We start from the raw sequence: 55,338 nt of genomic DNA on the forward strand, positions 1-55,338 counted from the left end.
CACTTCTCCTCCCCCACCCCTTGCCAGCAACCCCGACGCGCTGCTGCCGCTGTACCAGGCGATGGTGCTGACGCGCCAGTTCGACCTGAAAGCGATTGCGCTGCAGCGCACCGGCAAGATCGGCACCTTTGCCTCGGCCCTCGGCCAGGAAGCCATCGGCGTGGGCGTGGCCTTTGCGATGCGGCCCGAAGACGTGCTGGTGCCCTCGTACCGCGACCACGCGGCGCAGTTTGTGCGGGGCGTCACGATGGCCGAGAGCCTGCTCTACTGGGGCGGCGACGAACGCGGCAGCGGCTTTGCGGCGGCGCCGCATGACTTTGCCAACTGCGTGCCGATCGGCACCCAGGTCTGCCACGCGGCCGGCGCCGCCTATGCGTTCCAGCTGCGCGGCGAGCCGCGCGTGGCGGTCTGCCTGCTGGGCGACGGCGGCACCTCCAAGGGCGATTTCTATGAGGGCATGAACATGGCCGGCGCGTGGCACGCGCCGCTGGTGATCGTGATCAACAACAACCAGTGGGCAATCTCGATGCCGCGCAGCGGCCAGACCGCGGCGCAGACGCTGGCGCAGAAGGCCATTGCCGCCGGCATCCCCGGTGAGCAGGTCGACGGCAACGACGTGGTCGCGGTGCGGCACCGCGTCGGCGAGGCCATCGCGCGCGCGCGCGACGGCGGCGGCCCGGCGCTGATCGAGGCCATCACCTATCGCCTGGGCGACCACACCACCGCCGACGACGCCTCGCGCTACCGCGACGAGGCCAGCGTCAAGGCGCACTGGCAGGAAGAGCCGCTGCTGCGGCTGCGCACGCACCTGCTGGCGCTGCACGCGTGGGACGCGGCGCGCGAGGAAGCGCTGGTCAAGGCCTGCTCACAGCAGGTGGCGCAGGCCGTGGAGACTTACCTGGCCGTGCCGCAGCCGGACCCGGCCGCGATGTTCGACTGCCTGTACGCAACCATGCCGGCCGAATTGCAGGCGCAGCTGGAGATTGCCCGGCGCTTCCTGGCGCCGCACGGATAACCAGCAAACCCTGCGCCTTCACCTGGCGACCACAGCGAGCGAACCATGGCGGAAATCAATCTGGTCGAAGCAGTCAACCTGGCGCTGGCCCATGCGCTGGAGCACGATCCCGATGTGCTGCTGCTGGGCGAGGATATCGGCGTCAATGGCGGCGTGTTCCGCGCCACCGCGGGCCTGCAGGCGCGCTTTGGCGCGGCGCGCGTCATGGATACGCCGCTGGCCGAAGGCGGCATCGTCGGCGCGGCGATCGGCATGGCGGCAATGGGGCTCAAGCCGGTGGCCGAGATCCAGTTCACCGGCTTTATCTACCCCGCGGTCGACCACATCATCAACCACGCCGCACGCATGCGGCATCGCACGCGCGGGCGCTTGTCATGTCCGATGGTGGTGCGCTCGCCGTGCGGTGCCGGCATCCATGCACCCGAGCATCATTCCGAAAGCCCGGAGGCGATGTTCGCGCATATGCCCGGCATCCGCGTGGTGGTGCCTTCATCGCCCGCGCGCGCGTACGGGCTGCTGCTGGCGGCCATCGCCGATCCGGACCCGGTCATCTTCCTCGAACCCACGCGGCTGTACCGCCTGTTCCGCCAGGAAGTGGCCGACGACGGCGCCGCGCTGCCGCTGGACACCTGCTTCACGCTGCGCGAAGGCAGCGACATCACGCTGGTGAGCTGGGGCGCGATGGTGCAGGAGACGCTCGCCGCCGCGGACGCACTGGCAGGCGAAGGCGTGACGGCCACGGTCATCGACGTGGCCACGCTCAAGCCGCTGGACATGCAGACCATCCTGGAATCGGTGACGCGCACGGGCCGCTGCGTGATCGTGCACGAGGCCCCGCGCACCGCCGGCTTCGGCGCCGAGATCGCGGCGCAGCTGGCCGACGCGGGCCTCTACTCACTGGCCGCGCCGGTGCAGCGCGTGACCGGCTTCGACACCGTGGTGCCGCTGGCGCGGCTGGAATACACCTACCTGCCTGGCGTCGCCCGCATCGTCGACGCGGCGCGCAAGGCGATGGCAGCGTAATGCGAGAGTTGCCGACGATAGGCAAGGAGTGCCGATGAGAGTCTTCAAGCTGCCCGACCTGGGCGAAGGCCTGCAGGAGGCCGAGATCGTGACCTGGCACGTCAAGACCGGCGACACCGTGGCCGCTGACCAGCCGCTGCTGTCGGTGGAGACGGCCAAGGCCATCGTGGAAATCCCGTCGCCCTATGCAGGCACCATCGCCAAGCTGTTTGCGCAGCCCGGCGATATCGTCCACCTGGGCGCGCCGCTGGTCGGCGTCGAGGGTGCGGGCGAGGATGCCGACGCCGGCACCGTGGTGGGCTCGGTCCAGGTCGGCACGCACGTGGTCAATGAAGCCGCGCCCGCGGGCTCCGCGGCACCCGCCGCGGCCATGGCCGCCCGCGTCAAGGCCACGCCGGCGGTGCGCGCGCTGGCGCGCCGGCTCGGGGTGGACCTGGCAATGGCCACGGCATCGGGCCCCGAGGGCGTCGTCACCGCCGCCGACGTGGAGCGGGTAGCCAGCACGCTGGCCGAACTGGGCACGCCGGAACAGCTGCGCGGCGTGCGCCGGGCGATGGCGCAGAACATGGCGCGTGCACAAGCCGAAGTGGCCGCCGCCACCGTGATGGACGACGCCGACATCCACGCCTGGCAGCCCGGCGCCGATGTCACCATCCGGCTGGTGCGCGCCCTGGTGGCCGGCTGCCGCGCCGAACCCGGCCTCAATGCCTGGTACGAAGGCCAGACCGCCCGCCGCCACGTACTGAAGAAGATCGACGTCGGCATCGCGGCCGACCTGCCCGAAGGCCTGTTCGTGCCGGTGCTGCGCGACGTCGGCAACCGCGATGCCGCAGACCTGCGCCACGGCCTGGACCGCATGCGCGCCGACATCCGCGCGCGCACCATCGCGCCGGAGGAGATGCGCGGCAACACCATCACGCTGTCCAACTTCGGCATGATCGCGGGGCGCTATGCCGCGCCAATCGTGGTGCCGCCGACCGTGGCAATCCTGGGTGCGGGGCGCGTGCGCGAGGAAGTGGTAGCAGCCGGCGGCGTGCCGGCGGTGCACCGGGTGATGCCGCTGAGCCTGACCTTTGACCATCGCGTGGTGACGGGTGGGGAGGCGGCGCGGTTTCTGGCGGCGGTGATTGCGGATCTGGAGATGGCGGTGTAGCGGTCGAAGACAACAGGGAGCCGACGAGCAAATAGCCTCGGAGAATACTGCCGCCCCTCGTGTACGCTCCCCTCTCCCGCAAGCGGAAGAGGGGAGCAAACCGCCGGTGTGCTGGCACCGATCGGGAATCGGGCGCTGCGGTGGCCCTGTATATAATGCGTTTCCGATCGCCGCTGCCGTCAAGCCGGACCTATCCGGACAGCCGGCCCCCCCCTCATGGAATCCAAGACCGCCCGCCTTACCATCCTGATCGATCCGGTCAAGAAGAAGGCCTTTGAAACCCTGTGCGCCTCGCAGGACCTGACACCGTCGCAGGTCGTGCGCCAGCTGATCCGCGAATACCTGGCCCAGCATGGCGTGGAATACGCCACCACGGCCAAGCCTGCGGGCAGCACGCGGCAGAAGAAGTAACTCAGCGCGGGGCGTCGCCCTCGCCTGCACCTTCGCCTGCCAGCTCGCCGCAGCGCTGCACCACCTGCGCCAGCGAATCCACGTAGTTGCCCTCCCCCAGCGCCGCCAGCACGCCTGCGCGCGCCAGCTTTTCCCTGACCCGCTCGTTGGCTTCGGCCAGCACCACCGGCACGCCGCGCTTCTGCAGCGTCACGATCACGGCCTCCAGCGTCTGCAGTCCGGTCATGTCCATGAAGGGCACGCGGCCCAGGCGGATCAGCAGCATGCGCGGCTCGGTATGGGTCTGCACCAGTGCGCGCTCGCACGCTTCCACGGCACCGAAGAAGAACGGTCCGTCGATGGCATAGACCAGCACGCCCGGCGGCATCCGCGCGGGCAGGCCGGCGCCGGTATCGCCCAGTTCGCGCTCTACGTCCACGACATCCTGGCGCGCCACCTCCACTGACGCCGACATGCGCCGCAGGAACTGCAGCATGGCCAGGATCACCCCGATATTGACCGCCACCACCAGGTCGGTCAGCACGGTCAGGGTGAAGGTGATCAGCAGGATGGCCACGTCGGCGCGCGGCGCGCGGCGGACCATGCGCGCGAACTGGCGCCCCTCGCTCATGTTGTAGGCCACCACGAACAGGATCGCGGCCAGCGTCGCCAGCGGCACGCTGGCCGCGAGCGGCGCCAGGAACAGCAGCACCATTACCAGCGTGAGCGCATGCACCACGCCGGCCAGCGGGCTGTTGCCGCCATTGCGGATATTGGTGGCGGTGCGGGCGATGGCGCCGGTGGCGGCAAACCCGCCGAACAGCGGCGCCAGGATATTGGCGATGCCCTGGCCGACCAGCTCCTGGTTGGAATCGTGCCGCGTGCCCGCCATGCCGTCGGCCACCACCGCGGACAGCAATGACTCGATCGCGCCCAGCATGGCGATGGTGAAGGCCGGCCCGGCCAGCTCCAGCACGCGTGCCAGCGTGATGTCCGGCAGCGCGGGCACGGGCAGCCCGCGCGGCAGGCCGCCAAAGGCGGTGCCGATGGTGGCGACGCCGTCAAAGCGGAACAGCGCCTGCACCGCGGTGGCAACCAGCAGCGCCACCAGCGGCCCGGGGATGCGCCGCAGCCAGCGCACGCGCGGCGCGCCCACTACCAGCGCCAGGCTGCCCAGCGCCAGCGCGGTGGTGGCCGGGTGCCATTGCGGCAGCGCCTGCAGCAGGTGCCAGAGTTTTTCGTGGAAATGCTCGCCGGCGACCGGCGGCAGACCGAAGAAATCGCGCCACTGGCCGACAAAGATGATCACGCCGATGCCAGCCGTGAAGCCGACGATCACCGGCGCGGGAACGAACCGGATCACGCTGCCCAGCCGCGTCAGCCCCATCGCCAGCAGGATCAGCCCAGCCATCAGGGTGGCGATCTGCAGGCCGTCGATGCCATGGCGCGCGGTCACGGCGGACAGCACCACGATAAACGCGCCGGTGGGCCCCGCGATCTGCAGCCGGCTGCCGCCGAACAGCGACACCGCCAGCCCGGCGACGATGGCCGTGTACAGGCCCTGCTCCGGCTTGGCGCCTGACGCGATCGCAAACGCCATGGCCAGCGGCAGCGCCACCACCCCGACGATCACGCCCGACACGATGTTCGGCAGCCAGTTGCCGCGTCGGAACAGTCCGGCCAGCCAAGCTTCGCGCAGCGCGATCATGCGTCAGTCCCTCGGGTTCGTGCAGGATGATGATGGTGCATTGGATGATAACAGCATGTTAATGCCCGCCGGCTTGCGGCTCGCGCCGTGATATTTGCCACGCCTGCACTGTCGCTTATGCCACTCAATTCCTATACTGGATTGGCTCGCCCGGGCGTACGGGGTATGGGCCAGGGCGGACGCGGCAATCTTCTGCAATCGGAGGCCCATCATGTTCAAGCACCTCCTTGTGCCTACCGACGGCTCCGCACGCGCCGACGCGATGGCGGCCCGCGCCATGGCCTTTGCCAGCCGCATCGGCGCCCGCGTGACCGGGCTGCATGTGATTCCCGAGTACCACGTACTGACCTACCGGCTGACCAGCCTGCAGGACACCAAGGACACCTTTGCCGCAGAAGCAGCGCGCCACGCGGATACCTTCCTGGCCGCGCTCAGCCACACCGCGGCGCAGGCCGGCGTGGCCTGCGAGACCGTTACGGCCACCGACGACCATCCCTGGCAGGCCATCATCCAGTGCGCGCAGCAGCGCGACTGCGACCTGATCGTGATGTCGTCGCATGGCAAGCGCGGGCTGCAGGCGCTGCTGATCGGCAGCGAAACCCACAAGGTCCTGACCCACAGCACGATCCCGGTGCTGGTCTTCCGCTAGGCGGCCGGGCGAACAACGAGACAGCGCGATAGCGGGCAACAGTGCGCGGCGACGCGCGTTTCCAAACCACGCCAACTGCAAGGAGCGCAACCATGGCGATTCGACTGGGCGAGCAAGCCCCTGATTTCACCGCCGACACCACGGAAGGCAAGATCAGCTTCCATGAATGGATCGGCGACAACTGGGCCATCCTGTTCTCGCATCCCAAGGACTTCACGCCGGTGTGCACCACCGAACTGGGCTATATGGCCCGGCTCAAGCCCGAATTCGACAAGCGCAACACCAAGATCATCGGCCTGAGCATCGACCCGGTCGGCGACCACCAGCGCTGGGTCAAGGACATCGAGGAAACGCAGAACTGCACCATCAACTATCCGATGATCGGCGACGCTGACCTGAAGGTGGCCAAGCTCTACGACATGATCCACCCCGAGGCCAGCGGCAGCGGCCCGCGCACGGCGGTAGACAACGCCACCATCCGCTCGGTGTTCATCATCGGCCCGGACAAGAAGGTCAAGGCCATGCTGGTGTACCCGATGAGCGCCGGGCGCAATTTCGACGAGGTGCTGCGCCTGCTGGATTCGCTGCAGCTCAATGCCAAGCACACCGTGGCCACGCCGGTGAACTGGAAGCCGGGCGAGGACGTCATCATCCCCACATCGGTCTCGGACGAGGAGGCCAAGAAGAAGTACCCGCAGGGCTTCAAGACCCTGAAGCCCTACCTGCGCACGGTGGAGCAGCCCAAGTAAGGGGAGCGAGAAGCGCCAGCACCAGGGAGTGCGGCCGGGCGTGGGGGTCACGGCGGCCGCCGCCGGGCCACCCGGGCAGTCACGGCCGGGAGGCCCGACTTGTCCACAGGAACTATCCACAGCTTCAGTGGATATCCCCCCTCTTGACAACCGCAAAGGGCGCGCCGGTGCTGGAATTCACTGGAGTGCCCGTTTTATAGGCAACCCTCCGGGCTACGGGAATGGTTGCGGGCGTTCGAATTTTGTGCCTGTTGCGATTCTTCCGCCACCGGGCGCTCAGCGCGTCAGCACCTCGCGGATGGTGTCGGCCAGTTCCTTGGCCACGAATTTCGCTACATAAGCGTCCGCGCCCACCTTGCGCACATGCTCCTCGCTGGCCTCTCCCGACAGTGACGAGTGAATCACCACCGGCAGCGACTTCAGCCGGCTGTCCGCCTTGATCTTGCGGGTCAGGGTGAAACCGTCCATCTCCGGCATCTCCAGGTCGGTCAGCACCAGCGCCACCTCGTCCTGCACTGACCTGCCATGGCTGGCCGCCTCGCCGGCGATGCGGTCGAGCAGCTCCCACGCCTCCTTGCCGGACTTGGTCATCACCACCGGCGCGCCCAGCGCCTTCAGCCCCTGCTCGATCAGGCCGCGCGCCAGTGCCGAATCGTCGGCGGCAATGACCTTGGCGCCGGGGCGCAGGCTCAACTGCGGGCCGACCGTGCCCGGGTCCACGTCTGGCTGCCGCGTCGGCAGCACATCGCGCAGGATCTGCTCGACGTCCAGCACCTGCACCAGCCGCGACGGGCCCGCGCCCCCGGCGGTGTCCCCGTCCAGCTTGGCGATGCTGGTGACGTGGCCGGTCCGCACGCTGGCCTCGGCCGAATGCACCTGGTTCCACTCCAGGCGCACAATTTCCTCCACTGCCTCCACCGCGAAGCCCTGCGTCGAACGTGCATATTCCGTCACCAGCAGGATGCCCAGGCCGCTGCGCGGCTTGCAGCCCACCAGCCGGGGCAGGTCGATCACCGGGATCACCTGGCCGCGGATATCCGCCATGCCCAGGATCGACGGGTCGGCCCCCACCACGGTCGTCACGTGCGGCATCACCAGGATCTCGCGCACCTTGAAGACATTGATCCCGAACAGCTCCGTCTGGCCGGAATGCTCGGCTTCGCCAAGCCGGAACAGCAGCAGCTCGAACTGGTTGTTGTTGGTCAGGTTGGTCCGTTCGTCGATGTCCCTCATGGAACTGCTCATGCTGCGCTCCCGTGCCGTGCGTGTGGTTTTTGCCGCCGTCGTTGTCATCAGCCTGCGGCCGCGGCGGATGGCGGACGGCAGGGTTCATGACTGGATATCGGCGCGGGGCAACGGGAGTTGAGAGGCGCACGCAGCGCGTGTTCGGATTTCATCCTTGCATATCCGGATTGCTTCGTTCCTCCGGCGCAGCGTCGTCCATATAGTGGTTCCCAACTTGTCATAACACGCTATGTCGATCCCCATGACGACCCGGACCAACGTGGTACCCGTCCCCGCCGCCGCAGCCATGCCGGCACCGATCCCGCTGCCGCTCTATACGCAAATCAAGGACGCCTTGCGCGCCAGCATCCTGGACGGCACCTATCCGCCGCACCACCAGATGCCGTCGGAAAGCGAGCTGGGCGAGCGCTTTCGCGCCAGCCGCATCACCGTGCGCCAGGCGCTGGGCGACCTGCAGAAGGAGGGGCTGATCTTCAAGATCCATGGCAAGGGCACCTTCGTCTCCAAGCCCCGCGCCTTCCAGAACGTGACTTCGCTGCAAGGCTTTGCCGAGGCCATGTCGAGCATGGGCTACGAGATCCTGAACCAGATACGCAACTGCAAATGCGTACCTGCCAGCCGTCACGTTGCCACGCAACTGCGGCTGCGCGAAGGCGATCCGGTGGTGGAGATCCGGCGCGTGCGCCTGCTCAACCGCGAGCCGGTGTCGCTGGAGCTGACCTGGGTGTCCGAGGCCGTCGGCCGCCGCCTGCTCACTGCCGACCTGGCCACGCGCGACATCTTCCTGATCCTGGAAAACGACTGTGGCGTGAAGCTCGGCCATGCCGACCTGAGTGTCGACGCCATCCTCGCCGACGACGAGCTGACCCAGGCCCTGCGCATCGAGGAAGGCGCGCCGGTGCTGCGCATCGAACGCCTGACCCATGACGCGCAAGGCACGCCTATCGATTACGAGTTCCTCTACTTCCGCGGCGACGCGTTCCAGTACCGGCTGCGCGCAGACCGGCACAAGACCGCGCCAGCCGCCAGCGTCACCAGCCCAGCCGGCCATGCACGGCCCCGCAAACCAGCCAGCAAGGGGAAGCCCTCCGCATGAATACCCTGACTCACGAATACGACATCGTTGTCGTCGGCGGCGGCACCGCCGGCCCGATGGCCGCGATCAAGGCCAAGGAACGCAACCCCGCGCTGCGCGTGCTGCTGCTCGACAAGGCGCACGTCAAGCGCAGCGGCGCCATCTCGATGGGCATGGACGGGCTGAACAATGCCGTGATCCCCGGCCACGCCACGCCCGAGCAGTACACCCGCGAGATCACCGTGGCCAACGACGGCATCGTCGACCAGTCCACCGTTTATGCCTACGCGCGCCACAGCTTTGCCACCATCGAGCAGCTGGATCGCTGGGGCGTCAGGTTCGAGAAGGACGAGACCGGCGACTACGCAGTGAAGAAGGTCCATCACATGGGCTCCTATGTGCTGCCGATGCCGGAAGGACACAACATCAAGAAGGTGCTGTACCGCCAGCTCAAGCGCGCGCGGGTAGAGATCACCAACCGCATCGTCGCCACGCGCGTGCTGACCGACGCCAGCGGCGCCGCCGGCGGCGTGATGGGCTTCGACTGCCGCAGCGCGGACTTCCACGTGATCCGCGCGCGCGCCGTGATCCTGTGCTGCGGCGCGGCCGGCCGCCTGGGCCTGCCCGCTTCCGGCTACCTGATGGGCACCTACGAGAACCCGACCAATGCCGGCGACGGCTATGCCATGGCCTATCACGCCGGCGCCGCGCTGGCCAACCTGGAGTGCTTCCAGATCAATCCGCTGATCAAGGACTACAACGGCCCGGCCTGCGCCTACGTGACCGGCCCGCTGGGCGGCTATACCGCCAACGGCAAGGGCGAGCGCTTTATCGAATGCGACTACTGGAGCGGCCAGATGATGTGGGAGTTCTACCAGGAGCTCCAGGGCGGCAACGGCCCGGTGTTTCTGAAGCTTGACCACCTGGCGGAAGAAACCATCCAGACCATCGAGACGATCCTGCACACCAACGAACGGCCCAGCCGCGGCCAGTTCCACGCCGGGCGCGGCACCGACTACCGCAGGCAGATGGTGGAGATGCATATCTCGGAGATCGGCTTCTGCAGCGGCCACAGCGCTTCCGGCGTGCATGTGAACGAGCGCGCCGAGACTACCGTGCCGGGCCTGTACGCGGCCGGAGACATGGCCGCCGTGCCGCACAACTACATGCTGGGCGCCTTCACCTATGGCTGGTTTGCCGGGCACAACGCGGCCGACTACGTCGCCGGCCGCGGCCTGCCTGAAGCCGATGCGGCCCAGGTCGAGGCGGAGCGCGCGCGCGTGTTCGCACCGCTGGCGCGCGAGAGTGGGCTGCCGCCCGCCCAGGTGGAATACAAGCTGCGCCGCATGGTCAACGACTACCTGCAGCCGCCCAAGGTCACGCGCAAGATGGAAATCGGCCTGCAGCGCTTTGACGCCATCGCCGAGGACATCGGCCAGATCCGCGCCGCCAATCCGCACGAGCTGATGCGCGCGGTCGAGGTGATGGCAATCCGCGACTGCGCCGAGATGGCGGCACGCGCCTCCCTGTTCCGCACCGAGAGCCGCTGGGGTCTCTACCACCATCGCGTCGACTATCCGCAGCGCAATGATGCGGACTGGTTCTGCCATACGCACCTGAGCAAGGATGAAGCCGGGCGCATGGTCAGCCACAAGCGCGCGATCGAGCCGTACATCGTCCCGGTGGCAGGCGACGACGCCACCGCCTACCAGCGGCTGCGCGTCAGCCGCGGCCAGGCCGCCGCCACGGCCGCCACTGCCGAACCCGCCACCCTGGCTGCCGCCTGAAGGAACCCACGCCATGGCCTACACCCCGCATGAGATCGCCCAGCGCAGCAGCGCGCCGGTCACCATCGATGAAGACAAGTGCATTGCCGACAAGGGCTGCACGGTCTGCGTCGATGTCTGCCCGATGGACCTGCTGGCCATCGACCTGACCAAAGGCAAGGCATTCATGCAGTTCGACGAGTGCTGGTACTGCATGCCCTGCGAGAAGGATTGCCCGACGGGCGCGGTCAGGGTCGAGATCCCGTACCTGCTGCGTTGATTGCCCCGCTTCATGACAACAGCACCACAGAGATAACCCCATGAAAGCCTCCACCAGCATCCACCTGCTCCTGGCACTGGCCGCCGCCAGCCTGGCCGGCACGGCCAGTGCCGAAACCATCCGCGTTGCCATCGGCACGCAGGACACCACCATCAACTGCGCCACCGGCGGCCTGCTGATCCGCGAACTGAAGCTGCTCGACAAGTACCTGCCCCGCACCGGCAAGTACAAGGACGTCACCTACGACGTGCAATGGAAGAACTTCACCTCCGGCCCGCCGCTGACCAACGAGATGGTGGCCGACAAGCTGGATATCGGCGCCATGGCGGATTTCCCCGGCTCGCTCAATGCCGCTGCCTTCCAGAAGGCCGGCAAGAAGAGCCTGTTCATCGCGCCGCTGTCGGGCAACGCGATCGGCACCGGCAACGGCATCGTGGTGCCGGCGGATTCGCCGGTCCAGTCGCTGGCGGAGCTCAGGGGCAAGACCATCTCGGTGCCGTTCGGCTCCACCGCGCACGGCATGCTGCTGCGCGCGATCAAGCGCCAGGGCTGGGACCCGGACAAGGACGTGACCCTGGTGTCGCAGTCGCCCGAGGTCGGCGGCTCGGCGCTGCAGGCACACAAGGTGGACGGCCATGCCAACTTCGTGCCCTTCCCCGAGCTCTTTGTCTTCCGCGGCTTTGCCCGCAAGATCTATGACGGCGCCCAGGCCGAGGCCCCCACCTTCCACGGCGCGCTGGTGAACGCGGAATACGCGCAGAAGTACCCGGAGATCGTGGTGGCCTACCTGCGCGCCGCGATCGAGGCCGACCGCCTGATGGCGGCGGAGCCCGAGAAATACAGCGAGCTGATTGCCCGGGTGACCGGCATCGACGCCGAGGTGGACTACCTGTTCCATGGCCCGCTCGGCCTGCAGAACCGCGACTACACCTGGAAGCCGGAGTACCGCCAGGCGCTGCAGACCTCGATCGAGACGCTGAAGCTGCTCAAGCGCACCGATGCCGACCTCAGCGCCGACACCGTGATCGACGAGCGCTACATCCGCGAAGCCTTCAGGCTGGAGGGGCTGGACTATGAAGCGCGCCTGAAGTCCTACGACAAACAGCCCCTCGCGGCGAAGGACGCGGGCAGCGGCAAACCCATCGCCGAGCCGAAGCTGGCCGCGCAGCTGTGGCTGCGGGGCGAGTCCAGGGTGCGCGCCTATGCCTCGCCGGCTGCAGCATTCGCCGCGCTCAGGCAGGCTGCAAAAGAGGGCAAGCAGGCGCGCGTGCTGTATGTGCATGACCGCAATACCGGCCTGAAGCTGCTGGCCAGCAAGGCGTGGTACGTGCAGGACGGCAAGGGGCAGGCGAGCGCCTTCCTGCTCAAGGGCTCAGCGGATGGCTGGGCAAAGGCCAATGGTGGCAATGTGCGGGACTTTGCCGCAGTCAGCGGCGCCGCGGTCGCCGTGGCCAGCAACTGACGCGGAGCGCGCCCATGACCTCGATCAGCCTTGAAGCGGGGGCGCCCCCGGTGGCACCGGCCGCGCCGGGCGCGGCACGCGTGCGGCTGGCACGCTGGCTGGTGCGCCTGGCCGCGCTGGCCAGCTGCATCGTGCTGTGGCAGCTGGCCTCGTCCCACCGGGCCCACCTCGGCCTCGTCACCTTCGCCAACGTGCCCGCGCCCAGCGACGTGGTTCCGGCGGCCTGGCAACTGCTGCAGTCACCCAAGCTGGTGCTGCACCTGAGCAACAGCCTGTACCGCGTGTTTGCCGGCTTTGGCGCGGCGGCCGTGGCTGGCATCGTGCTCGGCATGGCGATCGGCCGCTCGCGCTGGCTGGAAGACCTGCTGCTGCCACCGCTGGAGGTGCTGCGCCCGATCCCCGGCGTGGCGTGGATTCCGCTGGCAATCCTGATGTTCCCGTCTTCGGAGCTGAGCATGATCTTCATCACCTTCATCGGGGCGCTGTTCCCGATCCTGCTCAACACCATCCACGGCGTGGAGCGCACCGACCCGCGCCTGGTCGCCACGGCGCGCAGCCTGGGCGCGCGCCGCTGGACCGTCTTCCCCGAGGTGCTGCTGCCCGCGGCGCTGCCGAGTATCGTCACCGGGCTGGCGATCGGCATGGGCACGTCCTGGTTCTGCCTGGTCACCGCCGAGATGATCGCCGGCCAGTACGGCATCGGCTACTACACGTGGGAGGCCTACAACCTGCAGAACTATGCAGACATCGTCGTCGGCATGCTCCTGATCGGTGCCTTCGGCATGGGCAGCAGCGCGCTGATCAAGCGCCTCGGCGCGTGGCTGATGCCGTGGACCCGCCTGCAGCAGGTGCGCGCATGACGAGCCAACCGATCCGCGCGGGCCGCCTGCAGGTGCGCGGCCTGGATGTGGCGCTGGGCCAGGGCGATGCCGCCTTCACCGCCGTGCACCAGCTATCCATCGACATTCCCGCCGGGCAGTTCGTCTGCATCCTGGGGCCGTCGGGCTGCGGCAAGTCCACGCTGCTGGGCGCCATCGCCGGACACCTGCCGGCGGCGGCGGGCGAGATCCTGCTCGACGGGGCGCCGGTGCGCGGCCCCGCGCCGGAGCGCGGGCTGGTGTTCCAGCAGCACTCGCTGTTCCCGTGGAAGCGCGTGCTCGACAACGTCGCCTTCGGCCTGAAGATGCAGGGCGTGCCCACCGCCGAGCGCAAGCGCGAGGCGCAGGCCCTGCTGGACCTGGTCGGCCTGGGCGGCTTCGCGCAGCGCTACCCCGCCCAGCTTTCCGGCGGCATGCAGCAGCGCGCGGAGATTGCGCGCGTGCTGATCAACCGGCCGCGCGTGCTGCTGATGGACGAGCCCTTCGGTGCGCTCGACGCGCAGACCCGCGCCCATATGCAAGCCCTGCTGCTCGAGGTCTGGGCGCGGATGCGCACCACCGTGGTCTTCGTCACCCATGACATCGACGAGGCGCTGTTCCTGGCCGACCGCGTGCTGGTGATGTCGCCACGGCCCGGACGCATCCTTGAAGATATCGCTATCCCCTTCGAGCGGCCCCGCCGCGCCGAGTTGATGACCGATGACGATTTCATCCGGCTCAAGCGCCGCTGCCGCGACCTGCTGCACGACCACACCGAGGCCAGCGCGCTCGCGACCGCCGCCTGACCGCTATCGACCTGACTGCCATCCATGCCGCAAGCTTCCACCCTGCCTGACGAATCCCTGTTTGATCTCGATCCCTCCATCGGCGCGCTGACGCTGCGCCTGGCCGACCCCGACCCCGCGGTGCGACGCGTGGCCGTGCTGCAACTTGCCGACCTGGAGGATGAAGACGGCGTGCCGCTGCTGCTGCAGCGCCTGCAATCGGACCCTGCCGAATCCGTGCGCGCGGAAGCCGCGCGCACGCTGGCCAGCTGGGAGCAGGAAGCGGTCGTCCCGGCGCTGGCCGCGGCACTGGCCGACCCCAGCCGCGAAGTGGCCGAAGCGGCAGCACAGGGATTGTCGGAACTGAAGGCGCCCGCCTCCGGTGCCGCCTTGCTGCCGTGGGTCACGCACGGCGATCCCTTTGTCCGGGCGGCCGCGTGGCGCGGCCTGCGCGAGCTGCGCTATGCGGCCGGCTTCGATGCGGCCATGGCGGCCCTGTCCGACGCGGCCGCCCCGGTGCGCCGCGAAGCCGTGGCCGTGCTGGGCTGGCTCAGGCGCAGCGAAGCCCTGCCCGCGCTGGCACAAGCTGCGACCAGCGATGCCGATACCGACGTCAGGCGCGCCGCCGCCGGCGCGCTCGGCCTGGCTGCCGACCCGTCGGCGCGCGATGCGTTGCTGGCGGCCCTGCGCGACGGCGCCTGGCAGGTGCGGGAAGAAGCCGCGCAGACGCTGGGAAAACTGAAATTCCCTGAAGCCGTGGGCCCGTTGATCGACGCGCTGGAAGACCGCTACTGGCAGGTCCGCCTGCAGGCCGCCAGGGCTCTCGGCAAGCTGCGTGACCGCGCGGCGCTGGTGCCGCTGACGATGCAGCTGGCCCACGCCATCAGCAACCTGCGCAAAGAGGCCGCGCTGTCGCTGGGGAGCCTGCGGGATGCGGCAGCCGTGCCGGCCCTTGCCTCGGCCGCCGACGATGCCGATCCGGAGGTACGCAAGGCCGTACGCATTGCGCTGGCGCAGATCGGCGCGCCGGAGGCTCATGCATGAGCGGCGGCATGGTCGTACCCACGCGCCTGGAGCTCTCCCGCGCCAACGGCGCGCTGCGCGTCTACTGGCCAGACGGCCAGTGCCAGTCGCTGGACCCGGGCCGCTTGCGCGCAGCCTGCCGTTGCGCCGCCTGCCGCGGCAAGCCCTCGGAGGCCGGGCCGGGCGACACGCAAATCGTCGCCCTCGGCGAAATGGGCTATGGTGTGCAGATCGTGTTCAGCGACGGGCACGACCGCGGCATCTACCCGTGGCCGTACCTGCAGGCGCTGTAGCCGGGCGCTTACCCGCCCGCCAGCGCCTGCAGGATATGTACCTCGTCGGTTTCCTTCAATGGCGCGTCCAGCCGCATCAGCTGCGTGCGGTTGACGAAGACGCGGATATACGGCCGCAGCTTGCCCTGCTCATCGACGATGCGAAAGCGCATGCCGGGGAACTGGCGGTCAAGGTCGTCGAGCAGCTCGGCGATGCTGGCGCCACGGGCCTCGACGTATTCGCGCTGTCCGGTATAGGAGAAGAGCGGCGTCGCGATACGGACCTGCATGGAAGTTCTCCGGTCGGCTGATGGCATTCAGGCAGGGCGCGCCACGGTAACCGCGTAGACCTGCGGCAGGTTGCGGGCGATGCATTGCCAGCCCTCGCCTTCATCGGCACTGGCCCAGATCTCGCCGCCGGTGGTGCCGAAGTACACGCCCACCGGCGCGTGGCCGTCGGTGGCCATGGCCTGGCGCTTGACCGTGAACCAGCCTTGTTCGGCGGGCAGGCCGCGGTCCTGGCGCTGCCAGGTTTCGCCGGCATCGCGCGTGACATACGCTGCCGGGCGGCCGCCCGGGCTGACGCGCGGCCAGACGTCGCTGCCATCCATCGGGAACACCCAGACCGTGCGCGGATCGCGGCGGTGGGCGACGATGGGGAAGCCGATATCGCCCACTTCCGCCGGCATGGCTTCGCCGATGCGTTTCCACACGCCTTCGCGGCGGTCCATGCGGTAGATGCCGCAATGGTTCTGCTGGTACAGGATGTCCGGGTCGGCGGGATGCTGCAGCATGCAGTGCGGATCCTGGCCGTACTCGGGATTGGGATCGGGCAGGAAGGTGGCGAGGCTGCCGCGGTTCAGCGGCTTCCAGTCCGCGCCGCCGTCGGTGCTCTCGAACACGCCGCCGCTGGACATGCCGATATACAGGTGGCGCGCGTCGCGCGGATCGACCAGCACGGAATGCATCTTGGGGCCGTCGGGCGTGCCGTCCTGCTCGCCGCCGGTCCAGGTGCGCCAGTTCGGGTGGTCGTTGAAGCCTGATACCGGCTCCCAGGTCACGCCGTGGTCGGCGCTGCGGAACAGGCCCTGCGGCGAGGTGCCGGCATACCAGGTGCCGGGCTCGCTGGCATGGCCGGGCGTGAGCCAGAACACGTGGTCGACGACGCGGCCGGTCTCGCCCTCCGGGGCCTTGTCGAAGGCGGGCGGGCGCGCGGCTTCGGTCCAGTTGCGGCCGCCGTCGGTGGAGCGGAACACGGTCGGGCCCAGGTGGCCGGTGCGCGCCGCCATCAGCATGCGCGACGGGTCGCGCGGGTCCTGCACGATATGGTGGATGGTATGGCCGAGGAACGTCGGGCCCTCGATCTGCCAGCTGCGGCGCGCGGCGTCGCTGGTCAGGAACCAGGCGCCCTTGGTGGTGGCCACCAGCAGCCTGACGGGGCCGGTGTCGGTTTCGGGTGTGGGGGAAGTCGTCATCTTGGCTCCTGCAAGAAGGCCGGTGAACGATGCTTTCTGAGTCTAGTACATGTAGACAGTGTTCACAATTAAAGATGGCGGAGCTGTGGCCGGCAGGCCGGCCACAGCCACCATGATTACGAAGTAGCACGGAGTTAAAAGCGGAAGCCCGCAATTTGCCTGGACATTGCGCGCGAAGTGTGGCATAAGCAATGTTCCCCCGATGCTTTCGCGCCCCGACACCCATGCTTCGCACTGTCCGCTTCGCCACCCTGAACCGCCCGGCCCTGCCGGCGGCAGGCGTGCGCGCCGCGCAGCGCCCGGGCGCCGCCATCGACCTGGCCGACCGCTTCCACGCGTACGCCCAGGTCCGCCGCGCCGTGCTTTTCCTGGCCGTGCGGGCAGCTCGGGGCGCCACCCTCCAGTCCTGAGCTTTCCCGCACGGCCCATGTCGCGGATGCCATCCGGCACCCGCTTGATCATGCAGCCAGGAGAAAGCCAGACATGTCCCCGCTCTACCGCCATACCTTCTGCGCCATGGTGGCGCTTGCCGCCCTCTACCTGATCCTCAATCCCTGAGCCCCAGTGGAGTCTTGCCATGGTGCATTTCCATGCCCTGCGCCTGCCGGCGCCGGCCCTGCCGCGCGCGCTCGAACTGCGCATCGACGTTGAGCTCGCGCCGGGCGATATCGAGCGCGAGCTGGGTGCCCTGCACGACCGCATCGGCCAACCCGGCGACTGCCTGCATGCGATGCCGGCGCTGCCCGCGGGCGCGCCAGGCCTGCGCCTGCGCTATCGCGAGGCCGACGGCGAGTACTACGTGTATGTGGAAGATGTGATGCAGCGCCGGCTGGCCGGTTATACCGTCTTCAACCGGCTGATCGAGGTCGGCCGCCGGGCCGACCCATGGGTACGGGCGCCGCACACAAAGTTTGCGCCCGCTTACCAGCGCCGCGGCCTGGCTCGGGCGCTGTACCGCTGGGCGCTGGATGGCGGGCTGTGCCTGCTGAGCGGGGCGCGCCAGTCGGCCGGCGCCAACGCCCTATGGCAGGCGCTGGCCGCCGATTACCCGATGGGCTATGTGGACTTGCGCCACAAGACGCTGACCTGGCTGGGCCAGGCCGTCGACGCGCCAGTGCGTGAGGGCCTGCATACGCGCATGCTGCTGCTCGGGCGCGGCTGGACCCTGGACGCGTTCATGGCCCGCACCGGCATGTACTGAGGCAGCGCGCCCGCTTACAGCCAGCGGATCGGCGCGGCCTCGCGTGCGTTGGCTACGTACAGGGTCCAGCCCTGGGCAAAGTAGGCGCGCACCCGCGCGGCCAGCGATTGGCCGCCGCCCACGCGGGCGTAGTAGGCAACATCGCGTGCCGGCTGGGCGGCGGGCTTCGATGCCTTGGCTTGGGCGGGCTGGCGATAGAGGGTGTCGGCGAGTACTTGCATGGCGAATATCCTTTCCGGTTGGATGGAAGTTGGTGCGCCTCACGAGGCACATCCAGCCGTGGTTCGGCCCGGATCGGGAGGCAGTTCAGGGTTATCCCTAGTATAGAGAAGTTGCGCCTGAATCATCCGGGTCTGTACCTATAGGCCGTATATGGGGTGCGTGATAATGGCCGCCTGCCGCACGCGCCACCTGATGCCAATCCGCCAATCCAAGGTGCCCAATCGTCACATTCGATATTCCTCGATGCACATGCCGCGCATTGCCTGCCGGTGATGATGCATGGCGCGTGGTCACCTAGCCTTCAGCCTTGCCCGGATCGCGCCCGCAGAGGCACCGACAAGCGGCACACCGATAACAGCGGGTTGGCCAGGTTTGCGCCTCCAGCCCAGACCAGAACCACGTGAGACACGCCTGACGACAGTCCGTACGACGGACGTTGCAGCGCCCGCAAGGAGACAGCTCATCATGATCGAACAGCCCTATCCGTCGTCCGCGACGGAAGCCGATGCTGCACGCCCCCAAGTCCCCGAAGTCCGGAGCCGGATCGACGCGTTTTTCGAGATCACCGCGCGCGGCAGCACCCAGCGCAAGGAAGTGGTCGCCGGGGTGACCACCTTCATGGCGATGGTCTACGCCGTCTTTGTCGTTCCCGGCATGCTGGGCAAGGCCGGCTTCGACACCAGCGCGGTCTTTGTCGCGGTGTGCCTGACCACCGCCTTCGGCTCCCTGCTGATGGGCCTGTGGGCCAAGCTGCCGATCGCCATCGGCTGCGCCATCTCGCTGACCGCATTCATGGCCTTTGGGCTGGTGCTGGGGCAGGGCCTGTCGCCGGCGGTCGCGCTCGGCGCCGTGTTCCTGATGGGCGTGATCTTCACCGCGATCTCCGTCACCGGCGTGCGCTCCTGGATCCTGCGCAACCTGCCCGCCGGCGTGGCGCACGGCACCGGCATCGGCATCGGCCTGTTCCTGCTGTTGATCGCCTCGAATGAAGTCGGCCTGGTGGTCAAGAACGCTCACCCCGGCCTGCCGGTGTCACTGGGCAAGATCACCTCGTTCCCGGTGGTGATGTCGGTGCTGGGCCTGGCCGCGATCTTCGGCCTGGAGCGCCGCAAGGTGCCGGGCGGCATCCTGCTGGTGATCATCGCGATCTCCGCGCTGGGCCTGGCCTTCGACCCGGCGGTGAAGTTCACCGGCGTGTTCGCGCTGCCGTCGCTGAGCGCACCCGGCCATGAATCGCTGATCGGCGCCATGGACGTGCGCGGCGCGCTGACGGCAGCAGTGCTGCCGAGCGTGCTGGCCCTGGTGATGACCGCGGTGTTCGATGCCACCGGCACGATCCGCGCGGTCGCCGGACAAGCCGGCCAGCTCAACGCTGCCGGCCATATCCACAATGGCGGGCGCGCGCTGACCGCGGATTCGGTCAGCTCGATCTTCTCGGGGATGTTCGGCGGCGCTCCGGCTGCAGCCTACATCGAGTCGACCGTCGGCGTTGCGGCCGGCGCCAAGACCGGCCTGACCGCCGTGGTGGTGGGCCTGCTGTTCGTTGCGGTGATGTTCTTCTCGCCGCTGGCCGGGCTGGTGCCGTCGTACGCCACCGCGCCCGCGCTGATGTACGTGGGCCTGCTGATGCTGTCGAGCGTGAGCCGCCTGCACATGGACGACCTGGTCGACGCGATGGCTGGCCTGGTCTGCGCCGTGTTCATCGTGCTGACCTGCAATATCGTGACCGGCATCATGCTGGGCTTCTGCACCCTGGTGGTGGGCCGCGTGGTGGCTGGCGAATGGCGCAAGCTCAATGTCGGCACGGTGGCCATCGCGGTCGTGCTGGCTGCGTTCTATGCCGGGGGCTGGGCCATCTGATCCTGCCGAAAGCTACTGCCGCGGCCCGGGCGCCACGCCCGGGACGCTGACAACCAGATGTCTCCTCCACCGTGATCCAGGTGGATTTCAAGCCCGGGCTTCCTGCTTTCCCGGGCTGTTTTTTTGGTGGCTTGCCTGAAAGGTCCCGCGCTTGGCGAATGGCGTTTCGCTAAATCGCCTTCATTGCCCGGCCTGCATTGCCGCCACATCCATGTACACCAGTTCCCAGACATGGCCATCGGGATCCTGGAATCCATGCCCGTACATGAATCCCAAATCCATCGGCGGCTTGTAGGTATTGCCACCCGCCGCGACCGCGGCATTGACCATTTCATCCACGCGCGCGCGGGTTTCCATCGACAGGCAAACCAGCACCTCAGTCGATTTCCGTGCATCGCAGATTTCATTGGGCGAGAAGCTGCGGAACTTGGCTTCGGTCAGCAGCATCACGAAAATGTTTTCGCCGACGATCATGCAGGTGGCAGTGTCGTCGGTAAATTGCGGATTGAAGGAAAAACCCAACTGCGTAAAGAAGGCAATCGACTTTTGCAGGTCGCGGACGGGCAAATTGACAAAAATCTGCTGGCTCATCAGGGGCTCCGGTAGTCGTGTCAGAGGGGGCTGCGCCGGGCGCAGACAAGCAGTCTAGGCGCTAAAGGCCGGGGGCGTGCGTATTTTCATTGTCCTTAAATGCGGGCAAAACGGGCGATGCCCAGCCCAATACCGGCTGCATCGTGGGCTGTGCGACCGTCAATTCAGGCCAGCAAACAATCAGTCCGTGCAATCTCCGTTATTTTTTGTAAAATTTTTTTAGGTGAACCGACACCACACTTCTAGTACCATGCAGCGGCCTATTTGCAGAAAGGGGATATAAATGGCGACATACAAGCAACTCCTGGCTGAGAAGGAAGCGCTGGAAGCCAAGCTGAATGAAGTGCGTGCGACGGAAGTCGCCGGCGTGATCGACAAAATCCGGGACCTGATGACTGAATACGGCCTGACCGCCGAAGACATCCTGCCGCGCCGCAAGCGTGGCCGCCCGGCTGGTTCGAGTGCCAAGAAGCCCGCATCCGCCTTGCCGCCGAAGTACATGGACCCCAAGACCGGCAAGACCTGGTCGGGCCGCGGCCGCGCGCCGGCATGGTTGGGCAAGCGCCCGGAGCGTTTCCTGATCGAGCAGTAAGCCGCCAGCGCGGCCAGCGCGCGCCCGTCTCACGCGCCCGCTTCAATCGATGGTGCCATCGGCCTGCCGGGCGCGTCACTGCGCCTGGCAGACATACTCCTTGCGCAGCGCCCTGAAGCCCTGCTGGGTCGGCTCCGCCGTCAGGCGCGCGCCGCCACCGGCCAGCGGCTGCATGCGCAATACCTGCGCCGAGCACTGGCTCGCGGTTTCGTCCCGCTGGTAGCGGATCTCATACTGGCCGCCGGCAACCGGCACGAATGACACGCCCGCCGCGCAACGCAGCTCGGGCAGCGGCGGCGCCGCGGCCGAGGTCACCGCCACGTAGATGCGCCGGCCCGCCTCCACCAGCCGCTCGCGCGTGCGAGCCGGCGGCTCGGGCGAGCGCCCGGCCATGTCCAGGCTCCGGTCCCGACCCATCGCAGACAACTGCCTGCCGGTTCCCGCCAGCACCAGCGGCCGCGCGGGCACCGGGCATTTGGCCGGATCGACCACGGTGAACGAAGTGTTGTCGTCGGTGCTGGTCAGCAGCCGCACGCTGGCGGCCGGGGCGCCGGCAGGCACCCGGTATTGCGCCACGCAGCCGGACAGCGCCACGGCGGCGGCAAGCATCGGCAACAAGGCAAGACGAGGCAGGACTGCGGACGACCGGTCATGGCGCATGGCGGCGGGCAGGTAGAACGATTGGGCCAACAGCGGACGTTGGCGGCACGATGGCGGCAAATCCGGCAGGGATGCCACACGATGACGGCGCGGCCAGGCAACACGCCGCGCCCTCAAACCAACCAGCATACCTGCATCCGGCGCTTGGCGGCAGCCGCATAAACCCATGTTGAAAACCTGCGTGTGATATCCACAGAATCTGTGGATATCCTGGCCCTACATTCCCCGAAAGCCCCGGTCTGTGCGGCAACCCACCGGAGCGCCCAAATTTTAGGCAACGGGTTGCAGGCGCGCCGGAACCCGGCAACGGTGCGGCACCCCCGCCGCCAGCACGCCGTTGCGCTGCCCAGGCCACACTTCATCCCCCCGCACTCCCTTGAAGGGGGCACCGGCACCGCGTAATCTCAGTGTTACCGGGGGCTGCACTGGCGCACTTGCGCCAACTTGCCAGCCAGATAATGACAATGACACAACAAGAGCCTATCCAGGCCGGGCCGTTGCCTCGTGACCTGCTGCACGCACTGCGTGACGGCGGCTACGACGTATCGGGACTCGCGCCTGCCCCGGAATCCGACACCGACTCCGACCCCAGCGACCTCAGGCCCGCCATGCCGGCGGCCGGCCCGCAACAGGCCTGCCACGTGCTCTGCGCGGTCTACCGTGCCACCGGCGATCCAACCATCGGCCTGTGGCTGGGCAGCCGGATGCAGACCGACCTGCTCGGGCTGGCGGGCCTGACGGCCATGGCCGGGCCGTCGCTGGGCACCGCGCTGCGGCGCATCGCGCGCTACCAGAAGCTGCTCGCCGGCGACCGCATCGAACTGCGCCGCCAGGGCGACGAAGCCTGGGTCTGTATCCGCCCGAGCGATCCCGAGGCGCCCGACACCCGACCGCGCATCGACATGGAGCTGTGCTCGCTGCTGGCCTTCGGGCGCCAGTTCACGCGCAAGCCGCTGCATCCGCTGCGGGTGTCGCTGCGCATCGGCCAGCCGGACTGGCACCTGCGCTATACCGAAGCATTCGACTGCCCGGTGCGCTTTGGCGAGCCCGAAGACGCCATCGTGTTCGGCCGCCGCGACCTGGCCTTGCGCCTGGCTGCCCGCGTGCGCAGCGGACCGGCCGGCGCGGGCGCGGGCCATGCCGCGCGCGAAGCGCGGCCGGCGTCCGCGTCGCTGGACGATGTGCGCGCGGCCCTGCAGGCGCTGGCCGGCGACCGCGCCCTCAGCCTGGCCGCGGTGGCACGCCACCTGGACATCAGCGAGCGCACGCTGCAGCGCCGGCTGATGGCGGCGGGCACGAGTTTCCGCACGCTGTGTGAAGAGGCGCGCCGCGAGCTGGCTGGCGGCTACCTGGCCGGAGGCGCGATGTCGCTCGGAGAAATCGCGTTCCGGCTCGGCTTTGACGATGCCAACTCGTTCTTCCGCGCCTTCCGCCGCTGGACCGGCATGACCCCGGGCGACTACCGGCGCGCGGCGGCGCCTCCACCCGCGTAGGGCAGGCCGGCTCACCCGCCGTGGGGTTGCTCCCACGGCGGGTTGTCGCCGAAGCGCCCGGCCAGGAAATCGACAAAGGCGCGCACGCGCGGGGGCACCAGCCGCCGCTGCGGCATCACGGCGTAGATGCCGGTGTCGGCGAGCGGGTAATCGGGCAGCACCTGCACCAGCCGCCCGGCGCGCAGGTCGGCGCAGACATGCCAGGTGGAATGCAGGGCGATGCCAAAGCCCGCCAGCGCCGCATCGGACAACAGCTCGCCGGTATTGGCCTCGATCCGGCCGCGCACGCGCACGGCAATCTCCCCGCCGGCGCCGTCGCCCAGGCGCCAGACATCCTGCCGGCCCTGGCTGCCCACCAGCACCAGGCAATCGTGCCGCGCCAGGTCCTGCGGGGTGCGCGGCGTGCCGCGCCGGCGCAGGTAGTCCGGCGCGGCACACAGCAGCCGCCGGTTGTTGGCCAGCCGCCGCGCGACCAGCGTCGAATCGTCCAGCACACCGATGCGGATGGCCAGGTCGAAACCCGCGCTGACCAGGTCCAGCACGTTGTCGGTCAGGTTGACGCTGAGCGTCAGGCCGGGATGCAGCGCCAGGAATTCCGGCAACAGCGGCGAGATATAGAGCCGCCCGAACGAGGACGACGTGGTCACCCGCAGCGTGCCCGATACCCCGGTGCCGGCCTGCCGCAACGAGGTGCCCAGCGCTTCTAGGTCGTCCACCAGCGCACGCCCCTGCTCGGCCAGCACCACGCCTTCCGGGGTGGCGTGCAGCCGCCGCGTGGTGCGATGCAGCAGGCGCACGCCCAGTTCACGCTCCAGCCGCTGCAGCCGCTGGCTGGCCACCGCCACCGACAGGTCCAGGCTGCGTGCCGCGGCGCTGATCGAACCCAGGTCGAGCACGCGCAGGAACAGGCCGATATCGCCGATCCGGTCCATGATTTTCAAGATTCCATTGAAACTGATTATGGATCATGCCGGTTTTTACTGAAGACGGAAAGGCACAGACTGCGGGCTTCCTTCCTTTTGCCGACGCATCCCCCGAACATGGCCCCCCCAGTCTCCACCAACTCCACACCCGGCGCTGCATCCGCCCGCGGCCGGCTGCCGGTTGCGCTCTACGCGCTCACCGCCGGTTCCTTCGGCATCGGCTGCGCCGAATTCGTGATCATGGGCCTGCTGCTTCAGGTTGCCGCCGACCTGCGGGTGACCATCGCCGCCGCCGGCATGCTGGTGTCCGGCTACGCGCTGGGCGTCTTCGCCGGCGCGCCGGTGCTGACCCTGCTGACGCGGCGCATGCCGCGCAAGGCCGTGCTGCTGGCGCTGATGGTGATCTACACCGTCGGCAATGCCGCCTGCGCGCTGGCGCCCGACTACACCACGCTGATGATCGCGCGCGTGCTGACCTCGCTCACGCATGGCACCTTCTTCGGCGTCGGCGCGGTGGTGGCCACCGGGCTGGTGCCGGAGGACCGCCGCGCCTCCGCGATCTCGGTGATGTTCTCCGGCCTGACGCTGGCCACGCTGCTGGGCATGCCCGCCGGCGCCTGGCTGGGCCTGCACCTGGGCTGGCGCTCGACCTTCTGGGCGATGACCGTGATCGGGCTGCTGTCGCTGGCGGTGATCGCGCTGCTGGTGCAGAAGAGCCAGGACCACGGCGCCCCCGTGGCCCTGCGCGACGAACTGGCCACCATCGGCCGCCCGCAGGTGCTGCTGGGCCTGTTGATGACGGTGCTGCAGTCGATGGGCATCTTTGCCGTGATCACCTACGTGCAGCCGCTGCTGACGCGCGTGTCCGGCTTTGGCGAGGCGGCGGTGTCACCGATCCTGCTGCTGTTCGGCGCCGGCATGATCCTTGGCAACGTGCTCGGCGGCCGCTTTGCCGACCGCACCCCGACGCGCGCGGTGCTGGCCACGCTGACCACGCTGACGCTGGTGCTGGCGGCGATGACGCTGGCCATCCACAGCCAGGTGCTGGTGGTGGCCTTCGTCGGCATCCTGGGCATCGCGGCCTTTGCCACGGTCTCGCCGCTGCAGCTGCGCGTGCTGCGCCACGCCCAGGGCGCGGGACAGAACCTGGCCTCGAGCTTCAATATCGCGGCATTCAACCTGGGCAACGGCCTGGGTGCGTGGATGGGCGGCGTGGTGGTCGATCACGGACCGGGTCTGGCGGCATTGCCGTGGGTTGCGGCACTGGCGCCGATGGCTGCGCTGGGGGTGGCGCTATTCAGTGTGCGGCTGGAACTGGGGTCAGCGAAAGTAGCGCCGATTCCGGAATCGATTTGACGTTTCGCGGTACTTAGACCACAAGTCGCAGCGTCATGTCATCGGCCCGTTGGTTGGCGCCCGCGCGGTAATGCTCATTCATCCTCCGGCGAGGATTCCAGCTGTTCTAACGTTGGCAGCGCCCCGTGCAAATCTTCGGGCAGCGTTTCCGTCATTCGCACAATGTAGTCGAGGCAATAGTGCAACAACCTGTTGCACTATTGCCTCGTCTGCCCAAGCTGCAGCGAACGTCCGCATGTATTTCAGGTTTCGCGATGAAAAACCAGCCATCTCGGGGAACGATTGACGCAAATCGCCCGCAAGCCTGTCGATCACCTTTGTCCCCCAGCCTGCTGCTGTCTGCTGCGGGAGAATCGAACGCCCAAGCCTCCAGTAGAGCAGGATCAGTTCGCGGTTTACTGAAAGCGACGCGGCAAGGCGAGTACGGTGGACTTCTTCCTTGAGACGGCCCAGCCAAGCGGCATATTCGGCAGCGCCGGGCATGGCATTGCGCTGCGATGCGAGACGTTTCGACATGGCGGCCATTCTTACATGGCGCCACAGCGGCCTGTAGGGGCCACTCACTCAGCCAGGCTTGCCATCGACCCGCCGCCGAATCAGGCGCGGCGCATACGCCAGCGCATAGAGGCCGAACCCGGTCACCCAGCACGCCCCGGCTCCCCACACCCAGTGCAGGTAGCCACCCGGCCAGGCCATCGGCCCGAACACCCGCAACACCGCCGCCGTGGCCACCAGCCAGTACGCCGCGGTTTCCGCACGGCCGGCCACCAGCATGCGGCCGGTGTGACCCAGTGCGGTGCGCGTGATCATGGCGATGATCGCCACGCCAAGCACGCCGACAGTGAAGGCATGCGTCGCCAGCCCCGCCATCACCAGCCCCAGCGCACCCAGCGCCTGCAGCAGCAGCGCCACCGGCAGCCACGCATAGGCCAGGTGCAGCACCCACAGGATCGGCCGGTTGCCTACCGCATGGCTGCGCCAGCCAGCCACGCGCACGGCCAGCACCGCCGCGGCCAGCAATGACAGCGCCGCCGCCAGCCAGACCGGCAAGGGCAGCACCCCCGCAGCCAGTCCCAGCACCGCGGCCGGCACCACCATGCGCTCCACCTGCCGGTATTGCCGCAGGCGGAACCCCGGGATCGCGTTGGTCGTGAACATCGGGATGACGCGCCCGCCGATCACCACCACGAACAGCGTGACCAGCGCCACGCCAGCGCGGCAGGCCAGCATCGCACCGGCGTCATGGCCGCGCGCCTGCAGCCACAGGCTGGCGACATCGGCCGCGCCCAGCAGCCACAGCGCCAGGGCCAGCGGATAGTTGCGGCGGTTGCCGGCGCGGGCCAGCGTGCGCGTGAAGGCCAGCGCGGCCAGCGGCAGGAACGCGCCCTCGATCACGAAGGCCGCCGTTCCCGGCGCCACCCACATGCCCACGCGCCCGGCCAGCCACAGCAGGAACAGCGCGGCAAGCGCGGCGCCAGTGGGCGTCGGCTGGCCGGTCCAGGCCCGCCCCGCGGTGAACAGGAAGCCCACCACGATGGCCGCGGCAAAGCCGAACACCATCTCGTGCGCGTGCCAGAACATCGCCGGCATCACCGGCGCCGGGCCGACTGCGGCGGCGCCCGCCAGCATCGCCGACCACGCCGCGATGGCCAGCGCGGCGAACACCGCCCCGCCCAGGTAGAACGGCCGGAAGCCCAGTGCAAACAAGGCAAAGCCGCGCGGCGGCGGTCCGGCGGGCGCCTTGCCAGGCGGTGGCGAGCGCCGCACGGGAAGAATGGGAATGGTGTCCATGGCTGGCTACGGGAATCGGGTGGTGCGGCGCGCGCCGGCTTCTTGATCCGGCGCACGGTCTGCCGCAGGTGCGCAAACGGATGCCATTCACGCTGACTGCACGATAGCACCGCCGCCGCGCCGGCGACCTCCGCCGGTAGAACTACCTCCAAAGGCAGGCTGCGCGCCCGCGTGCGCTGTACGGCCGGCGAATAGGCAGCACCAGTGGCGGCCCCTACTCTGGCATCACCCCCGCCAAAGTTGACACAGGAGCATGGCCATGGCCACCCACCCACGCGCGCCGGAGCCCATTGCGCCCGGCGCCGCAATCACGCTGGCGTCCAGCACTTTCGCCTTCACCATCTGCTTTGCCGTCTGGATGCTGTTCGCGGTCCTCGGCATCCCGCTCAAGCAGGAGCTTGGCCTGAGCGACACTGAATTCGGCCTGCTGGCCGCCACGCCCGTCCTCAGCGGCTCGCTGATCCGGGTGCCGCTGGGCATCTGGACCGACCGCTACGGCGGGCGCATCGTCTTCTTCGTGCTGATGCTGGCCACCGTGATCCCGATCTGGCTGATCTCGTATGCGCACACGCTGTGGCAGCTGCTGGTGCTGGGCTTGTTCGTCGGCCTGGCGGGCGGCTCGTTCTCGGTCGGCACGCCGTATGTGGCGCGCTGGTTCCCGCGCTCGCGCCAGGGCCTGGCGATGGGCATCTTCGGCGCCGGCAACTCGGGCGCGGCGCTGACCAAGTTCGTCGCGCCGGCGATGATCCTGGCCGCCGGCACCTGGACCGTGGTGCCGCGCGTGTATTCGGTGGCGATGCTGGTCACAGCGCTGCTGTTCTGGGTGTTCTCGCGCAGCAACCCGGCGCACCTGGTCAAGTCCAGCGTCGGCTGGCGCGAGCAGCTCGCCGTGATGCGCGACCCGCGCGTGTGGCGCTACTCGCAGTACTACTCGGTGGTGTTCGGCGGCTATGTCGGCCTGTCGCTGTGGATGACCAAGTACTACATCGGCGAATACGGCTTCGACATCAAGACCGCTGCCTTCCTGGCCGCGTGCTTCTCGCTGCCCGGCGGCGTGCTGCGCGCCATCGGCGGCTGGATCTCCGACCGCTACGGCGCGCACCGCACCACCTGGTGGGTGATGTGGGTGAGCTGGGTCGGCTTCTTCCTGCTGAGCTACCCGCAGACCGATTTCATCGTCCAGACCACCAGCGGCCCGCAGGGTTTTCGCATCGCGCTGACGCCCACGGTCTTCACCTTCCTGCTGTTCGTGGTCGGCATCGCCTTTGCCATCGGCAAGGCCTCGGTATTCAAGTTCATCTCCAACGACTTCACGCACAACATCGGCGCGGTTTCCGGTGTGGTCGGCCTGGCTGGCGGGCTGGGCGGCTTCGTGCTGCCGGTGCTGTTCGGCATGCTGGCCGACCTGACCGGCGTGCGCAGCAGCTGCTTCATGCTGATGTACGGCACCGTGTGCGTGAGCCTGGTGTGGATGCACTACAGCCAGCGCGCTGAACGCCAGCGCAAGGCACAGGCCGTCGGCCTCACGCAGGCCGCCTGAGCGACGGCCCCTGTTACGCACAACAACCAAGGCACACTGTCATGTCCTCTTCCGTACTGACCCGCTGGGAGCCCGAGAATAAGGTCTTCTGGAAAAGCCAGGGCGAGCGCATCGCCTACCGCAACCTGTGGATCTCGATCCCGGCGCTGATGCTGGCCTTCGTGGTCTGGATGCTGTGGAGCGTGGTCGCGGTCAACCTCGACCGCGCCGGCTTCCAGTTCACCAAGAACCAGCTGTTCTGGCTGACCGCGCTGCCGGCGCTGTCCGGCGCCACGCTGCGCATCTTCTATTCGTTCCTGGTGCCGGTGTTCGGCGGGCGGCGCTTCACCGCGATCTCCACCGCACTGCTGCTGATCCCGGCGCTGGGCATGGGCTTCGCGCTGCGCGACCCGTCCACCGGCTATCCGACGCTGCTGGTGCTGGCGCTGCTGTGCGGACTGGGCGGCGCCAACTTCAGCTCCTCAATGGCCAATATCAGCTTCTTCTTCCCCAAAGCGAAGAAGGGGCTGGCCACCGGGCTGAACGCGGGCATCGGCAACCTCGGCGTGTCGGTGGTGCAGTTCGTCACGCCGCTGGTGGTGTCGATCGCAGTGTTCGGCGCGCTCGGCGGCGAGCCGCAGCAGTACACGGCCAACGGCGCCACGCATGACCTGTGGCTGCAGAACGCGGGCTTTGTCTGGGTGCCGTTCATCATCGTGTCGGCACTGGCGGCGTGGTTCGGCATGCATGACATCGCGGATGCCAAGGCATCGTTTGCCGAGCAGGCGGTGATCTTCAAGCGCAAGCACAACTGGCTGATGTGCTGGCTGTACGTGGGCACCTTCGGTTCGTTCATCGGCTTCTCGGCGGGGCTGGCGCTGCTGACCAAGTCGCAGTTCCCCGGCGTCAATCCCACCGCTTATGCCTTCCTGGGGCCGCTGGTAGGCGCGCTGACGCGTCCCGTGGGTGGCTGGATCTCCGACAAGCTGGGCGGCGCGCGGGTCACGCTGTGGACCTTCGTCGGCATGATCGCCGCGGTGTTCGCGGTGCTGGCGGCGCTGCCGCATGACGGCGCCGGCGGCAACTTCACATTCTTCCTGGCCGCCTTTATCGCGTTGTTCGCGCTGACCGGCATCGGCAACGGTTCGACCTTCCGCATGATTCCGGTGATCTTCCTGACCGAGCGCCAGCGCGCTGCCGCGGGCAAGGGCGACGCGGCACAGAAGCAGGCATTGCAGGACGCCGGCAAGGAATCCGCCGCGGTGCTGGGCTTCTCCGGTGCGATCGGCGCCTACGGCGGCTTCTTTATCCCCAAGAGCTTCGGCACCTCGCTGGAGTTGACCGGCGCCGCCGACGCCGCGCTGTATTGCTTTATCGCCTTCTACCTCAGCTGCGTGCTGGTGACGTGGTGGCACTACGCGCGCCGCAACGCGCCCATGCCCTGCTGACCCTGTCACCAGTCCCGCCGGCCGGGCTAGTTCTTCCGAACTAGTCCCGTGCCCGGCGCCTAGCCCGATCGCCATGCGGCGGCTGTTCCACCAGCGAATTGGCTGCCGCCCGCCTCCCCCATAAGCTGAGAGTGTCCCTGCAAAGCTCCTGAAACCACCGGAGCGCCCGCAGCAAAGCACTCGCGGAGAACAAAGCAATGAGTCATTTCCTGGATCGACTGAAGTTCATGTCGCGCGTCAAGTCCACCTATGCGGATGGCCACGGCGCGGTGGTGAACGAAGACCGCAAGTGGGAAGACGGCTATCGCAGCCGCTGGCAGCACGACAAGATCGTGCGCTCGACCCACGGCGTGAACTGCACCGGCTCCTGCTCGTGGAAGGTCTACGTGAAGAATGGCCTGATCACGTGGGAAACCCAGCAGACCGACTACCCGCGCACGCGCCCGGACCTGCCCAACCATGAGCCGCGCGGCTGCCCGCGCGGGGCCTCGTACAGCTGGTACGTCTACTCCGCGCAGCGCGTCAAGTACCCGATGATCCGCGGCCGCCTGATGGAGATGTGGCGCGAGGCCCGCAAGACCATGGACCCGATCGCCGCGTGGGAATCGATCAGCCAGGATCCGAAGAAGGCCGCGCGCTACAAGAGCGTGCGCGGCCAGGGCGGCTTCGTGCGCGCCGACTGGAACACCGCCACCGAGATCATCGCTGCGGCCAACGCCTTTACCGTGAAGAAATTCGGCCCGGACCGCGTGATCGGCTTCTCGCCGATCCCGGCCATGTCGATGGTGTCGTATGCCGCCGGCGCACGCTACCTGAGCCTGCTCGGCGGCGCCTGCCTGTCGTTCTACGACTGGTACTGCGACCTGCCGCCGGCCAGCCCGCAAGTGTGGGGGGAGCAGACCGACGTGCCGGAATCGGCCGACTGGTACAACTCCACCTACCTGATGGTGTGGGGCTCGAACGTGCCGCAGACCCGCACGCCCGACGCGCACTTCTACACCGAGGTCCGCTACAAGGGCACCAAGACCGTGGCGGTGTCGTCCGACTTCGGCGAGATGGTCAAGTTCGGCGACATCTGGCTGGCGCCGAAGCAAGGCACCGACGCCGCACTGGCGATGGCCATGGGCCACGTCGTGCTGAAGGAATTCCACGCCAGCGGCAAGTCCGCCTACTTCCGCGATTACGTGAAGCAGTACACCGACATGCCGATGCTGGTGCTGCTGCGTGACAACCAGGGCACGCTGGTGCCCGACCACTTCCTGCGCGCCTCGCACCTGGCCGATAACCTCGGCGAAGCCAACCATCCCGAGTGGAAGACCCTGCTGGTCGACGACGCCACCGGCGAGATCGTCGCGCCCAACGGCTCGATCGGCTTCCGCTGGGGCGAAGGCGCCCACAACGGCGGCGAGAAGATCGGCCGCTGGAACCTGGAGATGAAGGACGGCGGCAGCGGCCGCCCGGTCGAGCCGCGCCTGTCGCTGCTCGGCAAGGAAGACGAGGTGGTGGAAGTGGGCTTCCCCTACTTCGGCGGCGAACACGATGAACTGCTGCGCCGCCGCGTGCCGGCACGCCGGCTGACGCTGGCCGATGGCAGCACTGCGCTGGTGGCGACCGTGTATGACCTGCAGATGGCCAACTACGGCGTGGATCAGGGACTCGGCGGGCCGAACGTCGCCGCCTCGTACGACGATGACGTGCCCTACACCCCCGCCTGGCAGGAAAAGCACACCTCCGTCCCGGCCCGCCTGGTGACGCAGGTTGCGCGCGAATTCGCCGACAACGCCGACCGCACGCAAGGCAAGAGCATGGTCATCGTTGGTGCCGCGCTCAACCACTGGTACCACAACGACATGATCTACCGCGGCATCATCAACCTGCTGATGATGTGCGGCTGCATCGGCAAGAGCGGCGGCGGCTGGGCCCACTACGTCGGCCAGGAAAAGCTGCGCCCGCAGTTCGGCTGGGCCCCGCTCGCCTTCGGCCTGGACTGGTCGCGCCCGCCGCGCCAGATGAACGGTACTTCGTTCTTCTACAACCACACCAGCCAGTGGCGCCACGAGAAGCTGGCCGTCGACGAGATCCTGTCGCCGACTGCCGACCGCAAGCGCTATGACGGCCTGTCGCTGCTGGACCTGAACGCGAAGTCCGAACGGATGGGCTGGCTGCCGTCGGCCCCGCAACTGGGCACCAATCCGCTCGACGTGGTCGATGCGGCCGAGCGCGCCGGACAGGACCCGGTCGCCTACACGGTCGAGCAACTGAAGTCCGGCAAGCTGCAGTTCGCCTGCGACGATCCCGACAACCCGGCCAACTTCCCGCGCAATATGTTCGTGTGGCGCTCCAACATCCTGGGCAGCTCGGGCAAGGGGCATGAGTACTTCCTGAAGTACCTGCTGGGCACGCAGAACGCCGTGTTCGGCGACGAGAACGACGCGATCAAGCCAAGCGAAGTCAACGTGCGCCCGGCCGCCGAAGGCAAGCTGGACCTGCTGACTGTGCTGGATTTCCGCATGAGCACCACCTGCCTGTACGGCGACATCGTGCTGCCCACCGCCACCTGGTACGAGAAGGACGACCTCAACACCTCCGACATGCACCCGTTCATCCACCCGCTGTCCGAAGCCGTGCAGCCGCTGTGGGAAAGCAAGACCGACTGGGAGATCTACAAGGCCATCGCGAAGAAATTCAGCGAGATCGCCGGGCCCTATCTCGGCACGCGCAAGGACCTGGTGTGCACGCCGCTGCTGCACGACACCCCGGGCGAACTCGGCCAGCCGTTCGAACCGAAGGACTGGAAGGCCGGCGAGTGCGACCTGGTCCCCGGCAAGACCGCGCCGTCGATGACCGTGGTCGAACGCAACTACGCCGACATCTACAAGAAATTCACCTCGATCGGGCCGCTGCTGGACAAGCTCGGCAATGGCGGCAAGGGCATCAACTGGAACACCCAGCATGAAGTCAAGGAGATCGGCCAGCTCAGCCACACCGTCAAGGAGCCCGGCGTCAGCCAGGGCCGCCCGCGGCTGGAGAGCGCGATCGATGCCGCCGAGATGATCCTGACCTTCGCGCCCGAGACCAACGGCCATGTCGCCGTCAAGGCATGGGAAGCGCTGTCGAAGATCACCGGCCGCGACCACACCCACCTGGCCGAAGGCCGCGAGCACGACAAGATCCGCTTCCGCGACGTGCAGGCGCAGCCGCGCAAGATCATCTCCGCGCCGACCTGGTCGGGCCTGGAATCGGAAGAGGTCAGCTACAACGCCGGCTACACCAACGTGCACGAGCTGATCCCCTGGCGCACGCTGACCGGCCGCCAGCAGTTCTGGCAGGACCACCGCTGGATGCTGGACTTCGGCGAAGGCGCGTGCGTGTACAAGCCGGCCATCGACACCAAGACGGTGGCGCCGATGCTGGGCAAGAAGCCCAACGGCAACCCGGAGCTGGTGCTGAACTGGATCACGCCGCACCAGAAGTGGGGCATCCACTCCACCTACTCGGACAACCTGCGCATGCTGACGCTGTCGCGCGGCGGCCCGCACGTGTGGATCTCGGAAACCGAGGCCAAGGCAAACGGCATCCGCGACAACGATTGGGTGGAAGTGTTCAACGTCAACGGCACGCTGACCGCCCGCGTGGTGGTGTCGCAGCGCGTGCCCAAGGGCATGTGTCTGATGTACCACGCCCAGGAAAAAATCGTGAACGTGCCCGGCGCCGAGACCAGCGGCATGCGCGGCGGCATCCATAACTCGGTCACGCGCGCCGTGACCAAGCCCACTCACATGATCGGCGGCTACGCGCAGCTGGCCTACGGCTTCAACTACTACGGCACCGTGGGCAGCAACCGCGACGAGTTCGTGATCCTGCGCAAGATGAAGAGGGTCGACTGGCTGGAAGGGCCGCTCGTGGAAAAGACTAAGGAAGGAGCCTCGCAATGAAGATCCGTGCCCAGGTGGCCATGGTGCTGAACCTCGACAAGTGCATCGGCTGCCATACCTGCTCCGTGACCTGCAAGAACGTCTGGACCAGCCGCGACGGTGTCGAGTACGCGTGGTTCAACAACGTCGAGACCAAGCCCGGCATCGGCTACCCCAAGGAATGGGAGAACCAGGACAAGTGGCAGGGTGGCTGGAAGCGCAACGCCGACGGCACGCTGGAGCCGCGCCAGGGCGGCAAGCTGAAGATCCTGGCGAACCTGTTCGCCAACCCCAACCTGCCGCAGATCGACGAGTACTACGAGCCCTTCACCTACGACTACGAGCACCTGCAGAAGGCGCCGCTGGTGCAGACCCCGCCCACCGCGCGCCCGGTCTCGGTGCTGACGGGCCGCAAGATGGAGAAGATCGAGTGGGGCCCGAACTGGGAAGACGACCTCGGCGGCGAGTTCAGCTCGCGCGGTCGCGACAAGCTCTTCGACGACGTGCAGAAGGAGATGTACTCGACCTTCGAGAACACCTTCATGATGTACCTGCCGCGCCTGTGCGAGCACTGCCTGAACCCGGCCTGCGTGGCCTCGTGCCCGTCGGGCTCGATCTACAAGCGCGAGGACGACGGCATCGTGCTGGTCGACCAGGACAAGTGCCGCGGCTGGCGCATGTGCATCTCGGGCTGCCCGTACAAGAAGATCTACTTCAACTGGCAGAGCGGCAAGGCCGAGAAGTGCCTGTTCTGCTATCCGCGCATCGAGGCCGGCCAGCCCACGGTCTGCTCCGAGACCTGCGTCGGCCGCATCCGCTACCTCGGCGTGATGCTGTACGACGCCGACCGCATCGAGCAGGCGGCGTCGGTGGCCGATGAGCGCGACCTGTACCAGTCGCAGCTCGACGTCTTCCTCGATCCGCACGACCCGGCGGTGCAGGCCGAGGCGCTGCGCCAGGGCATCCCGCAAACCTGGCTCGATGCCGCGCGCAAGTCGCCGGTCTACAAGATGGCATGCGAGTGGAAGATCGCCTTCCCGCTGCACCCGGAGTACCGCACCCTGCCGATGGTCTGGTATGTCCCGCCGCTGTCGCCGATCCAGTCCGCGGCCGAGGCCGGCCACATGGGCATGAACGGCGTGATCCCGGACGTGAAGAGCCTGCGCATCCCGGTGAAGTACCTGGCCAACCTGCTGACCGCGGGCGACGTGATGCCGGTACTGTCCGCGCTGGACCGCATGCTGGCGATGCGCGCCTACAAGCGCTCGCAGGTGGTGGACGGCGTGCAGGACCTGGGCGTGCTGGAGCAGGTGGGCCTGACGCCCGCGCAGGTCGAGGACATGTACCAGACCATGGCCATCGCCAACTACGAGGACCGCTTCGTGATCCCGTCCTCGCACAAGGAGATGGTCGAGGACAGCTTCAACGACAAGGCCAGCTGCGGCTTCACCTTCGGCAACGGCTGCTCGGGCGGCGCCTCGGACGGCTCGCTGTTCGGCAAGAAGCCACAGGGCAGCGTCCACTTCGCCGACATGCCCAAGTCGCGCAAGAAGGCAGTGATGAGCTGATGCCTGCCACGAACCGCATGGAGAACAACATGCCCCTCTATCCCATCCTCAGCGCCCTGCTCGGCTATCCCGAGCAGGAACTGCTCGACGCCCTGCCCGAGATCGATGCCGCGCTGGCCGAATGGCCGCAGGCGTGCGAGCTGCTGGCCCCCGTGACCGGGCTGCTGCGCAGCGAGTCGCTGATCGCGCTGCAGGAGAACTACGTCGCCACCTTCGACCGCAACCCGGCGCACTCGCTGCACCTGTTCGAGCACGTGCACGGCGAAAGCCGCGACCGCGGCCAGGCCATGGTCGACCTGATCGACGAATACCGGCGCGAAGGCTTTGAACCCGCCGCGTCCGAGCTGCCCGACTACGTGCCGCTGTTCCTGGAGTTCCTCGGCGCGCTGGTGGCCGACGGCAAGGAAGCGCGCGCCGAGCAATTGCTGGGCGACGCGATCCACGTGCTGGCCGCGATCGGCGAGCGCCTGGCGCGCAACGAAAGCCCGTACGCCGGCGTGTTCGCGGTGCTGCGCACGCTGACCGACGTGCAGCCGCAACCGCAGCAGGAGCCGCCGGTGCGGGATATGGATGAAGCGCTGGAGACCTTCGGGCCGGGGGCTGATGGCGTGGAGCCGTTGCTGGCGCCGCAAGGCGGGCCGCAGGCGGTGAAGTTCTATCCGCGCGATCCGCGTGTCAGGGCGCCTATGCCGGCTGCCTGCTGACTCCTCACGCGGACCCGCGGTGTTCTCCCCTCTCCCGCTTGCGGGAGAGGGGAACACAGTTGGCAATTGAGACGACCGAACCTGCCTCAAAGGCAGCTACAGAGCAAACACCATGGCAACCCTCCACCAATTCCTCTACGGCATCTATCCGTACATCGCTGCCGCCATCTTCCTGTTCGGCAGCCTGGCCCGCTTCGAGCGCGAGCAATACACCTGGAAGACCGACAGCTCGCAGGTGCTGTACCGCGGCAACCTGCGCACCGGCAACATCCTGTTCCACGTCGGCATCCTCGGCCTGTTCTTCGGCCACCTGGTCGGCCTGCTGACGCCGGTGGCGGTGTGGGATGCGCTGGGTGTCGCGCACGGCTTCAAGCAGGCCGTGGCAATGGCCGCGGGCGGCGTGATGGGCACCATGTGCCTGGCCGGACTGCTGATCCTGCTGCACCGCCGCCTGACCAATGCCCGCGTGTCGGCCGTGACCCGCACCGGCGACAAGGTGCTGCTGCTGTGGCTGCTGGTGACGCTGCTGCTGGGCCTGTCCACCATCTTCGAATCCGCCAGCCACATGGACGGCCACATGATGGTGCAACTGATGACCTGGGCCCAGCACCTCGTCACGCTGCGCGGCGACGCCGCCAGCTATATCGCCGATGCGCCGCTGCTGTTCAAGGCGCACCTGTTCATGGGCATCACGCTGTTCGCGATCTTCCCGTTCACGCGGCTGGTGCATGTGTGGAGCGGCTTCGCCTCGGTCGGCTATCTCGGCCGCGCCTGGCAACTGGTGCGCAGCCGCTGAGCGCCGCCACCCGACAAGGAGAAACAGCATGCCTGTCACCGTCAACGGCGTGGAACTGCGCGACGCCGATATCGAACGCGAGCTGGACCACCATCACGATGCCGCCAACCCGGCGCGGCTGGCCACCATCTCGGCCATCCTGCGCCAACTGGTGCGCACCGAAGCCGACCGTATCGGCCTTGCCGCCGAAGGACTGGACGACGACGCCCTGGCGCTGGCCCTGCTGGAACGCGAGGCCGGCATCCCCGAGCCCGACGAAGCCAGCTGCCGCCGCCACTACGACAGCCGCCCCGAGCGCTTTCGCGACGGCGAATGGGTCGAGGCCGACCATATCCTGTTCCAGGTCACGCCGCGCGTGCCGCTGGACGCGCTGCGCGAGATCGCCGCGCAGACGCTGGCCCTGGTGCGCGGCGATCCTTCCACCTTTCCCGAGCACGCCCGCGCGCTGTCCAACTGCCCGAGCGGCGCCAACAGCGGCCGCCTTGGCCGCGTGTTCCGCGGCGAGACCGCGCCGGAATTCGAGCGCGCGCTGTTCGCGGCGCAGCAGGACGGCGTGCTGCCGCATTTGCTTGAAACCCGTTATGGCCTGCATATCGTGCGCGTGCTGGAACGCTGCCCCGGCACGCGCCTGCCCTTCGATGCGGTGCGCGGCGACATTGCCCGCGCCCTGGCCAGCGCCGCGCGCGACCGTGCCTGGAAGCAGTACGCCAGCCTGCTGATCGGGCGCGCGCGCATCGAAGGCATCGAGCTGGAGGGCGCCGACAGCCCGCTGGTGCAGTAGCGCCTGGATGCCGCCATGCATCACATCGAACAACTGCTCAAAGGTTTCGAACGCTTCCAGCAACGCTATTTCGACGACGAGCCCGGGCTGTTCGACACGCTGCGCACCGGCCAGCGCCCGCCCACGCTGCTGATCGGCTGCAGCGATTCACGCGTCGATCCTGGCCTGCTGCTGGGCTGCGATCCGGGCGAGCTCTTTACCGTGCGCAATATCGGCAACCTGGTGCCACCGTGCACCGGCCGCCATGAAGGCAGCCTGCACGGCGTATGCGCGGCGATCCAGTTTGCCGTGCAGCAGCTGCGCGTGGCCCGCATCATCGTGATGGGCCACGGCGGCTGCGGCGGCATCCGCGCCTTGCTGGCGCAGCCGGCCGACGCCGGCGACCATGCGCCCGACGAAAGCGAAGACCCCGACTACATCGGCGCCTGGGTGCGCATCGCGGCACCGGCGCGCAGGCAGGTGGAGGAAGCCCTGGCTGCGGCCAGCGCCGCCGAGCGCCAGCGCGCCTGCGAACAGGCGGCGATCCTGGTGTCGCTGCGCAACCTGCAGACTTTCCCGTTCGTGCGGCGCGCACTGGAGGCCGGCACGCTGACGCTGCACGGCTGGTATTTCGACCTGCAGGCCGGCGCGCTGCTGGCCTATTCGCAGCGTGCCGACAGCTTCCTGCCGCTGGTGTGCCCGCTGCCCGCCCAAACTGAACTCCGCGAACCCTGCGAACCCTGACCCCATGCATCCCTTCATCCTTGGCATTACCGGCACCTCCGGCAGCGGCAAGACCACGCTGATCACGGCACTGCTGCCGTGGTTCCGCGCACAGGGCCTGACCGTCAACGTGATCAAGCACAGCCATCATCCGCTCGAACTGGAGCCGCCGGGCAAGGACAGCGCGCGCTTTCGCGGCGCCGGCGCGGCCGAGGTGATGGTGGCATCGCCCTATCGCTTCGCCATCGTGCGCGAACTGGCCGACGAGGCCGAGCCGACGCTGGCCGAGCAGGTGGCGCGCCTGCGGCCGGCCGATATCACGCTGGTGGAAGGCTTCCGGCGCGAGGCGATTCCGCGCATCGAGGTCTACCGGCCGGCGCACGGGCGCGCGCCCTACTACCCGGGCGACCCTTCGATCGTCGCACTGGCCACCGACGCGCGCATGGATACGGTGCTGCCTTGCATGGCCCTTGACGACATTGCACAGGTGGGGGGCTTCATCCTCGCCATGAAGGATGAGGCGGGGGCGGCGAGCGCGGCCGCCGCGTTCAGTCGCTCGCGCGACGGTGCAACGGCCAGATGACGTTCACGGCCTCGCCATCGTTGCGGTAGGCGTGGCAGGTGTCCAGTATCCAGGGCCGGGGTACGGGCTCGTCTCCCGCCAGCTTGGCATGCCACGGCGACTGTTCGCGCTGGACCGACATGATGGTCTGCATCGCGGTGGTTGCCAGCGGCCCCAGCAGCTCGGTCAGGTGGGTACAGCCCTTGGCGCCCCCCAGGCGCGCCCTGGCCTGCTGCCGGAAGCCGCCGCCGATGCGCAGGCCCTCGAGCTGCCGATAGGCGGCGTTGATCTCCGCGCAGTATGGCGTCGGTCCGGTCTCGGTGCGGGCCTCGAAGCGCCGGATCACCAGGTCCGCGCCGATCGTCATGCACAAACGCATCCGGTGAATGAAGCCCCCGTCGGGCACGCTGACAAAGGGCAGTTCGGTGGCGTCGGCGGAAATATCATCCATATCGGCCTCGATGTCATAGAGGCCATCGTCGCGCAGATAGCCGCGGCATTCGATCTGGCGGGTGTGACGCAGCGTGCGTCCGGGTTGGGGCGTGAGGGCTGTTTCCATGCGTGTGTCCGTCGGGCTTCTGGTATTGCCGGTCATGATGGACGCTAGCGGCGCCGGAATCGCCCCCCAGTATCGGGTGGCGCGGCTCCGGTGCCGCGCAGGATTGCCGCCAGATGGCTACCAGCTGCTGTCCGAGCTGCCCGCGCCGGAGGCACGGTGGCTGGCAAAGTGCTCCAGCAGGAAGTCCACCAGCGCCCGCACCTTGTCCGGGCGATGGTTGCGCGCCGGGAACACCAGGTGGATATCCGCGGGCGCGAACTGCCATTGGGGCAGCACCCGGCGCAGGGCGCCGCTGCGCAGGGGCTCCGCAACATCCCACTCGGAGCGCACGATCAGGCCCTGGCCATCGAGCGCCCAGGCCAGCGCCGATTCCCCGTCATTGGTGCTCATGGTGCCGCGGACCTTGATGGTCTCCTGCTGCGCGCCATGGCGCAGGTGCCAGGTGCCGAAGGTCTCGTCGGCTTCGCGGATGAAGATGCAGTTGTGCCGCGCCAGCTCGCGCGGGCTCGATGGCTCGCCCCGCGCTTCCAGGTAGGACGGCGCGGCACAGAGCAGGCGGCGGTTGTTGGCCAGCAGGCGCGCCGTCAGGCGCACGTCCGGCATCTCGCCAAAGTGGATCATGGCGTCCAGGCCCTGCTCGACCAGGTTCAGGGGCCGGTCGGTCAGGTAGAGCTGGACCTCGATATTCGGACAGCGGCGCGAGAACCCCGACAGCGCCGGCGCGATATGCCGCCGTCCGAAGCCGAGCGTGGCGCCGATCTTCAGCAAGCCGTGCGGGGTGCTGCCGGTGCCCGCGATCGATCGCTCCAGCGCCTCCATCTCCGCGAGGATCCGCGCTCCCTCCACCAGATAGCTCTCCCCTTCCGGCGTCAGGCTGATGCGGCGCGTGGTCCGGTGCAGCAACCGGACGCGCAGCCGTGCCTCCAGCCCCGCCAGCCGCTTGCTGACGGCGGGCGGCGTCACGCCAAGCTCCTGCGCGGCGCCGGTCAGGCTGCCCTGCTTGTTGATGCACGCAAAGAACGCGACGTCCGAGAGGTTATCCATTGGTGAATACCAGGAAACAAAGAAGTAACTGAGTTTGAATTATGTGCCCATAGGTGAATGATACGATGGTTTCCATAACGATTCCTAAACCAGGAGACACCCATGAAAGTTGCCCACCTCACGGCCTTGCTGCTGTGTGCCGCGTCGATCGGCACGGCCGCGGCGCAGTCCTATCCCCAGCGCCCGGTGCGTCTGGTCGTGCCGTACGCCCCGGGCGGCAGTGCCGACATCGCCGCCCGCCTGGTCTCGGATGCCTGGTCGAAGAGCCTGGGCGGCACCATCGTGGTCGAGAACCGTGCCGGCGCCGGCGGCAATATCGGCGTCGATGCCGTGGCCAAGGCCGCCGCCGACGGCTACACCATCGGCCTGCAGACGGTGTCCCTGGCCATCAACCCGGGTCTGTTCCCGCGCATGCCGTATGACACGCTGAAGGACCTGGCCCCGATCGGCATGGTCGCCAGTTCGCAGCACGTGCTGGTGGTCAACAACAACGTGCCCGCCAGGAACCTGCAGGAACTGATCGCCGCTGCCAGGGCCACGCCGGGCAAGCTGACCTACGGGTCCGCGGGCAACGGCAGCACCTTCCATATGTCGGCCGAGCTGTTCAAGTCGGTGGCCAACGTCTCCATCGTCCACGTGCCGTACCGCGGCGGCGGCCCGGCCCTGGTCGACACCATCGCGGGCCAGGTCGACATGAGCTTCCCGGTGATCTCGGCCGCGCAGCAGCATGTGCAGGGCGGCAAGCTCAAGGCGCTCGCCGTCACCGGCAGCAAGCGCGCGCCGCAGTTGCCCAATGTGCCGACCGCGGCCGAGGCGGGCCTGCCCGGCTATGCCTTCGAGACCTGGTTCATGGTGTTTGCCCCCGCCGGCACGCCCAGGCCCGTGATCGACAAGCTGAACGCGGCGCTGAACACCGCGCTGGCCGCGCAGGCAACCCGTGAGCGCATGCTCAAGGAAGGCTTCGAGCCCACCCCGACCACGCCCGAGGCCGCGCGCCAGCGCCTGGAAAAGGAGATACCCGTGTGGGCCAACCTGATCAGGCAGCGCGGCATCACCGCGGAATAACGACAGACAAGGCAGTTGCCATGACCCCCAAGACGCTATACCAGAAGCTGGTCGACTCCCATACCGTGGCCAGGCTCGACGACGACAATGTGCTGTTGTACTGCGACCTGCACCTGATGAACGAGTACACCAGCCCGCAGGCCTTCGCCGGGCTGCATGAACAGGACCGCGGCGTGCTGGTGCCCGGACAGAACGTCTCGGTGGTCAGCCATATCATCCCGACGCACCCCACCGCGATCCGCGTGATCGCGGATCCGGCCTCGGCGCTGCAGGCCACCAACCTGCGTGCCAACTGCGAGCGGCACGCGATCCCGCTGTTCGACACCAACGACACGCTGCAGGGCATCGAGCATGTGATCGCGCCCGAGCACGGCATGATCCGGCCGGGCATGGTGGTGATCTGCGGCGACAGCCATACCACCACCTACGGTGCGCTCGGCGCGCTCGGCTTCGGCATCGGCACCTCCGAGGTCGAGCATGTGCTGGCCACCCAGACGCTGGTCTACCGGATGGCCAGGACCATGCGCATCCGCGTGGACGGCAAGCTGCCCGCCGGGACCACCGCCAAGGACCTGATCCTCAGGATCATCGGCGCGATCGGCGCGCAAGGTGCACGCGGCTATGTGGTGGAGTACTGCGGATCGGCGATCCGCGACCTGAGCATCGAGGCCCGCTTCACGCTGTGCAATATGACTGTGGAGGCCGCGGCGCGCGGCGCGCTGATCGCGCCGGACGCGGTCGCCACGGACTATGTGCTGCGCCGCGCCGTGGATATCGAAGGCCCGCAGCGCGACGCCGCGCTCAGCTACTGGGCGACTCTCCAAAGCGATGCGGACGCCGTGTTCGACATGGACTTCGTGTTCGACGCAAGCGAGATCGAGCCCTACGTCACCTGGGGCACCAGCCCGGACCAGGTACTGCCGGTTTCCGGCCAGATCCCGTTCCCGGAAGACCAGCTCGACGAGGCCGAGCAGCGCTCGGTCGAGCGCGCGCTGGCGTACACGCACCTGCAACCGGGCGCCGCGCTGGCAGGCACGCCGATCCAGCACGTCTTCATCGGCTCCTGCACCAACGGCCGCATCGAGGACCTGCGCGCGGTGGCCAGCGTGGTGCGCGGCCGCAAGGTGGCCGCGGGGGTCAGGGCCATGGTGGTGCCCGGGTCGGGCGCGGTCAAGGCCCAGGCCGAGCGCGAGGGCCTGGCCGAAGTCCTCACCGCCGCCGGCTTTGAATGGCGACAACCGGGCTGCTCGATGTGCCTGGCCATGAACGACGACGTGCTCGCCGACGGCGTGCGCTGCGCTTCCACCACCAACCGCAATTTCGAGGGCCGGCAGGGGCGCGGTGCCATCACCCACCTGATGAGCCCGGCCATGGCCGCTGCGGCCGCCGTCACCGGCGTCATCACCGACGTCCGCAAGCTGGAGATCACCCATGCCTGAACCCACCTGCATCGCCGGCAAAGGCGCCGCCATCCGCTTCGAGAACCTCGATACCGACCAGATCATCCCCAAGCAGTTCCTGCGCGGGATCGACAAGTCGGGGCTGGCCGAGGGCATTCTCTACGACCACCGCTTCGACGCCAGCGGCGCGCCGCGCCCTGGCTTCGTGCTGAACCGGCCCGAGTACGCCGGCGCCAGCATCCTGGTGAGCGGCGCCAACTTCGGCTGCGGCTCCAGCCGCGAGCACGCCGTCTGGGGCCTGCAGCAATTCGGCATCCGCGCCGTGATTGCGCCGAGCTTCGGCGAGATCTTCTATTCGAACGCGATGAACAACCGGCTGCTGCTGGTGATGCTGCCACGCGAGGTGATCGGGCCGTTGATGAACGACGTGGATGCGGACGCGGCCAACACCATCAGCATCGATGTCGAGGCGATGCGCGTGCGCACGCCCTCCGGCGACTACGCCTTCGAGCTGTCGGCACGGCACCGCCGCATGTTTATCGAAGGGCTGGACATGATCGGCCTGTCGCTGCGGCAGCGCGGCGAGATCGAGCAGTTCATCCAGCAATACCGGAGCGCGTTCCCGTGGACAACGAACGTGGCCAGGCGCACGCGCGACCGCCTGAGCGCGACCTGAAGCCTGCCCTGCAAGCGCGTCGCCTCCGCGGCGCGCTTGCCCCGCTGCAAACGACAAGGATCAACACCACCCCACACTTCGTTCCCGCACCGCCGCCACCGTTTGATGCCAGTCAATTCCATGTCGTCAGTGTGTCCGCATGATTTCCACACGACGACAGGTGCCCGCCACGCAGGCATGGGCACCGCGAAACAGCTTTCCTCACCGCTGATCCACGGCACCCATGAAAGCAAAAAACTGGCTGTACCCGGCAATCGCGGCATTGCCGCTCTCACTCTGGCTCGGGCTGCCACATGCAGCCACCAAGGCAGAACCGAAGGCGGAACCGAAAGCCGCCATCCCCACCCTCACTGCCGCTGAGTTCGACCACGCCCGGCAGATCTACTTCGAGCGCTGCGCCGGCTGTCACGGCGTGCTGCGCAAGGGCGCGACCGGCAAGGCGCTGACGCCGGACATCACCCGCGCACGCGGCACCGAGTACCTGAAGACCTTCATCAAGTATGGCAGCCCCGCCGGCATGCCGAACTGGGGCACCTCGGGCGATCTTACTGACCCGGAAGTCGACCTGATGGCGCGCTATATCCAGCTCGACCCGCCGACCCCGCCCGAATACTCGCTGGCCGATATCGAGAAAAGCCGCAAGGACATCCTGCCGGTGGCCCAGCGTCCGACAAAGAAGATGAACCAGTACAACCTGGACAACCTCTTCTCGGTGACGCTGCGCGATGCCGGCGAGGTCGCGCTGATCGACGGCGACAGCAAGCAGATCATCAATATCGTCAAGACCGGCTACGCGGTGCATATCTCGCGCATGTCGGCGTCCGGGCGCTACCTGTACGTGATCGGCCGCGACGCGCGGCTGGACCTGATCGACCTGTGGCTGCCCAAGCCCGATATCGTCGCGGAAGTGAAGGTCGGCATGGAGGCGCGCTCGGTCGAGACCTCCAAGTACAAGGGCTATGAAGACAAGTACGCCGTGGCCGGCTCCTACTGGCCGCCGCAGTACGTGATCATGGAAGGCGACACGCTCAAGCCGCTCAAGGTGGTCTCCACGCGCGGCATGACCGTGGACAACGAATACCACCCCGAGCCGCGCGTGGCGGCCATCGTCGCCAGCCATTTCCATCCGGAGTTCGTGATCAACGCCAAGGAGACCGGCAAGATCCTGATGGTCAACTACTCGGACTTGTCCAACCTGAAGACCACCACCATCGATTCGGCCAAGTTCCTGCATGACGGCGGCTTCGACGCCACCGGCCGCTACTTCCTGGTGGCCGCCAATGCGTCCGACAAGATTGCCGTGGTCGACACCAAGGAAGACAAGCTGGCCGCGCTGATCGACGTGGGCAAGACCCCGCATCCGGGGCGCGGCGCCAACTTCATGCATCCGAAGTTGGGCCCGGTCTGGGCCACCAGCCACCTTGGCGACGAGACCATCAGCCTGATCGGCACCGACCCGGCCGGACACCCGGCGCAGGCGTGGAAGGTGGTGCAGACCATCAAGGGCCAGGGCGGCGGCTCACTCTTCATCAAGACCCACCCGAAGTCGTCCAACCTGTGGGTCGACACGCCGCTGAACCCTGACGCCAAGCTCAACCAGTCGGTGGCGGTGTTCGACACGCGCAACCTGGAAGCCGGCTACAAGGTGCTGCCGATCGCCGACTGGGCCGGCCTGAAGGGCGCGGGCGCCAGGCGCGTGGTGCAGGCCGAGTACAACAAGGCCGGCGACGAGGTCTGGTTCTCGGTCTGGGGCACCAAGGACGGCGAGTCCGCGCTGGTGGTGGTCGACGACAAGACCCGCACGCTCAAGACCGTGATCAAGGACAAGCGCCTGATCACCCCGACCGGCAAGTTCAACGCCTATAACACGCAGCACGACGTGTACTGAGCCGGCGCCACCATGCGTAATCACATCGCCTGGCGGCGCGCTGCGCTGGCGGGGCTGGCAGCGGCCTTGCTGGGCGCAGCGCCCGGCGCGGCGGCCCAGCCCACCGCTGCCCGGCAGGCGCAGCTTGCGCACTGGCTGCGCGATGACTGCGGCGCCTGCCACGGCATGACGCTTGGCGGCGGGCTGGGCCCGCCGCTGACGCGCGAGGCACTGTCCGGCAAGCCGCCCGAGGGCCTGGTCGCCACCGTGCTGTACGGCCGCCCCGGCACCGCGATGCCGCCCTGGCAACCCTTCATGACGCAGGATGAAGCCCAATGGCTGATCGATCGACTGCAGGCCGGCAAGCCACCGGCCGCCTCGCCGCAAGGCAACTGATCCGCGGCCTGGCCGCGGCCTTGTGCGCCACCGTTGCCGCCGCGCTGGTGGCCGGTTGTGCCAGCGCCGCGCGCGGCACCGGCGACCTGGGCGTGGTGGTGGAGCGCGCCGCCGGACGGCTGCAGATCGTCGAGACCACCGGCATGACCCGGCTGGCAACCGTGGAAGGACTCGGTGATTTGTCCCATGCCAGCGTGGTGTTCTCGCGCAACACACGCTACGCCTATGTCTTCGGCCGCGACGGCGGCCTGACGCGCGTGGACCTGCTCAGCGCCCGCATCACCCACCGCGTGCTGCAGGCGGGCAACAGCATCGGCGGCGCGATCTCGCAGGACGGCCGCGTGGTGGCCACGCAGAACTACGCGCCCGGCGGCATCCGCCTGTTCGATGCCCAGACGCTTGAGCCGCTGGCTGACCTGCCGGCCATCGGCAATGACGGCCGCCGCTCCAAGGTGGTGGGCCTGGCCGACCTGCCCGGCCGCCGCTTTGCCGCCAGCCTGTTCGAATCCGGCGAAATCTGGATCATCGATGCCGGCGATCCGCGTCAGCCGCAGGTGACACGCCTGCCCGCCGGCCGCGAGCCGTACGACGGACTGGTCACGCCCGATGGCCGCTGGTACCTGGCCGGCCTGTTCGGTGAGGACGGCCTGGCGCTGGTCGACCTGTGGCAGGCGCCGCTGCAGTCGCGCCGCGTGCTGTCCGGCTACGGCCGCGGCAGCGCGCCGCTGCCGGTCTACAAGATGCCGCACCTGCGCGGCTGGGCCATGGCCCAGGGCTTGGCCTGGCTGCCGGCGATCGGCCGTCATGAGGTGCTGGTGGCCGATCCCGCCAACGGCTGGCAGCAGGCCGCGCGCGTGGCGCTGGCCGGCCAGCCGGTCTTTGTGATGGCACGCCCCGACGGGCGCCAGGTCTGGGTCAACTTCGCCTTCCCCCACAACGACACGGTGCAGGTGATCGACACCGCCACGCGCCAGGTGGTGCGCACGCTGCATCCCTGCCGCGGCGTGCTGCACATGGAGTTCACGCCCAAGGGCGAGTCCCTGTGGCTGTCCTGCCGCGACGACAACCGTGTCGAGATCTACGACACCGCCAGCCTGGCGCGAATTGCCACGCTGCCCGCCGACAGCCCCAGCGGCATCTTCTTCACCGTGCGCGCGCAACGGTTCGGCATGTAAAGGGACACCATGTACGATGAACTGAGCGTCTACGACACCCTGCAGCGCGATTTCCCGCTGCAGCCGCGGCCCTACCAGGCGCTGGCCGGCAAGCTCGGCCTGTGCGAGCACACGCTGCTGAGCCTGCTGGCGCGCGACCTGGGCAACGGGCGCATCAGCCGCGTCGGCGCGGTGTTCGCGCCCAACGTGATCGGCGTCAGCACGCTGGCGGCGCTGTCCGTGCCGCCGGCCCAGCTGGACCGCGTGGCGGCGCGCGTCAGTGCCTGCGCGGCGGTCAGCCACAACTATGCGCGCAGCGGCCATCCGTACAACCTGTGGTTCGTCGCGGGCGCGCGCGAGCGCCGCATGCTCGATGTCACGCTGGCGTCGATCGGGGAAATGACCGGCCTGGCGCCGCTGGACCTGCCCATGGCCCGCGAGTATCACATCGACCTCGGCTTCCCGCTCGCGCGCCCGGGCAGCGCACGCGCCCGCCGCGCTGCCAGCGCGGCCGCTCCCGCCGCGCCTGTCGCCCTGGACGATGACGACTGGCGCCTGGTGGCCGCACTGGAAGCCGGCCTGCCGCTGACGCCACGCCCGTTCCACGCACTGGCAGCGCAAGCGCGGATGGCGATGCCTCAGGTCCTGGAGCGGCTGACGCGCTGGTCCGCGCAGGGCGTGATCCGGCGCCTGGGCGTGGTGCTGCAGCATGGGCGCTTCGGCTTCGGCCACAACGCCATGTGCGTGTGGGATGTGCCCGACGCGCACGTGGACGCCATCGGCATGCGGCTGGCGCGGCTGGCGCGCGTGACCCTGTGCTACCGCCGCGCGCGCCGGCTGCCCGACTGGCCCTACAACCTGTTTGCGATGGTCCATGCGCGCAATGCGCAAGACTTGCTGCCCGCGCTGGCGCGCATCCATGCCACCGCCGGGCTGGAACATGCGCCCGGGACCGTGCTGGTCGGCACGCGCTGCTACAAGCAGCGCGGCACACGCTATGCCATGCAGGTGTCGGCATGACCCGTGCCATCGCCGCACTCGACCCGCTCGACCGCCGCATCATCAACGCGCTGCAGCGCGGCCTGCCCCTGGTGCCGCATCCGTATGCCGAAGCGGCGGCGGCGCTCGGCATCACCGAGGCCGAACTGCTGGAGCGGCTGCGCGCACTGCTTGCCGCAGGCGTGCTGACACGCTTCGGCCCGCTGTACCAGATCGAGCGCGCGGGCGGCAGCTTCGTGCTGTGCGCCTGCCATGCACCCGCCGAGCGGATGGACGCCGTGATCGCTGCCATCAACGCGCACCCCGAGGTCGCCCACCACTACGCGCGCACGCATCACCTGAACCTGTGGTTCGTGCTGGCGGTGGCGAGGCAGGAAGATGTCGCGCCGGTACTCGCGCGCATCGCGGCGGCGGCCGGCGTCGAGATCCTGCCGTTCCCGAAGGAACGCGAGTTCTTCGTCAACCTCTACCTGCCCGCCTGATGCCCAAGCCTGTCGATCCCGTCGACCTGGCGCTGATCCGCGCCACGCAAGCAGGACTCCCGTTGGTGCCGGCGCCCTACGCGGCAGTGGCCGGCGCACTCGGCCTGACCGAACAGGAAGTGATGGCGCGGCTCGCCGCGATGCATGCGCGCGGCGTGCTGCGTCGTATCGGCGCCGTTCCCAACCACTACCGGCTGGGCTGGCGCGCCAACGGCATGACCGTGTGGGACGTGGACGATGCGTTCATCGACATGCTCGGCGAGCGCATCGGCGCCCTGCCCTTCGTCAGCCATTGCTATCGCCGTCCGCGCCACTTGCCGCATTGGCCCTACAACCTGTTCGCGATGGTCCATGCGCGCTCCCGCCAGGACGCCGCGCCGCAGGTTGCCGCGATCGCGGCACTGCTTGGCGACGCCTGCCGCGCGCACGACGTGCTGTGGTCCACCCGCATCCTCAAGAAAACCGGGCTGCGCCTGCCGCCGCCCGGCCCAGACCAATAGGAAACCCCGCCCATGTTCCGCCTGTCCCGCTTCATGGAAGCCCTGCGCGATGCCGGCCCGGTGCCGCCGCCGCGCAAGCCCGCCGGCCCGGTGGTGATCTGGAACCTGATCCGCCGCTGCAACCTCAACTGCCGGCACTGCTATGCAACCTCCGCCGACACGGACTTCAAGGGCGAGCTGGATACCGCCGAGGCGCTGCGCGTGCTCGACCAGTTGCGCGATGCGCGCGTGCCCGCGCTGATCCTGTCCGGGGGCGAACCGCTGCTGCGGCCGGACCTCTACGAGATTGCCGCACGGGCGCGCGCACTCGGCTTCCACCTGTCGCTGTCGTCCAACGGCACGCTGCTCGATGCGGGGCATGCCGCGCGGCTAGCGGCAGCGGGCTTCGACTACGTCGGCGTCAGCCTGGACGGCCTGCCCGCCACGCACGACCGCTTCCGCCGCAGCGACGGCGCCTTTGCGCAGGCGCTGGCGGGCCTGCGCGCCGCGCGTGCGGCCGGCCTGCGCGTGGGCGTGCGCATGACGCTGACCGAAGCCAACGCGGCGCAACTGCCCGACCTGGTGGCGCTGACCGAGCATGAGGGCATCGACAAGTTCTACCTGTCGCACTTCAACTATGCTGGCCGTGCACGCAGCCATCGCGCCGAAGACGCGCACCATGCGCGCACCCGCGCCGCGCTCGACTGGCTGTTCGACCACGTCTGGCAGCGCACGCAGCAGGGCCATGCGGGCGACTTCGTCACCGGCAACAACGATGCGGATGGCGTGTACCTGCTGTACTGGATCGCCAGGCGCTTGCCGCATCGCCTGGTGGATATGCGCCAGCGGCTGGAACACTGGGGCGGCAACGCCACCGGGGTCGGCGTGGCCAATATCGACAACCTCGGCAATGTCCATCCCGACACGATGTGGTGGCACGTGACCGTGGGCAATGTGCGCGAGCGGCCGTTCGGCGAGATCTGGGCCAGCCGCGCCGATCCGCTGATGGCGGGCCTGGCCAGCACGCCGCGTCCGCTGCAGGGGCGTTGCGCGGGCTGCGCATATCGCGCCATCTGCAACGGCAATACCCGGGTGCGCGCCTTTGCGCTGACAGGCAACGCCTGGGCGGAAGACCCGGGCTGCTACCTGAGCGATGCCGAGATCGCGCATGCGCCGGGCACGGAGGTGGCGGCATGAAGACCGTGCTCCGATGGCTGGTCGGCCTGGCCTTTGCCTGCGCCACGCAAGCCGCCATGGCCGCCGACCCCGCGGCGCTCTACAGCCAGCACTGCGCCGCCTGCCATGGCGCGGACCGCCTCGGCGCCATGGGCCCCGCGCTGCTGCCGGAAAGCCTGGAACGCCTGCGCGCCAGCGAACTTGACCAGGTGCTGCACGCTGGCCGCGCCGCCACGCAGATGCCGGCATTCGCCGGCACGCTGGCCGAGCCCGACTTGCAGGCCCTGGCGCGCTGGCTGCGCACGGCACCCGCAGCCACGCCGCAATGGAACGCGCAGGCCATCCGCGCCAGCCATATCGTCCACCACGCCCCCGGCAGCCTGCCGGCGCGGCCGCTGTTCGGCGCCGATCCGCAGAACCTGTTCGTGGTGGTGGAGGCCGGCAGCCATCATATGACCGTGCTCGACGGGGACCGGCTGGCACCGGTCCATCGCTTTGCCACCCGTTTTGCGCTGCGCGGCGGCCCCAAGTTCAGCCGCGACGGCCGCTATGTCTACCTGGCCAGCCGCGATGGCTGGGTCAGCAAGTACGACCTGTGGAACCTGGCCTATGTGGCGGAGATCCGGGTCGGCGTGAACACGCGCAACATCGCCGTCAGCGATGATGGCCGCTGGGTGCTGGCCGGCAATACGCTGCCGCGCACGCTGGTGCTGCTCAATGCCGAAGACCTGTCGCTGGCGCGGGTGATCGACGTGAAGGGGCGCAATGGCGAGGCCTCGCGCGTCTCCGCCGTCTACGACGCCGCGCCGCGCCACAGCTTTATTGCCGCGCTGAAGGATATCGCCGAGGTCTGGGAGATTCCGTACGCCGATGCGGCCGGTGCGCCGCTGCCGGCGCTGGCACCTCGCGTGGTGGTGCTGGACGATGTGCTCGACGACTTCTTCTTCGACCAACCCTATCGCCATATCCTGGGCGCCTCGCGCAAGGGTGGCGGCCAGGTGATCGACCTGCAGCAGGGTCGAAAGGTCGCGGCGCTATCGCTTGGCGGCATGCCGCACCTGGGCAGCGGCATCACCTGGCAGCGCGACGGACGTGAGGTGATGGCCTCGCCCGACCTCGGGCAAGGGCGCATCACGGTGATCGACATGCAGGACTGGCACACGGTCGCCACCGTGCCGACCAACGGTCCGGGCTTCTTCCTGCGCAGCCATGAAAACACCCCCTACGCCTGGGCCGATGCCATGATGAGCCCGAGGCGCGACACGCTGCAGGTGATCGACAAGCAAAGCCTGCGGGTGGTCGGCAGCGTTACTCCGAGCGCGGGGCGCACCGCTGCCCACGTCGAATTCACGCGCGACGGGCGCTACGCGCTGGTCAGCCTGATGGAGCGCGACGGCGCCATCGTGGTGTACGACGCGGCCACCTTGCAGGAGGTCAGGCGCCTGCCGATGGACAAGCCCATCGGCAAGTACAACGTCTTCAACAAGACCACGCGCTCGGCCGGCACCAGCCACTGAGCCGGCGTGGTGATGCCCGATCGCAGGAGCCCGAGATGAATCCACCCCTGAAACCCGGCAAGGTCTGGCTGGTCGGCGTCGGCCCGGGTAGCCCGGACCTGGTCACGGTACGCGCCATGCGCGCGCTGGCCGCGGCCGAGGTCTGGCTGGTCGATGACCTGATCGCGCCGGAGATGTCCTGCTATGCCAGCCCCGGCACCCATGTTGAGTGGGTCGGCAAGCGCGGCGGGCGCTGCTCGGTCAGCCAGGAACGCATCCAGAAGGTGACGCTGCAGCACGCGCTGGCCGGCCGCAGCGTGGCGCGCGTCAAGGGTGGCGATCCGCTGCTGTTCGGGCGCGGCGGCGAAGAAGCCGCCTTCCTGCGCGGCCACGGCGTGGCCGTCGAGATCGTCAATGGCATCAGCAGCGGCATCGCCGCCGCGCAGGCACTGGGGATTGCGCTGACGCACCGCGCGCACTGCCACGGCGTGACCTTCGTAACCGGCCATACCAGCGCGCACGGCTCGCCCGACTGGCAGGCGCTGGTGCGTGGCGGCACCACGCTCGTGATCTATATGGGCATGAGCCGGCTCGCGGCGATCCGCGACGGCTTGCTGGCGGCGGGCATGCGCAGCGACATGCCGGCGGCAGTGGTGATGCATGCCGGCAGCGAGCAGGCACGCAGCTGGACCGGCACGCTCGGCACGCTCGCCGAAGCGCTCGCGGCGGGGCTGGCCAGCCCGGCCGTGATGCTGGTGGGTGGGGTGGTTGCAGACACGCTGCAAGCGGTGCACGCGATCGTGCCGGACGCTGGCTCGCTGGCCGCGTAGCGTCGGCTGCCAGCAAGTTCTACCGAGTTCCGGCGACCCGATTGTGTGCTCCCACTCCCGCTTGCGGGAGGGGGAGCAAACCCGCAGCATGCGGATGCCGTCAGCAATCGCGCAGTGCACTCACCTCAATACGGTAATCCCACATAATTCTCCGCCAGCACCCGCGACGCAGCCTCCGACCCCACCACATAATCCAGCTCCGCCCGCTGCATCCGCAACGAGAACGCATCCGCATCCGGGAACCGGTGCAACAGCGAAGTCATCCACCACGAGAAGCGCTCGGCCTTCCACACGCGCTGCAGGCAACGCGCGGAATAGCCATCGAGGCCGCTGGCATCGGCACGGCGGTAACGGGCTTCAAAGCCTTCGGACAACGCCAGCACATCACTGGCCGCCAGGTTCAACCCCTTGGCCCCGGTAGGCGGCACGATATGCGCCGCGTCGCCCGCCAGGAACAGCCGGCCAAAACGCATCGGCTCGGACACAAAGCTGCGCAGCGGCGCAATGCTCTTCTCGATGCTGGGCCCGGTCACCAGCGCGCTTGCCGTCTGCGGATCGAGCCGGCTGCGCAGCTCCTGCCAGAAGCGCTCGTCTGACCAGTCTTCCACGCGCTCGCTAGCCGCCACCTGCACGTAATAGCGGCTGCGGTGGCGCGAACGCATGCTGCACAGCGCGAAGCCGCGCTCATGGCTGGCATAGACCAGCTCATCGGCAACGGGGGGCGTCTCCGACAACAGCCCCAGCCAGCCGAACGGATAGACCCGCTCGAACACCTGCCGCGCCGCGGCCGGCACGCTCTCGCGGCAGATGCCGTGAAAACCGTCGCAGCCGGCGATGTAGTCGCAGGCCACCTCGTGCATGGCCCCATCCTTGCGATAGCGCACGGACGGCGTGCTGCCGTCGAAACCGTGCACGCTCACCTCCTGCGCTTCATAGACGGTGGGGGTGTCATCGGCGCGGCGCGCATCCATCAGGTCGCGCGTGACCTCGGTCTGCCCGTACACCGTGACGCTGCGCCCGATCAGCGCATGCAGGTCGATATGGTGACGCTGCCCGCCGTACGACAGGGCGATGCTGTGGTGGACCAGGCCTTCCGCATGCAGCCGCCCGGCCACGCCGGCGCGTTCCAGCGCGTCGACGGTGACGCTCTCCAGGATGCCCGCGCGGATGCGGCCAAGCACGTATTCGGGACTGCGTTGTTCGATGATGATGTTGTCGATGCCGGCGCGTGTCAGCAACTGGCCGAGCAGCAGGCCGGCCGGGCCGGCGCCGATGATGGCAACCTGGGTGCGCATGTCTTGTCTCCTTGTGGTTATCGGTCTTCTGCCGCTAAAGATAGTCGGCGGAGACCCGCCAAGGAATGGACAGATCGAACCAATGACAGGACAATCGGAACATCGATGGTAAACACCTAAGCCACCGTGAAACCTGTCCCGACGTACTCTCTGTATGGCATCAATCCCTCGGAACTGCTGGAAAACCAGCTCCATTTCGAATCCATTGCCGCACGCAGCCGCCTGCACGGATGGGAGATCAAGCCCCATCGGCATGATCGCTTCCTGCAAATTCTGTACATTCACTCAGGCGCCGGCGAAGCCTTGCTGGAGGAGCGGCGCGAACGGCTGCGCAGCGGCTCGCTGGTGACGATGCCGCCACGGCACATCCACGGCTTTGTCTTCACGCCGGATACCGACGGCATGGTCGTGACCATGACCGACAGCCACCTGCGCACGCTGCTGGCGGGTGTGCCGGATGCGCTACCGCTGTTCGCCGATCCGCGCCACGACCGCGTGCGCCGGGGCCACCCGCTGGCCGATACGCTGGCACTGGTTCGCGGCGAGATGGAAACCGTGTCCGCCTGGCGCGGGGCGTCGCTGTCGGCGTTGCTGACGCTGCTGCTGATCGGCATCGCGCGGCTGGCCAATGCCGCCGCGCCGGCCGCGGCGCGCAGCGACAGCCGGCCCGCGCGGCATTTCCGGCTGTTCCAGCAGTTGCTCGAATCCGACTATCGTGAGCACAAGGACATCACGCACTATGCAAGCGCCATCGGCATCACACCCACGCAGCTCAACCGCGTGTGCCGCCAGGCTTGCGGGCAGTCGGCC

The 55,338-nt window shown here is 68.2% G+C and carries 55 protein-coding genes (1 of these 55 only partly in view); 42 read left to right on the plus strand and 13 right to left on the minus strand.

Translation table 11 applies throughout. The features are described 5' to 3' along the window. The 4 genes from pdhA to AC3WRI_RS16775 form a co-directional block, all read left to right on the plus strand. Positions 1–1,015: pyruvate dehydrogenase (acetyl-transferring) E1 component subunit alpha (pdhA, locus tag AC3WRI_RS16760; RefSeq protein ID WP_492293620.1), on the plus strand; the 1,015-nt coding region annotated here is incomplete at its 5' end. A 45-nt stretch (positions 1,016–1,060) separates the two neighbouring features. Beyond that, positions 1,061–2,038, plus strand: coding sequence for an alpha-ketoacid dehydrogenase subunit beta (locus AC3WRI_RS16765; RefSeq protein ID WP_010810902.1), 978 nt, complete (start codon positions 1,061–1,063; stop codon positions 2,036–2,038). A 34-nt stretch (positions 2,039–2,072) separates the two neighbouring features. Beyond that, the gene (locus AC3WRI_RS16770) at positions 2,073–3,191 is read left to right on the plus strand and encodes a dihydrolipoamide acetyltransferase family protein (RefSeq protein WP_492293621.1); all 1,119 of its coding nucleotides are present in this window, start codon (positions 2,073–2,075) and stop codon (positions 3,189–3,191) included. A 216-nt stretch (positions 3,192–3,407) separates the two neighbouring features. Continuing rightward, the gene (locus AC3WRI_RS16775) at positions 3,408–3,602 is read left to right on the plus strand and encodes a ribbon-helix-helix domain-containing protein (RefSeq protein WP_058697310.1); all 195 of its coding nucleotides are present in this window, start codon (positions 3,408–3,410) and stop codon (positions 3,600–3,602) included. A gap of 1 nt (position 3,603) precedes the next feature. On the opposite strand, the gene AC3WRI_RS16780 is transcribed toward AC3WRI_RS16775, so the two are convergent. Continuing rightward, positions 3,604–5,289 carry a SulP family inorganic anion transporter gene (locus AC3WRI_RS16780; RefSeq protein WP_492293623.1) on the minus strand — a complete coding sequence of 562 codons (1,686 nt, stop codon included), beginning with the start codon at positions 5,287–5,289 and terminating at the stop codon, positions 3,604–3,606. A gap of 211 nt (positions 5,290–5,500) precedes the next feature. On the opposite strand from AC3WRI_RS16780, the gene AC3WRI_RS16785 reads away from it, so the two are divergent. Both AC3WRI_RS16785 and AC3WRI_RS16790 read left to right on the plus strand, forming a co-directional pair. Next, on the plus strand, positions 5,501–5,938 hold the full coding sequence (locus AC3WRI_RS16785; protein ID WP_011617733.1) for a universal stress protein: 438 nt from the start codon (positions 5,501–5,503) through the stop codon (positions 5,936–5,938). A gap of 92 nt (positions 5,939–6,030) precedes the next feature. Continuing rightward, a complete protein-coding gene (locus tag AC3WRI_RS16790; protein WP_010810897.1) occupies positions 6,031–6,687 on the plus strand; it encodes a peroxiredoxin in 657 nt (218 codons plus the stop codon). A gap of 276 nt (positions 6,688–6,963) precedes the next feature. Here the strand turns inward: AC3WRI_RS16790 and AC3WRI_RS16795 are convergent, their stop codons facing one another. After that, complete coding sequence (locus AC3WRI_RS16795; RefSeq protein ID WP_010810896.1) at positions 6,964–7,932, minus strand: chemotaxis protein; 969 nt, start codon at positions 7,930–7,932, stop codon at positions 6,964–6,966. 241 nt (positions 7,933–8,173) lie between these two features. On the opposite strand from AC3WRI_RS16795, the gene AC3WRI_RS16800 reads away from it, so the two are divergent. From AC3WRI_RS16800 to AC3WRI_RS16835, 8 genes are read left to right on the plus strand one after another with little or no spacing between them, the layout of a single operon-like run. Beyond that, positions 8,174–9,028: a GntR family transcriptional regulator gene (locus AC3WRI_RS16800; protein WP_371258364.1), complete on the plus strand. Its 855-nt coding sequence runs from the start codon at positions 8,174–8,176 to the stop codon at positions 9,026–9,028. Beyond that, positions 9,025–10,794 (plus strand): fumarate reductase/succinate dehydrogenase flavoprotein subunit, encoded by a 1,770-nt coding sequence (locus AC3WRI_RS16805; RefSeq protein ID WP_492293625.1) that lies wholly within the window; start codon positions 9,025–9,027, stop codon positions 10,792–10,794. The genes AC3WRI_RS16800 and AC3WRI_RS16805 overlap by 4 nt, the downstream gene beginning before the upstream one ends. 13 nt (positions 10,795–10,807) lie before the next feature. Beyond that, positions 10,808–11,053, plus strand: coding sequence for a 4Fe-4S dicluster domain-containing protein (locus AC3WRI_RS16810; RefSeq protein WP_010810893.1), 246 nt, complete (start codon positions 10,808–10,810; stop codon positions 11,051–11,053). 40 nt (positions 11,054–11,093) lie between these two features. Then, positions 11,094–12,515: an ABC transporter substrate-binding protein gene (locus AC3WRI_RS16815; RefSeq protein WP_010810892.1), complete on the plus strand. Its 1,422-nt coding sequence runs from the start codon at positions 11,094–11,096 to the stop codon at positions 12,513–12,515. Between the two features lie 14 nt (positions 12,516–12,529). Next, entirely contained in the window at positions 12,530–13,375 is an 846-nt protein-coding gene (locus AC3WRI_RS16820; RefSeq protein ID WP_010810891.1) for an ABC transporter permease, read from the plus strand. After that, a complete protein-coding gene (locus tag AC3WRI_RS16825) occupies positions 13,372–14,178 on the plus strand; it encodes an ABC transporter ATP-binding protein (protein WP_492293626.1) in 807 nt (268 codons plus the stop codon). The genes AC3WRI_RS16820 and AC3WRI_RS16825 overlap by 4 nt, the downstream gene beginning before the upstream one ends. Positions 14,179–14,202: 24 nt before the next feature. Next, positions 14,203–15,201: a HEAT repeat domain-containing protein gene (locus AC3WRI_RS16830; protein ID WP_010810889.1), complete on the plus strand. Its 999-nt coding sequence runs from the start codon at positions 14,203–14,205 to the stop codon at positions 15,199–15,201. Positions 15,202–15,209: 8 nt separating this feature from the next. Beyond that, positions 15,210–15,473: a gamma-butyrobetaine hydroxylase-like domain-containing protein gene (locus tag AC3WRI_RS16835; protein ID WP_035823310.1), complete on the plus strand. Its 264-nt coding sequence runs from the start codon at positions 15,210–15,212 to the stop codon at positions 15,471–15,473. Between the two features lie 8 nt (positions 15,474–15,481). Here AC3WRI_RS16835 and AC3WRI_RS16840 read toward each other — a convergent pair whose 3' ends face one another. Both AC3WRI_RS16840 and AC3WRI_RS16845 read right to left on the minus strand, forming a co-directional pair. Further along, complete coding sequence (locus AC3WRI_RS16840; RefSeq protein WP_010810887.1) at positions 15,482–15,742, minus strand: MoaD/ThiS family protein; 261 nt, start codon at positions 15,740–15,742, stop codon at positions 15,482–15,484. 27 nt (positions 15,743–15,769) lie between these two features. After that, a complete protein-coding gene (locus AC3WRI_RS16845) occupies positions 15,770–16,927 on the minus strand; it encodes a beta propeller repeat protein (RefSeq protein ID WP_010810886.1) in 1,158 nt (385 codons plus the stop codon). A 224-nt stretch (positions 16,928–17,151) separates the two neighbouring features. On the opposite strand from AC3WRI_RS16845, the gene AC3WRI_RS16850 reads away from it, so the two are divergent. Together AC3WRI_RS16850 and AC3WRI_RS16855 are read left to right on the plus strand one after the other, a co-directional pair. Then, on the plus strand, positions 17,152–17,337 hold the full coding sequence (locus AC3WRI_RS16850) for a hypothetical protein (RefSeq protein WP_010810885.1): 186 nt from the start codon (positions 17,152–17,154) through the stop codon (positions 17,335–17,337). Positions 17,338–17,504: 167 nt separating this feature from the next. Further along, a complete protein-coding gene (locus tag AC3WRI_RS16855) occupies positions 17,505–18,128 on the plus strand; it encodes an N-acetyltransferase (RefSeq protein WP_492293627.1) in 624 nt (207 codons plus the stop codon). 14 nt (positions 18,129–18,142) lie between these two features. On the opposite strand, the gene AC3WRI_RS16860 is transcribed toward AC3WRI_RS16855, so the two are convergent. After that, the gene (locus AC3WRI_RS16860) at positions 18,143–18,349 is read right to left on the minus strand and encodes a hypothetical protein (RefSeq protein WP_010810883.1); all 207 of its coding nucleotides are present in this window, start codon (positions 18,347–18,349) and stop codon (positions 18,143–18,145) included. A 466-nt stretch (positions 18,350–18,815) separates the two neighbouring features. Here AC3WRI_RS16860 and AC3WRI_RS16865 point away from each other — a divergent pair, with 466 nt between their 5' ends. Then, positions 18,816–20,210, plus strand: coding sequence for an NCS2 family permease (locus AC3WRI_RS16865; protein WP_011617740.1), 1,395 nt, complete (start codon positions 18,816–18,818; stop codon positions 20,208–20,210). Positions 20,211–20,390: 180 nt separating this feature from the next. Here the strand turns inward: AC3WRI_RS16865 and AC3WRI_RS16870 are convergent, their stop codons facing one another. Then, the gene (locus tag AC3WRI_RS16870) at positions 20,391–20,801 is read right to left on the minus strand and encodes a VOC family protein (RefSeq protein WP_010810881.1); all 411 of its coding nucleotides are present in this window, start codon (positions 20,799–20,801) and stop codon (positions 20,391–20,393) included. Positions 20,802–21,084: 283 nt separating this feature from the next. Between AC3WRI_RS16870 and AC3WRI_RS16875 the strand changes: the two genes are divergently transcribed. After that, the gene (locus AC3WRI_RS16875) at positions 21,085–21,393 is read left to right on the plus strand and encodes an H-NS histone family protein (protein WP_010810880.1); all 309 of its coding nucleotides are present in this window, start codon (positions 21,085–21,087) and stop codon (positions 21,391–21,393) included. Positions 21,394–21,468: 75 nt separating this feature from the next. Here AC3WRI_RS16875 and AC3WRI_RS16880 read toward each other — a convergent pair whose 3' ends face one another. Continuing rightward, complete coding sequence (locus AC3WRI_RS16880) at positions 21,469–22,083, minus strand: hypothetical protein (RefSeq protein WP_231881462.1); 615 nt, start codon at positions 22,081–22,083, stop codon at positions 21,469–21,471. Positions 22,084–22,517: 434 nt separating this feature from the next. Here AC3WRI_RS16880 and AC3WRI_RS16885 point away from each other — a divergent pair, with 434 nt between their 5' ends. Continuing rightward, on the plus strand, positions 22,518–23,546 hold the full coding sequence (locus tag AC3WRI_RS16885) for an AraC family transcriptional regulator (protein ID WP_231881463.1): 1,029 nt from the start codon (positions 22,518–22,520) through the stop codon (positions 23,544–23,546). Between the two features lie 11 nt (positions 23,547–23,557). Here the strand turns inward: AC3WRI_RS16885 and AC3WRI_RS16890 are convergent, their stop codons facing one another. Beyond that, complete coding sequence (locus AC3WRI_RS16890) at positions 23,558–24,478, minus strand: LysR family transcriptional regulator (protein WP_011617743.1); 921 nt, start codon at positions 24,476–24,478, stop codon at positions 23,558–23,560. Between the two features lie 108 nt (positions 24,479–24,586). Between AC3WRI_RS16890 and AC3WRI_RS16895 the strand changes: the two genes are divergently transcribed. Beyond that, the gene (locus AC3WRI_RS16895; RefSeq protein WP_011617744.1) at positions 24,587–25,825 is read left to right on the plus strand and encodes an MFS transporter; all 1,239 of its coding nucleotides are present in this window, start codon (positions 24,587–24,589) and stop codon (positions 25,823–25,825) included. Between the two features lie 78 nt (positions 25,826–25,903). Here AC3WRI_RS16895 and AC3WRI_RS16900 read toward each other — a convergent pair whose 3' ends face one another. Together AC3WRI_RS16900 and AC3WRI_RS16905 are read right to left on the minus strand one after the other, a co-directional pair. After that, entirely contained in the window at positions 25,904–26,341 is a 438-nt protein-coding gene (locus tag AC3WRI_RS16900; RefSeq protein WP_492293629.1) for a DUF1016 N-terminal domain-containing protein, read from the minus strand. A 48-nt stretch (positions 26,342–26,389) separates the two neighbouring features. Then, a complete protein-coding gene (locus AC3WRI_RS16905) occupies positions 26,390–27,616 on the minus strand; it encodes an NnrS family protein (RefSeq protein WP_439669385.1) in 1,227 nt (408 codons plus the stop codon). 259 nt (positions 27,617–27,875) lie between these two features. Here AC3WRI_RS16905 and AC3WRI_RS16910 point away from each other — a divergent pair, with 259 nt between their 5' ends. From AC3WRI_RS16910 to mobB, 9 genes are all read left to right on the plus strand, one after another. Beyond that, positions 27,876–29,156, plus strand: coding sequence for an MFS transporter (locus AC3WRI_RS16910; protein ID WP_010810873.1), 1,281 nt, complete (start codon positions 27,876–27,878; stop codon positions 29,154–29,156). 41 nt (positions 29,157–29,197) lie between these two features. Next, positions 29,198–30,583: a NarK family nitrate/nitrite MFS transporter gene (locus tag AC3WRI_RS16915; protein WP_010810872.1), complete on the plus strand. Its 1,386-nt coding sequence runs from the start codon at positions 29,198–29,200 to the stop codon at positions 30,581–30,583. Positions 30,584–30,780: 197 nt separating this feature from the next. Beyond that, positions 30,781–34,518 carry a nitrate reductase subunit alpha gene (locus AC3WRI_RS16920; protein ID WP_492293631.1) on the plus strand — a complete coding sequence of 1,246 codons (3,738 nt, stop codon included), beginning with the start codon at positions 30,781–30,783 and terminating at the stop codon, positions 34,516–34,518. After that, on the plus strand, positions 34,515–36,065 hold the full coding sequence (narH, locus tag AC3WRI_RS16925; protein ID WP_010810870.1) for a nitrate reductase subunit beta: 1,551 nt from the start codon (positions 34,515–34,517) through the stop codon (positions 36,063–36,065). The genes AC3WRI_RS16920 and narH overlap by 4 nt, the downstream gene beginning before the upstream one ends. A gap of 29 nt (positions 36,066–36,094) precedes the next feature. Next, a complete protein-coding gene (gene narJ, locus AC3WRI_RS16930) occupies positions 36,095–36,769 on the plus strand; it encodes a nitrate reductase molybdenum cofactor assembly chaperone (protein ID WP_492293632.1) in 675 nt (224 codons plus the stop codon). Positions 36,770–36,881: 112 nt separating this feature from the next. Then, positions 36,882–37,565: a respiratory nitrate reductase subunit gamma gene (gene narI / locus AC3WRI_RS16935; protein ID WP_010810868.1), complete on the plus strand. Its 684-nt coding sequence runs from the start codon at positions 36,882–36,884 to the stop codon at positions 37,563–37,565. A 28-nt stretch (positions 37,566–37,593) separates the two neighbouring features. After that, complete coding sequence (locus AC3WRI_RS16940) at positions 37,594–38,346, plus strand: peptidylprolyl isomerase (protein ID WP_492293634.1); 753 nt, start codon at positions 37,594–37,596, stop codon at positions 38,344–38,346. 15 nt (positions 38,347–38,361) lie between these two features. Further along, on the plus strand, positions 38,362–39,069 hold the full coding sequence (locus AC3WRI_RS16945) for a carbonic anhydrase (protein ID WP_010810866.1): 708 nt from the start codon (positions 38,362–38,364) through the stop codon (positions 39,067–39,069). Positions 39,070–39,073: 4 nt separating this feature from the next. Further along, positions 39,074–39,631 carry a molybdopterin-guanine dinucleotide biosynthesis protein B gene (mobB, locus tag AC3WRI_RS16950; protein ID WP_010810865.1) on the plus strand — a complete coding sequence of 186 codons (558 nt, stop codon included), beginning with the start codon at positions 39,074–39,076 and terminating at the stop codon, positions 39,629–39,631. Here the strand turns inward: mobB and AC3WRI_RS16955 are convergent. Then, a complete protein-coding gene (locus AC3WRI_RS16955; RefSeq protein WP_439669391.1) occupies positions 39,597–40,169 on the minus strand; it encodes a DUF2889 domain-containing protein in 573 nt (190 codons plus the stop codon). The genes mobB and AC3WRI_RS16955 overlap by 35 nt on opposite strands. Before the next feature lie 117 nt (positions 40,170–40,286). Next, positions 40,287–41,213 (minus strand): LysR family transcriptional regulator, encoded by a 927-nt coding sequence (locus tag AC3WRI_RS16960; RefSeq protein ID WP_010810863.1) that lies wholly within the window; start codon positions 41,211–41,213, stop codon positions 40,287–40,289. Positions 41,214–41,315: 102 nt separating this feature from the next. Between AC3WRI_RS16960 and AC3WRI_RS16965 the strand changes: the two genes are divergently transcribed. From AC3WRI_RS16965 to cobA, 12 genes are all read left to right on the plus strand, one after another. Then, a complete protein-coding gene (locus tag AC3WRI_RS16965) occupies positions 41,316–42,278 on the plus strand; it encodes a tripartite tricarboxylate transporter substrate binding protein (protein WP_492293636.1) in 963 nt (320 codons plus the stop codon). A 20-nt stretch (positions 42,279–42,298) separates the two neighbouring features. Further along, positions 42,299–43,717 (plus strand): 3-isopropylmalate dehydratase large subunit, encoded by a 1,419-nt coding sequence (gene leuC / locus AC3WRI_RS16970; RefSeq protein ID WP_010810861.1) that lies wholly within the window; start codon positions 42,299–42,301, stop codon positions 43,715–43,717. Beyond that, complete coding sequence (gene leuD, locus AC3WRI_RS16975; protein ID WP_010810860.1) at positions 43,710–44,354, plus strand: 3-isopropylmalate dehydratase small subunit; 645 nt, start codon at positions 43,710–43,712, stop codon at positions 44,352–44,354. The genes leuC and leuD overlap by 8 nt, the downstream gene beginning before the upstream one ends. A gap of 223 nt (positions 44,355–44,577) precedes the next feature. Continuing rightward, entirely contained in the window at positions 44,578–46,242 is a 1,665-nt protein-coding gene (locus AC3WRI_RS16980) for a cytochrome D1 domain-containing protein (RefSeq protein WP_439669393.1), read from the plus strand. A 12-nt stretch (positions 46,243–46,254) separates the two neighbouring features. After that, positions 46,255–46,617 carry a c-type cytochrome gene (locus AC3WRI_RS16985; protein WP_010810858.1) on the plus strand — a complete coding sequence of 121 codons (363 nt, stop codon included), beginning with the start codon at positions 46,255–46,257 and terminating at the stop codon, positions 46,615–46,617. Further along, on the plus strand, positions 46,557–47,792 hold the full coding sequence (locus AC3WRI_RS16990; protein WP_010810857.1) for a cytochrome D1 domain-containing protein: 1,236 nt from the start codon (positions 46,557–46,559) through the stop codon (positions 47,790–47,792). Before AC3WRI_RS16985 ends, AC3WRI_RS16990 begins: the two co-directional genes overlap by 61 nt. 9 nt (positions 47,793–47,801) lie before the next feature. Then, on the plus strand, positions 47,802–48,791 hold the full coding sequence (ahbB, locus tag AC3WRI_RS16995; protein WP_492293638.1) for a siroheme decarboxylase subunit beta: 990 nt from the start codon (positions 47,802–47,804) through the stop codon (positions 48,789–48,791). Continuing rightward, positions 48,788–49,252 carry an Lrp/AsnC family transcriptional regulator gene (locus tag AC3WRI_RS17000; RefSeq protein ID WP_010810855.1) on the plus strand — a complete coding sequence of 155 codons (465 nt, stop codon included), beginning with the start codon at positions 48,788–48,790 and terminating at the stop codon, positions 49,250–49,252. The genes ahbB (AC3WRI_RS16995) and AC3WRI_RS17000 overlap by 4 nt, the downstream gene beginning before the upstream one ends. Beyond that, entirely contained in the window at positions 49,252–49,752 is a 501-nt protein-coding gene (gene ahbB, locus AC3WRI_RS17005) for a siroheme decarboxylase subunit beta (protein ID WP_011617756.1), read from the plus strand. Before AC3WRI_RS17000 ends, ahbB (AC3WRI_RS17005) begins: the two co-directional genes overlap by 1 nt. 12 nt (positions 49,753–49,764) lie before the next feature. After that, a complete protein-coding gene (nirJ, locus tag AC3WRI_RS17010; RefSeq protein WP_010810853.1) occupies positions 49,765–50,928 on the plus strand; it encodes a heme d1 biosynthesis radical SAM protein NirJ in 1,164 nt (387 codons plus the stop codon). Further along, on the plus strand, positions 50,925–52,424 hold the full coding sequence (locus AC3WRI_RS17015) for a cytochrome D1 domain-containing protein (protein ID WP_492293640.1): 1,500 nt from the start codon (positions 50,925–50,927) through the stop codon (positions 52,422–52,424). The genes nirJ and AC3WRI_RS17015 overlap by 4 nt, the downstream gene beginning before the upstream one ends. 35 nt (positions 52,425–52,459) lie before the next feature. Further along, a complete protein-coding gene (gene cobA, locus AC3WRI_RS17020) occupies positions 52,460–53,233 on the plus strand; it encodes a uroporphyrinogen-III C-methyltransferase (protein ID WP_492293642.1) in 774 nt (257 codons plus the stop codon). Between the two features lie 125 nt (positions 53,234–53,358). Here the strand turns inward: cobA and pobA are convergent, their stop codons facing one another. Next, positions 53,359–54,528 carry a 4-hydroxybenzoate 3-monooxygenase gene (gene pobA, locus AC3WRI_RS17025; RefSeq protein ID WP_492293644.1) on the minus strand — a complete coding sequence of 390 codons (1,170 nt, stop codon included), beginning with the start codon at positions 54,526–54,528 and terminating at the stop codon, positions 53,359–53,361. Positions 54,529–54,654: 126 nt separating this feature from the next. Between pobA and AC3WRI_RS17030 the strand changes: the two genes are divergently transcribed. Further along, positions 54,655–55,338, plus strand: partial view of a helix-turn-helix domain-containing protein gene (locus AC3WRI_RS17030; protein WP_011617760.1) — the 5' portion only. Its footprint extends 225 nt past the window's final position; only the first 684 of its 909 coding nucleotides appear in the window; it begins with the start codon at positions 54,655–54,657; its stop codon lies off the right edge, out of view.

The organism is Cupriavidus sp. FW305-27 (assembly GCF_058787995.1).

Excerpts from the sequence above, each read along its gene's own strand:
- AC3WRI_RS16765 (WP_010810902.1), top strand. The coding sequence starts at position 1,061 with ATGGCGGAAATCAATCTGGTCGAAGCAGTCAACCTGGCGCTGGCCCAT.
- AC3WRI_RS16770 (WP_492293621.1), top strand. The coding sequence starts at position 2,073 with ATGAGAGTCTTCAAGCTGCCCGACCTGGGCGAAGGCCTGCAGGAGGCC.
- AC3WRI_RS16775 (WP_058697310.1), top strand. The coding sequence starts at position 3,408 with ATGGAATCCAAGACCGCCCGCCTTACCATCCTGATCGATCCGGTCAAG.
- AC3WRI_RS16780 (WP_492293623.1), bottom strand. The coding sequence starts at position 5,289 with ATGATCGCGCTGCGCGAAGCTTGGCTGGCCGGACTGTTCCGACGCGGC.
- AC3WRI_RS16785 (WP_011617733.1), top strand. The coding sequence starts at position 5,501 with ATGTTCAAGCACCTCCTTGTGCCTACCGACGGCTCCGCACGCGCCGAC.
- AC3WRI_RS16790 (WP_010810897.1), top strand. The coding sequence starts at position 6,031 with ATGGCGATTCGACTGGGCGAGCAAGCCCCTGATTTCACCGCCGACACC.
- AC3WRI_RS16795 (WP_010810896.1), bottom strand. The coding sequence starts at position 7,932 with ATGAGCAGTTCCATGAGGGACATCGACGAACGGACCAACCTGACCAAC.
- AC3WRI_RS16800 (WP_371258364.1), top strand. The coding sequence starts at position 8,174 with ATGACGACCCGGACCAACGTGGTACCCGTCCCCGCCGCCGCAGCCATG.
- AC3WRI_RS16805 (WP_492293625.1), top strand. The coding sequence starts at position 9,025 with ATGAATACCCTGACTCACGAATACGACATCGTTGTCGTCGGCGGCGGC.
- AC3WRI_RS16810 (WP_010810893.1), top strand. The coding sequence starts at position 10,808 with ATGGCCTACACCCCGCATGAGATCGCCCAGCGCAGCAGCGCGCCGGTC.
- AC3WRI_RS16815 (WP_010810892.1), top strand. The coding sequence starts at position 11,094 with ATGAAAGCCTCCACCAGCATCCACCTGCTCCTGGCACTGGCCGCCGCC.
- AC3WRI_RS16820 (WP_010810891.1), top strand. The coding sequence starts at position 12,530 with ATGACCTCGATCAGCCTTGAAGCGGGGGCGCCCCCGGTGGCACCGGCC.
- AC3WRI_RS16825 (WP_492293626.1), top strand. The coding sequence starts at position 13,372 with ATGACGAGCCAACCGATCCGCGCGGGCCGCCTGCAGGTGCGCGGCCTG.
- AC3WRI_RS16830 (WP_010810889.1), top strand. The coding sequence starts at position 14,203 with ATGCCGCAAGCTTCCACCCTGCCTGACGAATCCCTGTTTGATCTCGAT.
- AC3WRI_RS16835 (WP_035823310.1), top strand. The coding sequence starts at position 15,210 with ATGGTCGTACCCACGCGCCTGGAGCTCTCCCGCGCCAACGGCGCGCTG.
- AC3WRI_RS16840 (WP_010810887.1), bottom strand. The coding sequence starts at position 15,742 with ATGCAGGTCCGTATCGCGACGCCGCTCTTCTCCTATACCGGACAGCGC.
- AC3WRI_RS16845 (WP_010810886.1), bottom strand. The coding sequence starts at position 16,927 with ATGACGACTTCCCCCACACCCGAAACCGACACCGGCCCCGTCAGGCTG.
- AC3WRI_RS16850 (WP_010810885.1), top strand. The coding sequence starts at position 17,152 with ATGCTTCGCACTGTCCGCTTCGCCACCCTGAACCGCCCGGCCCTGCCG.
- AC3WRI_RS16855 (WP_492293627.1), top strand. The coding sequence starts at position 17,505 with ATGGTGCATTTCCATGCCCTGCGCCTGCCGGCGCCGGCCCTGCCGCGC.
- AC3WRI_RS16860 (WP_010810883.1), bottom strand. The coding sequence starts at position 18,349 with ATGCAAGTACTCGCCGACACCCTCTATCGCCAGCCCGCCCAAGCCAAG.
- AC3WRI_RS16865 (WP_011617740.1), top strand. The coding sequence starts at position 18,816 with ATGATCGAACAGCCCTATCCGTCGTCCGCGACGGAAGCCGATGCTGCA.
- AC3WRI_RS16870 (WP_010810881.1), bottom strand. The coding sequence starts at position 20,801 with ATGAGCCAGCAGATTTTTGTCAATTTGCCCGTCCGCGACCTGCAAAAG.
- AC3WRI_RS16875 (WP_010810880.1), top strand. The coding sequence starts at position 21,085 with ATGGCGACATACAAGCAACTCCTGGCTGAGAAGGAAGCGCTGGAAGCC.
- AC3WRI_RS16885 (WP_231881463.1), top strand. The coding sequence starts at position 22,518 with ATGACACAACAAGAGCCTATCCAGGCCGGGCCGTTGCCTCGTGACCTG.
- AC3WRI_RS16890 (WP_011617743.1), bottom strand. The coding sequence starts at position 24,478 with ATGGACCGGATCGGCGATATCGGCCTGTTCCTGCGCGTGCTCGACCTG.
- AC3WRI_RS16895 (WP_011617744.1), top strand. The coding sequence starts at position 24,587 with ATGGCCCCCCCAGTCTCCACCAACTCCACACCCGGCGCTGCATCCGCC.
- AC3WRI_RS16900 (WP_492293629.1), bottom strand. The coding sequence starts at position 26,341 with ATGTCGAAACGTCTCGCATCGCAGCGCAATGCCATGCCCGGCGCTGCC.
- AC3WRI_RS16905 (WP_439669385.1), bottom strand. The coding sequence starts at position 27,616 with ATGGACACCATTCCCATTCTTCCCGTGCGGCGCTCGCCACCGCCTGGC.
- AC3WRI_RS16910 (WP_010810873.1), top strand. The coding sequence starts at position 27,876 with ATGGCCACCCACCCACGCGCGCCGGAGCCCATTGCGCCCGGCGCCGCA.
- AC3WRI_RS16915 (WP_010810872.1), top strand. The coding sequence starts at position 29,198 with ATGTCCTCTTCCGTACTGACCCGCTGGGAGCCCGAGAATAAGGTCTTC.
- AC3WRI_RS16920 (WP_492293631.1), top strand. The coding sequence starts at position 30,781 with ATGAGTCATTTCCTGGATCGACTGAAGTTCATGTCGCGCGTCAAGTCC.
- narH (WP_010810870.1), top strand. The coding sequence starts at position 34,515 with ATGAAGATCCGTGCCCAGGTGGCCATGGTGCTGAACCTCGACAAGTGC.
- narJ (WP_492293632.1), top strand. The coding sequence starts at position 36,095 with ATGCCCCTCTATCCCATCCTCAGCGCCCTGCTCGGCTATCCCGAGCAG.
- narI (WP_010810868.1), top strand. The coding sequence starts at position 36,882 with ATGGCAACCCTCCACCAATTCCTCTACGGCATCTATCCGTACATCGCT.
- AC3WRI_RS16940 (WP_492293634.1), top strand. The coding sequence starts at position 37,594 with ATGCCTGTCACCGTCAACGGCGTGGAACTGCGCGACGCCGATATCGAA.
- AC3WRI_RS16945 (WP_010810866.1), top strand. The coding sequence starts at position 38,362 with ATGCATCACATCGAACAACTGCTCAAAGGTTTCGAACGCTTCCAGCAA.
- mobB (WP_010810865.1), top strand. The coding sequence starts at position 39,074 with ATGCATCCCTTCATCCTTGGCATTACCGGCACCTCCGGCAGCGGCAAG.
- AC3WRI_RS16955 (WP_439669391.1), bottom strand. The coding sequence starts at position 40,169 with ATGGAAACAGCCCTCACGCCCCAACCCGGACGCACGCTGCGTCACACC.
- AC3WRI_RS16960 (WP_010810863.1), bottom strand. The coding sequence starts at position 41,213 with ATGGATAACCTCTCGGACGTCGCGTTCTTTGCGTGCATCAACAAGCAG.
- AC3WRI_RS16965 (WP_492293636.1), top strand. The coding sequence starts at position 41,316 with ATGAAAGTTGCCCACCTCACGGCCTTGCTGCTGTGTGCCGCGTCGATC.
- leuC (WP_010810861.1), top strand. The coding sequence starts at position 42,299 with ATGACCCCCAAGACGCTATACCAGAAGCTGGTCGACTCCCATACCGTG.
- leuD (WP_010810860.1), top strand. The coding sequence starts at position 43,710 with ATGCCTGAACCCACCTGCATCGCCGGCAAAGGCGCCGCCATCCGCTTC.
- AC3WRI_RS16980 (WP_439669393.1), top strand. The coding sequence starts at position 44,578 with ATGAAAGCAAAAAACTGGCTGTACCCGGCAATCGCGGCATTGCCGCTC.
- AC3WRI_RS16985 (WP_010810858.1), top strand. The coding sequence starts at position 46,255 with ATGCGTAATCACATCGCCTGGCGGCGCGCTGCGCTGGCGGGGCTGGCA.
- AC3WRI_RS16990 (WP_010810857.1), top strand. The coding sequence starts at position 46,557 with ATGGCTGATCGATCGACTGCAGGCCGGCAAGCCACCGGCCGCCTCGCC.
- ahbB (WP_492293638.1), top strand. The coding sequence starts at position 47,802 with ATGTACGATGAACTGAGCGTCTACGACACCCTGCAGCGCGATTTCCCG.
- AC3WRI_RS17000 (WP_010810855.1), top strand. The coding sequence starts at position 48,788 with ATGACCCGTGCCATCGCCGCACTCGACCCGCTCGACCGCCGCATCATC.
- ahbB (WP_011617756.1), top strand. The coding sequence starts at position 49,252 with ATGCCCAAGCCTGTCGATCCCGTCGACCTGGCGCTGATCCGCGCCACG.
- nirJ (WP_010810853.1), top strand. The coding sequence starts at position 49,765 with ATGTTCCGCCTGTCCCGCTTCATGGAAGCCCTGCGCGATGCCGGCCCG.
- AC3WRI_RS17015 (WP_492293640.1), top strand. The coding sequence starts at position 50,925 with ATGAAGACCGTGCTCCGATGGCTGGTCGGCCTGGCCTTTGCCTGCGCC.
- cobA (WP_492293642.1), top strand. The coding sequence starts at position 52,460 with ATGAATCCACCCCTGAAACCCGGCAAGGTCTGGCTGGTCGGCGTCGGC.
- pobA (WP_492293644.1), bottom strand. The coding sequence starts at position 54,528 with ATGCGCACCCAGGTTGCCATCATCGGCGCCGGCCCGGCCGGCCTGCTG.